Annotated in this window: 55 protein-coding genes and 1 tRNA gene (1 of these 56 running past the window's edge); 26 read left to right on the top strand and 30 right to left on the bottom strand. The window is 52.9% G+C overall.

Annotated elements, in window-relative coordinates; translation table 11 throughout:
* The 4 genes in view from OB87_RS17370 to OB87_RS17355 are tightly spaced (at most 28 nt apart) and all read right to left on the bottom strand, a layout consistent with a single transcriptional unit that may run on beyond the window.
* Window positions 1-211, bottom strand: the 5' end (the start) of a protein-coding gene (locus OB87_RS17370) for an NADP-dependent oxidoreductase (protein WP_033570666.1). 791 nt of this gene lie to the left of the window's left edge; only the first 211 of its 1,002 coding nucleotides appear in the window; its start codon is at window positions 209-211; its stop codon lies beyond the left edge, outside the window.
* Window positions 212-239: 28 nt separating this feature from the next.
* Window positions 240-668, bottom strand: coding sequence for a hypothetical protein (locus OB87_RS17365; protein ID WP_200884318.1), 429 nt, complete (start codon window positions 666-668; stop codon window positions 240-242).
* Window positions 661-1,473, bottom strand: a complete 813-nt coding sequence (locus OB87_RS17360; RefSeq protein ID WP_033570664.1) for an oxidoreductase — start codon at window positions 1,471-1,473, stop codon at window positions 661-663. The genes OB87_RS17365 and OB87_RS17360 overlap by 8 nt, the downstream gene beginning before the upstream one ends.
* Window positions 1,474-1,485: 12 nt before the next feature.
* Entirely contained in the window at window positions 1,486-2,349 is an 864-nt protein-coding gene (locus OB87_RS17355; protein WP_033570663.1) for an SDR family NAD(P)-dependent oxidoreductase, read from the bottom strand.
* Window positions 2,350-2,705: 356 nt separating this feature from the next.
* Here OB87_RS17355 and OB87_RS17350 point away from each other — a divergent pair, with 356 nt between their 5' ends.
* Window positions 2,706-3,287 (top strand): TetR/AcrR family transcriptional regulator, encoded by a 582-nt coding sequence (locus tag OB87_RS17350; protein WP_033570662.1) that lies wholly within the window; start codon window positions 2,706-2,708, stop codon window positions 3,285-3,287.
* Window positions 3,288-3,300: 13 nt separating this feature from the next.
* Here OB87_RS17350 and OB87_RS17345 read toward each other — a convergent pair whose 3' ends face one another.
* The 11 genes from OB87_RS17345 to rlmG form a co-directional block, all read right to left on the bottom strand.
* Window positions 3,301-4,272, bottom strand: coding sequence for an FAD:protein FMN transferase (locus OB87_RS17345; protein ID WP_033570661.1), 972 nt, complete (start codon window positions 4,270-4,272; stop codon window positions 3,301-3,303).
* A gap of 72 nt (window positions 4,273-4,344) precedes the next feature.
* A complete protein-coding gene (locus tag OB87_RS17340) occupies window positions 4,345-7,122 on the bottom strand; it encodes a flavocytochrome c (protein ID WP_033570660.1) in 2,778 nt (925 codons plus the stop codon).
* Window positions 7,123-7,961: 839 nt separating this feature from the next.
* Complete coding sequence (gene apbE, locus OB87_RS17335; RefSeq protein WP_033570659.1) at window positions 7,962-9,008, bottom strand: FAD:protein FMN transferase ApbE; 1,047 nt, start codon at window positions 9,006-9,008, stop codon at window positions 7,962-7,964.
* 229 nt (window positions 9,009-9,237) lie between these two features.
* Window positions 9,238-9,705: an ATP-independent periplasmic protein-refolding chaperone Spy gene (gene spy, locus OB87_RS17330; protein ID WP_033570658.1), complete on the bottom strand. Its 468-nt coding sequence runs from the start codon at window positions 9,703-9,705 to the stop codon at window positions 9,238-9,240.
* Window positions 9,706-9,955: 250 nt separating this feature from the next.
* On the bottom strand, window positions 9,956-11,347 hold the full coding sequence (gene uhpT / locus OB87_RS17320) for a hexose-6-phosphate:phosphate antiporter (protein ID WP_033570656.1): 1,392 nt from the start codon (window positions 11,345-11,347) through the stop codon (window positions 9,956-9,958).
* 169 nt (window positions 11,348-11,516) lie between these two features.
* Window positions 11,517-12,863: an MFS transporter gene (uhpC, locus tag OB87_RS17315; protein WP_033570655.1), complete on the bottom strand. Its 1,347-nt coding sequence runs from the start codon at window positions 12,861-12,863 to the stop codon at window positions 11,517-11,519.
* Window positions 12,863-14,374 carry a signal transduction histidine-protein kinase/phosphatase UhpB gene (uhpB, locus tag OB87_RS17310; protein ID WP_033570654.1) on the bottom strand — a complete coding sequence of 504 codons (1,512 nt, stop codon included), beginning with the start codon at window positions 14,372-14,374 and terminating at the stop codon, window positions 12,863-12,865. The genes uhpC and uhpB overlap by 1 nt, the downstream gene beginning before the upstream one ends.
* Window positions 14,374-14,964, bottom strand: a complete 591-nt coding sequence (uhpA, locus tag OB87_RS17305; protein ID WP_033570653.1) for a transcriptional regulator UhpA — start codon at window positions 14,962-14,964, stop codon at window positions 14,374-14,376. Before uhpA ends, uhpB begins: the two co-directional genes overlap by 1 nt.
* 144 nt (window positions 14,965-15,108) lie before the next feature.
* Window positions 15,109-16,056 carry a pectate lyase family protein gene (locus OB87_RS17300; RefSeq protein ID WP_033570652.1) on the bottom strand — a complete coding sequence of 316 codons (948 nt, stop codon included), beginning with the start codon at window positions 16,054-16,056 and terminating at the stop codon, window positions 15,109-15,111.
* Window positions 16,057-16,475: 419 nt separating this feature from the next.
* On the bottom strand, window positions 16,476-16,772 hold the full coding sequence (locus tag OB87_RS17295) for an MbeD/MobD family mobilization/exclusion protein (RefSeq protein ID WP_033570651.1): 297 nt from the start codon (window positions 16,770-16,772) through the stop codon (window positions 16,476-16,478).
* A gap of 80 nt (window positions 16,773-16,852) precedes the next feature.
* Entirely contained in the window at window positions 16,853-18,004 is a 1,152-nt protein-coding gene (rlmG, locus tag OB87_RS17290; RefSeq protein WP_033570650.1) for a 23S rRNA (guanine(1835)-N(2))-methyltransferase RlmG, read from the bottom strand.
* Between the two features lie 456 nt (window positions 18,005-18,460).
* Between rlmG and OB87_RS17285 the strand changes: the two genes are divergently transcribed.
* Window positions 18,461-19,417 carry a TerC family protein gene (locus OB87_RS17285; protein WP_033570649.1) on the top strand — a complete coding sequence of 319 codons (957 nt, stop codon included), beginning with the start codon at window positions 18,461-18,463 and terminating at the stop codon, window positions 19,415-19,417.
* 44 nt (window positions 19,418-19,461) lie between these two features.
* On the opposite strand, the gene OB87_RS17280 is transcribed toward OB87_RS17285, so the two are convergent.
* The 4 genes from OB87_RS17280 to uxaC form a co-directional block, all read right to left on the bottom strand.
* A complete protein-coding gene (locus tag OB87_RS17280; protein ID WP_033570648.1) occupies window positions 19,462-20,007 on the bottom strand; it encodes a YgjV family protein in 546 nt (181 codons plus the stop codon).
* Between the two features lie 129 nt (window positions 20,008-20,136).
* Window positions 20,137-21,627, bottom strand: a complete 1,491-nt coding sequence (locus OB87_RS17275) for a UxaA family hydrolase (protein ID WP_033570647.1) — start codon at window positions 21,625-21,627, stop codon at window positions 20,137-20,139.
* A gap of 18 nt (window positions 21,628-21,645) precedes the next feature.
* Window positions 21,646-23,097 carry a tagaturonate reductase gene (locus tag OB87_RS17270; protein WP_033570646.1) on the bottom strand — a complete coding sequence of 484 codons (1,452 nt, stop codon included), beginning with the start codon at window positions 23,095-23,097 and terminating at the stop codon, window positions 21,646-21,648.
* Between the two features lie 375 nt (window positions 23,098-23,472).
* Window positions 23,473-24,882 carry a glucuronate isomerase gene (uxaC, locus tag OB87_RS17265; protein WP_033570645.1) on the bottom strand — a complete coding sequence of 470 codons (1,410 nt, stop codon included), beginning with the start codon at window positions 24,880-24,882 and terminating at the stop codon, window positions 23,473-23,475.
* 516 nt (window positions 24,883-25,398) lie between these two features.
* Between uxaC and OB87_RS17260 the strand changes: the two genes are divergently transcribed.
* The 9 genes from OB87_RS17260 to OB87_RS17220 all read left to right on the top strand — a co-directional run bounded on the left by OB87_RS17260 (window position 25,399) and on the right by OB87_RS17220 (window position 32,208).
* Complete coding sequence (locus tag OB87_RS17260; RefSeq protein WP_033570644.1) at window positions 25,399-26,700, top strand: MFS transporter; 1,302 nt, start codon at window positions 25,399-25,401, stop codon at window positions 26,698-26,700.
* Window positions 26,701-26,923: 223 nt separating this feature from the next.
* Window positions 26,924-27,703, top strand: a complete 780-nt coding sequence (gene exuR / locus OB87_RS17255; protein WP_033570643.1) for a transcriptional regulator ExuR — start codon at window positions 26,924-26,926, stop codon at window positions 27,701-27,703.
* 510 nt (window positions 27,704-28,213) lie between these two features.
* Window positions 28,214-28,888, top strand: a complete 675-nt coding sequence (locus OB87_RS17250) for a DedA family protein (protein WP_033570642.1) — start codon at window positions 28,214-28,216, stop codon at window positions 28,886-28,888.
* 3 nt (window positions 28,889-28,891) lie between these two features.
* Window positions 28,892-29,242 carry an EnvZ/OmpR regulon moderator MzrA gene (gene mzrA, locus OB87_RS17245; RefSeq protein WP_033570641.1) on the top strand — a complete coding sequence of 117 codons (351 nt, stop codon included), beginning with the start codon at window positions 28,892-28,894 and terminating at the stop codon, window positions 29,240-29,242.
* A gap of 186 nt (window positions 29,243-29,428) precedes the next feature.
* Entirely contained in the window at window positions 29,429-29,734 is a 306-nt protein-coding gene (locus OB87_RS17240) for a DUF883 family protein (RefSeq protein WP_033570640.1), read from the top strand.
* A 3-nt stretch (window positions 29,735-29,737) separates the two neighbouring features.
* Window positions 29,738-30,136: a phage holin family protein gene (locus OB87_RS17235; protein ID WP_033570639.1), complete on the top strand. Its 399-nt coding sequence runs from the start codon at window positions 29,738-29,740 to the stop codon at window positions 30,134-30,136.
* Window positions 30,133-30,438, top strand: coding sequence for a YqjK-like family protein (locus tag OB87_RS17230; protein WP_033570638.1), 306 nt, complete (start codon window positions 30,133-30,135; stop codon window positions 30,436-30,438). Before OB87_RS17235 ends, OB87_RS17230 begins: the two co-directional genes overlap by 4 nt.
* A gap of 282 nt (window positions 30,439-30,720) precedes the next feature.
* Window positions 30,721-31,116 carry a DoxX family protein gene (locus OB87_RS17225; protein WP_033570637.1) on the top strand — a complete coding sequence of 132 codons (396 nt, stop codon included), beginning with the start codon at window positions 30,721-30,723 and terminating at the stop codon, window positions 31,114-31,116.
* Between the two features lie 105 nt (window positions 31,117-31,221).
* On the top strand, window positions 31,222-32,208 hold the full coding sequence (locus OB87_RS17220; RefSeq protein ID WP_033570636.1) for a glutathione S-transferase family protein: 987 nt from the start codon (window positions 31,222-31,224) through the stop codon (window positions 32,206-32,208).
* Window positions 32,209-32,317: 109 nt separating this feature from the next.
* Here the strand turns inward: OB87_RS17220 and OB87_RS17215 are convergent, their stop codons facing one another.
* Window positions 32,318-33,214 carry a LysR family transcriptional regulator gene (locus OB87_RS17215; protein ID WP_033570635.1) on the bottom strand — a complete coding sequence of 299 codons (897 nt, stop codon included), beginning with the start codon at window positions 33,212-33,214 and terminating at the stop codon, window positions 32,318-32,320.
* 109 nt (window positions 33,215-33,323) lie between these two features.
* On the opposite strand from OB87_RS17215, the gene OB87_RS17210 reads away from it, so the two are divergent.
* Together OB87_RS17210 and zur are read left to right on the top strand one after the other, a co-directional pair.
* A complete protein-coding gene (locus tag OB87_RS17210) occupies window positions 33,324-34,028 on the top strand; it encodes a pirin family protein (RefSeq protein WP_033570634.1) in 705 nt (234 codons plus the stop codon).
* A 264-nt stretch (window positions 34,029-34,292) separates the two neighbouring features.
* Complete coding sequence (gene zur / locus OB87_RS17205) at window positions 34,293-34,802, top strand: zinc uptake transcriptional repressor Zur (RefSeq protein WP_033570633.1); 510 nt, start codon at window positions 34,293-34,295, stop codon at window positions 34,800-34,802.
* Window positions 34,803-35,030: 228 nt separating this feature from the next.
* Here zur and lexA read toward each other — a convergent pair whose 3' ends face one another.
* Window positions 35,031-35,642 (bottom strand): transcriptional repressor LexA, encoded by a 612-nt coding sequence (gene lexA / locus OB87_RS17200; protein WP_022632067.1) that lies wholly within the window; start codon window positions 35,640-35,642, stop codon window positions 35,031-35,033.
* A 109-nt stretch (window positions 35,643-35,751) separates the two neighbouring features.
* The gene (locus OB87_RS17195) at window positions 35,752-36,117 is read right to left on the bottom strand and encodes a diacylglycerol kinase (RefSeq protein ID WP_033570632.1); all 366 of its coding nucleotides are present in this window, start codon (window positions 36,115-36,117) and stop codon (window positions 35,752-35,754) included.
* A gap of 128 nt (window positions 36,118-36,245) precedes the next feature.
* On the opposite strand from OB87_RS17195, the gene plsB reads away from it, so the two are divergent.
* Window positions 36,246-38,723, top strand: a complete 2,478-nt coding sequence (plsB, locus tag OB87_RS17190) for a glycerol-3-phosphate 1-O-acyltransferase PlsB (protein ID WP_033570631.1) — start codon at window positions 36,246-36,248, stop codon at window positions 38,721-38,723.
* A gap of 66 nt (window positions 38,724-38,789) precedes the next feature.
* Here the strand turns inward: plsB and ubiA are convergent, their stop codons facing one another.
* The 5 genes from ubiA to OB87_RS17165 form a co-directional block, all read right to left on the bottom strand.
* Entirely contained in the window at window positions 38,790-39,653 is an 864-nt protein-coding gene (ubiA, locus tag OB87_RS17185) for a 4-hydroxybenzoate octaprenyltransferase (RefSeq protein ID WP_033570630.1), read from the bottom strand.
* A gap of 21 nt (window positions 39,654-39,674) precedes the next feature.
* Window positions 39,675-40,190 carry a chorismate lyase gene (ubiC, locus tag OB87_RS17180; RefSeq protein WP_033570629.1) on the bottom strand — a complete coding sequence of 172 codons (516 nt, stop codon included), beginning with the start codon at window positions 40,188-40,190 and terminating at the stop codon, window positions 39,675-39,677.
* Between the two features lie 445 nt (window positions 40,191-40,635).
* Window positions 40,636-42,282 carry a chaperonin GroEL gene (groL, locus tag OB87_RS17175; RefSeq protein ID WP_033570628.1) on the bottom strand — a complete coding sequence of 549 codons (1,647 nt, stop codon included), beginning with the start codon at window positions 42,280-42,282 and terminating at the stop codon, window positions 40,636-40,638.
* Window positions 42,283-42,333: 51 nt separating this feature from the next.
* Entirely contained in the window at window positions 42,334-42,627 is a 294-nt protein-coding gene (locus tag OB87_RS17170) for a co-chaperone GroES (protein ID WP_015855065.1), read from the bottom strand.
* A gap of 193 nt (window positions 42,628-42,820) precedes the next feature.
* Window positions 42,821-43,315: an FxsA family protein gene (locus OB87_RS17165; RefSeq protein ID WP_033570627.1), complete on the bottom strand. Its 495-nt coding sequence runs from the start codon at window positions 43,313-43,315 to the stop codon at window positions 42,821-42,823.
* 444 nt (window positions 43,316-43,759) lie between these two features.
* Between OB87_RS17165 and aspA the strand changes: the two genes are divergently transcribed.
* The 7 genes from aspA (at window position 43,760) to OB87_RS17130 (ending at window position 51,185) form a co-directional block, all read left to right on the top strand.
* Entirely contained in the window at window positions 43,760-45,199 is a 1,440-nt protein-coding gene (gene aspA / locus OB87_RS17160) for an aspartate ammonia-lyase (protein WP_033570626.1), read from the top strand.
* 189 nt (window positions 45,200-45,388) lie between these two features.
* Window positions 45,389-46,690, top strand: a complete 1,302-nt coding sequence (locus OB87_RS17155) for an anaerobic C4-dicarboxylate transporter (RefSeq protein ID WP_033570625.1) — start codon at window positions 45,389-45,391, stop codon at window positions 46,688-46,690.
* Between the two features lie 114 nt (window positions 46,691-46,804).
* Entirely contained in the window at window positions 46,805-47,149 is a 345-nt protein-coding gene (cutA, locus tag OB87_RS17150; RefSeq protein ID WP_033570624.1) for a divalent cation tolerance protein CutA, read from the top strand.
* The gene (locus tag OB87_RS17145) at window positions 47,125-48,852 is read left to right on the top strand and encodes a protein-disulfide reductase DsbD (protein WP_033570623.1); all 1,728 of its coding nucleotides are present in this window, start codon (window positions 47,125-47,127) and stop codon (window positions 48,850-48,852) included. The genes cutA and OB87_RS17145 overlap by 25 nt, the downstream gene beginning before the upstream one ends.
* A gap of 94 nt (window positions 48,853-48,946) precedes the next feature.
* Window positions 48,947-49,522, top strand: coding sequence for a transcriptional regulator (locus tag OB87_RS17140; RefSeq protein ID WP_033570622.1), 576 nt, complete (start codon window positions 48,947-48,949; stop codon window positions 49,520-49,522).
* A gap of 164 nt (window positions 49,523-49,686) precedes the next feature.
* A tRNA-Phe gene (locus tag OB87_RS17135) sits at window positions 49,687-49,762 on the top strand.
* A gap of 163 nt (window positions 49,763-49,925) precedes the next feature.
* On the top strand, window positions 49,926-51,185 hold the full coding sequence (locus OB87_RS17130) for a tyrosine-type recombinase/integrase (RefSeq protein WP_033570621.1): 1,260 nt from the start codon (window positions 49,926-49,928) through the stop codon (window positions 51,183-51,185).
* A 548-nt stretch (window positions 51,186-51,733) separates the two neighbouring features.
* Here the strand turns inward: OB87_RS17130 and OB87_RS20860 are convergent.
* Entirely contained in the window at window positions 51,734-51,952 is a 219-nt protein-coding gene (locus tag OB87_RS20860) for a hypothetical protein (protein ID WP_161783622.1), read from the bottom strand.
* Window positions 51,953-52,089: 137 nt separating this feature from the next.
* Window positions 52,090-52,311, bottom strand: a complete 222-nt coding sequence (locus OB87_RS17125; protein ID WP_033570620.1) for a helix-turn-helix domain-containing protein — start codon at window positions 52,309-52,311, stop codon at window positions 52,090-52,092.
* A 120-nt stretch (window positions 52,312-52,431) separates the two neighbouring features.
* Between OB87_RS17125 and OB87_RS20070 the strand changes: the two genes are divergently transcribed.
* From OB87_RS20070 to OB87_RS17100, 5 genes are all read left to right on the top strand, one after another.
* A complete protein-coding gene (locus tag OB87_RS20070; RefSeq protein ID WP_072025498.1) occupies window positions 52,432-52,692 on the top strand; it encodes a helix-turn-helix domain-containing protein in 261 nt (86 codons plus the stop codon).
* A gap of 103 nt (window positions 52,693-52,795) precedes the next feature.
* Complete coding sequence (locus OB87_RS17115) at window positions 52,796-53,056, top strand: helix-turn-helix domain-containing protein (RefSeq protein ID WP_033570618.1); 261 nt, start codon at window positions 52,796-52,798, stop codon at window positions 53,054-53,056.
* A gap of 55 nt (window positions 53,057-53,111) precedes the next feature.
* Complete coding sequence (locus OB87_RS17110; protein WP_033570617.1) at window positions 53,112-53,699, top strand: hypothetical protein; 588 nt, start codon at window positions 53,112-53,114, stop codon at window positions 53,697-53,699.
* A 101-nt stretch (window positions 53,700-53,800) separates the two neighbouring features.
* Window positions 53,801-55,099 carry a DUF3644 domain-containing protein gene (locus OB87_RS17105; protein WP_033570616.1) on the top strand — a complete coding sequence of 433 codons (1,299 nt, stop codon included), beginning with the start codon at window positions 53,801-53,803 and terminating at the stop codon, window positions 55,097-55,099.
* Between the two features lie 281 nt (window positions 55,100-55,380).
* Complete coding sequence (locus OB87_RS17100) at window positions 55,381-56,055, top strand: hypothetical protein (protein ID WP_033570615.1); 675 nt, start codon at window positions 55,381-55,383, stop codon at window positions 56,053-56,055.
* A gap of 254 nt (window positions 56,056-56,309) precedes the next feature.
* Here OB87_RS17100 and OB87_RS17095 read toward each other — a convergent pair whose 3' ends face one another.
* Window positions 56,310-57,452, bottom strand: coding sequence for a Fic family protein (locus OB87_RS17095; protein WP_033570614.1), 1,143 nt, complete (start codon window positions 57,450-57,452; stop codon window positions 56,310-56,312).
* Window positions 57,453-57,671 lie beyond the last annotated feature (219 nt).

Here is a 57,671-nt window from a genome sequence, read left to right as displayed (position 1 = left end):
CAACGCCTGCGACATCATTTCCCAGCACCAGCGGTAAACGATACGGCAGGATCAGCTTGAATTCGCCATTCCTGATTTTGGCATCAAGCAGATTGACACCGGCGGCGTGAACCTGGACCAGAACATCATCGTCCTGTAACGTCGGCTCAGGCATTTCGCCTATTCGTCCACTGCTTCTGCGGCTATAGCGATCGATAATGAACGCCTTCATCACGTATTTTCTCCAGAGTGATTACCTATTAACGACCAGCTTGGCCGCGGCTATCGGTGCGAATGACGGAAAGAAAAGCCAGTGCGAGGACCACTTCTAACACGGCAGCCAGCAGGATCCCGCTATTGGCGTGTCCTGCAACAAACTCCCCTATTCCAAGCGTTGCAAGTATCATGCAAGTGACCACGACTCCCTTCATCAGGGATGAGCGGGCTGGCGATGGCGCGACATTTCTGGTCAGGAATAACATTACGCCCACTCCGGCATACAGCGCCGCTGAACGACGACTGACCAGCTCCGCCGAACGACTGGAGTCAACGCCCCAACTGGCTAGCATCAGGTCTGGCACCGATATCCAGGCGACGGCGATCACGAAGAACAACAGCGCCGATAAGATAGCCAGAGGCCGGAATCTGAGTGATAAGGCGGTCATACGCTGAGTTCCTAAGCTACGCATCAAGCTGCAAACTTTTGCGGATACCCGAGTCCAGTAAACCCGGTGCGAATCGGCGCAGCAGTCGCAGGCGAGCCGCGGCCGCGCCTGCCGTATAGCGAAGTTTCGGATGTTTTGCGCGGGCAGCTTTCAGTACAACCTCGGCGACCACTGCCGGATCATCCGCGTTCGCCATAGCCAGCTTCACCACCTTTTCCAGTGCCCGGCGTACCGAGGCGTATTCATCCAGCACCGCATCCGGCGGCACGTTGTTGGACTCGAACTGCGTTTTGGTATACGCAGGCTCAATGACCGAAACCCGGATGCCACGCGTGCGTAACTCGTGATCCAACGCCTCTGAATACCCTTCGACTGCATGTTTGCTGGCCGCGTAGAGCGCAACATAAGGCATCGGCACAACGCCGAGAATGGAACCGATATTGATGATGCGGCCGCTGCCTTGTTGGCGCATGTGCGGCACCACCGCGCGAGTCATGCGAACAACACCGAGAAAGTTCGTGTCAAAAAGCGCCTGCGCCTGCTCGATTGAGCTTTCTTCTGCCCCCGCAGGGCTAAGCCCAAAACCCGCATTGTTCACCAGCAGATCGATACGTCCTTCCCGCCGTAGCAGTTCGCTTACAGCAGTATTGACCGACTCATCAGAAGTCACATCCAGCGCCAACAGCTCAAACCGCCGCTGACTGGCCTGCGCACCTCGTCTGCTGGTGCCGTATACCTGATAACCAGCTTGTACCAGCCGTTCCGCTGTCGCCTCACCGATCCCCGATGAGGCACCGGTAACCAGCGCGATAGGTTTATTTGATGTCATAAGATACCTTGCCTATTGATTTGCCATCAGGCTGTCTGTTGTTTGAGTAAATAAAGCGGGTGCGCTGCTGACACAATTCTGTATCGGCGAGTGCAGCAATTGATAACGTGCGGCAGCATGAGCCTGTGAAAACCCTGGTAGCATGGCTTGCCGGGTGTGTTGATAAGTTTCCCATTGCCCAGCGTCGTGGAGCGGTGGGATGGTTACCGGTTCGCGGCGATCAAAACCGACCAGCGCAGCATCCACCAGTTCTTCAACTTCCATCACAGAAGGCAGCGTATTGATATCCGTGCCGGAACGTTCCCAAATTTCTGTGCGTGTCGCCGCAGGAAGCACCGCCTGAACGTAGATGCCTTTGGGTGCCAGCTCAAGGCACAGTCCCTGAGACAGAAACAGCACAAATGCCTTGGTCGCACCGTAAACGGTCAACCCGAACTCTGGTGCCAAACCAACCACTGAACCAATATTGATGATGGCACCTGCACCTGCTGCTGCCAGACGTGGCGCAACCGCGCTGGCAAGCCGCACCAGCGCTGTCGTGTTAAGCGCGACGAGCCGCTCGATATCGTCCGTCGCCTGTTCGAGAAAGCGCCCACCGATATTCATGCCCGCGTTATTCACCAGGATCCCGATATGGTTGTCTTCACGCAGTCGCGTCTCCACCGTAGCCAGTTCATCCGGTTGGGTAAGATCGGCTGGCAGGACATCAACCGTCACGCCGTAGTCCTGACGCAGGCGAACAGCCAGCGTATCCATCCGCGAGCGATCGCGGGCAACCAGCACCAGATCATGACCGCGACGTGCAAAGCGTTCGGCATAAACCGCGCCAATACCCGATGACGCCCCCGTAATAAGCACAGCAGGAGTGGTATTCATTCGTTTGTCCTTTTGTCAGCGTGAAGAAGGTGGATGTCGCCCTTGCCAAATAGATGATGAATGACATATATAATAGATGTCAACCAACATTTAAAAGAGGTGGGAGAGAATGCAATACACCACGTTTGGTTTGGCCGAAACACAGGATTACGCGTCTCTGAACTGGCACTCGGCACGCCACACGATCAGATCGTCAGCAGTCTGCCTCACGCTCAGGGCGGCGATAGCGCTCGCATCACCAATCTGCGACCACCGCGCGCCTGAATGGATTGATCGTTATTGATGAAGGGCATCATCTATTGAGTCTGGTATTTCCATGCCCTAAGATGATGCCCATCCGATAGGAGGAGAACGCGATGGCCCGTGTATCAAAACAACAGATGGAGCGTAACCGCGAGGAAATTATTCAGGTTTCGTCACAGCTCTTTCGTGAACGTGGCCTGAATGGCGTCAGCGTGAATGACTTGATGGCGGCAGCCGGGTTAACCCACGGTGGTTTCTACGGGCACTTTGCCTCCAAGGATGAACTGGCCGCGATCGCCAGCCGTAAGGCTCTTGACGACGCCAGCACCCACTGGCAGGCAATTTGCCAACAGCCGGAGCCAGGCGACCTGCGCACACTGGTAGAAAGCTACCTGTCTCCCGCCCACCGCGATGGTGTGAAAGACGGATGCACTATCTCAGCCTTAGCCAGCGATGTCGCGCGGGAAAGCGAGGATAAGCCGGTTCGAGAGGTGTATCTCAATGGCGTGAAAGCCATGCTGGGTAGGCTGGCCTCCCTTTCCGATAAGGAAGATGACGAGCAACGCAGACAACAGGCGCTGTCGCAGGCGGCGTTGTTGGTCGGAGCACTGATGTTGTCTCGCGCAACCACCGGCGATCCGCTGTCGGACGAATTTCTTGCCGCCGCCAAACAAACACTGTTAGGTGAAGAGTAGCGTTCCCGCGTAATCACACCACAACCTGTTCATACTCCGCATCCAACAGCGTGAAATCATACTGCTGCGGTGAAGAGAGAATGACTCGCCGGTCTTTGGTTACGAAAATGGCGTCAATATGTGGCAGCCGGGACAGGTAAGCCATGCCTTTTTCCACGCCCAGGCCGTAAATTAGGGTGGTGTAGATGTCCCCGTCGATGGAGGCATCGGAAATGATGGTCACGCTGAGCAATTCGTTATCCAGCGGATAACCGGTTTTCGGGTCGAGAATATGGTGATAAAGGCGACCATCGCACTCGAAATAACGCTCGTAAATGCCGGAGGTCACCACCGACTTGTTGGCTACATGGATAACGCCGATCAGCTCGCCGTTGTCGCCAAACGGCTTTTGCAAGCCTACCGCCCACCCAGCCTGACCGCCGTTCTGCGGTCTGCCAAGCGCCAGCACGTTGCCGCCCAGGTTGATCAACGCATGATAGACATGATGCTGATACAGGAATTGCCTGACGACATCGGCGATATACCCTTTGGCGATCGCCCCTAAATCGATCTCCATCCCCGCCTTTTCCAGCCATACCGAGCAGTCCTGCGCATTGAGCACGACGTGGTGAGGGTCAGTCAGCGCCAGTAACGCCCGCAATTCATCGGCGGGCGGCACGCTGTGGCCCTGAAAGCCTATTTTCCAGCATTTCACCACCGGCCCGATGGCAAAATTGAAACAACTGCCCTCCAGCAGGCTGACCTCTCTGGCACGTTTTATCAGATTAAATACAGGCTGACTCACCACCACCGGATGTTTACCCGCTGCCTGATTGATAGCCATTACCTCGGAATGCGCTCGATTGACGGTCAGAAGATCTTCCTGTTGTTTAATACAACGGAACACCTCGGAAACCAGCGGCTCATCATGCACAAACAGTTTCAGGAGTATGGGTGAACCCATTAATACGGTGGAATAGGTATAAACCTGAGCATCTGGCGACATAACAAATCATCCCACAAGCGAGGTGAAGCCAACGCCAGCAGCACGTGCTGGCGTTGGCGGGTCAGCAATGGATTACAGCTGCGCGTAGGATGCCGCGTTACGGCCCGCCTGAATACCAAAAACGATGATATCGGCGACGGCATTGCCGCCGATGCGATTGCCACCGTGAATACCGCCTACGACTTCACCAGCGGCGAAAGCGCCCCGGATCACCCGTTTCTTGTGGTCCAGTACCGCGGTATCGGTGTTGATCACCACGCCGCCCATGGTGTGATGTACGCCGGGCGCGATGCGGATAGCGTAGAACGGCCCCTGATTGATGGGGTGGCGCAACGCGGTTTTACGGCCGAAGTCGTCATCATGCTGTTGTTCAACAAACCGGTTGTAGCGTTCCAGCGTCGCTAACAACGTGTGGAAGTCGATAGACAGCTTGTCCGCCAGCTCACGGGGGGAAGCAGCGCTCACCACAAAGCCACGGGACAGATATTCGTCCGCCGCTTTGTTCTTCATGCGCACCTGCTCATCAAACAGAATGTAGGCATACTTCTCCGGCAAGCCAATGATTGCCGCCGACACCTTATCGCGGGTTTCCATCTCGTTAAAGAAGCGGTGCCCCTGCTGGTTCACCAGAATCGCACCGCCGCCGCGGATGGATTCAGAGATCAGGTAAGAGGTGGTCTGCTCGACCGTCGGGTGGATCTGAATTTCCCCCAAATCGACGGTATCGGCCCCTACCTGCTCCAGAATGGCGATACCGCTGCCGGTAGCGCCTTTATGGTTGGTGGTGACAAAACCATCCAGATCCGGGCGATACTTCACTACCATGTCACGGTTGGCGCTAAATCCGCCAGTAGCCATGACCACCCCTTTGGCAGCGATAGTCAGCTCTTCGCCGTCCTCATTCCGTACCCGAACGCCGGTAATCGCTCCCTTGTCATGCACCACGTCCAGCACCGAGGTATCCAGCATCACATCGATATTGCGCTTGTTGATGTTTTTCACCAGACCGCTGATCAGGAAGCCGCCTACCGCCGAACCATCCGCCGGGCGATGGGTGCGATCCACGCTCATCCCGCCGGTAATGGTGATGTCGTTCAGCTCAATGCCGTGATCCGCCAGCCACTCAATCGCCCTCGGCGCACCGTCAACGAATCGTTTCAGCAAATCGGGATTATTTTTATGCTGACCGCCTTTCAGCGTTTCCTCATAGAAACGAGACGGGTCATCATCAATGCCTTTTATTTTCTGAAAGCGAGTACCCGCCGCGTTCATCCCCACGGACGCTTTGATGGTGTTGCCGCCAATACTGGACATTTTCTCGACAATCAGGACATTAGCGCCGTCATCACAAGCCTGAATCGCCGCAGCCAGACCCGCACCGCCGCTACCGACCACCACCACGTCATAGCTCGGCATCGCCGCTGGATTGCCGCCCTCTTCCAGAATGGCTGCCTTGCAGGATTTGGCCAACGCCTTGGATACCGCCTTTTTCACCGCCTCGCTCTGGGTGGTGGCACCGGTGACTGCATCCACGTGCGGGCTGTTGGCATCCAGAATACGGGAGCGGATAACCTCAAAGCTGCTGACGAAATCGCTATTCAACAGTGAATTAGGTTCCAGCGTGACGTCAGCAATGCGATCCGTCTCCAGGCTGACGTTGATAACCAGCTCACCAGCGTCGTCCTGCACTGTCTCCTGAAACACACCCGCCTTGAATTTTTTCGCCGACAGGCTCATGTCGCGGATCATCGCTTCCACCAGCGAGAAGCGCCACAGCGGTTCCGGAATGGTCAGGGCTTCACGTTGAGTGCTGTCGATAAACAGTTCGAGCGTCTGTTGATTGATGAGGCGATCGGTCCAGTCCGGATAGGCAATGCAGGCTTTCCCCACCGCCACCAGATCGTAACCCTGTTCCAGCGCCGCGTCGGCATCCGCTTTATTCACTACGCCGCCGACACCGATTACCGGCACCTTAGCCAGCGTGTCGGAACGCATGGCGACATATTTGCCAATCAGCGGGGTGGGATCGGTGGTATCGACGATGGATGAGCGCAGGGTATGTCCCATAGAAAAATGCAGGTAATCCAACCCACGTGCCGCCAGTTTTTCCAGCAGGTACAGGGTGTCGTCAAACCGGATGCCCGGCTCTTCGATTTCCTCCGGCGAGAAGCGATAGCCGATGATGAAGGACGCATCCGCATACTGGCGCGCCATCTTATGGGTGATGTCCAGCACGGCGAGCGGGAATCGGGCGCGATTGTCGCGGCTGCCACCCCATTCGTCAGTGCGCTGGTTGGAGTTCGGGGAGTAAAACTGCTGAATCAGGTAGGTATTAGCACCGTGGATTTCCACGCCATCAAAACCGGCTTCAATGGCACGACGCACCCCTTCGCCAAATTTGGCGATCATGGCATCCACTTCCTCGCCCGTCAGCGCGTCAGGAACGGCCGCCCCTTCCCGTGGTGCGGCAACGGCGCTTGGCCCGACCGGTGACTGGCCGCCAATCAGTTTCGGCTCCACCATGCGCCCGCCGTGGTAGATCTGCAAAATGGCTTTCGAGCCCTTTTCCTTGATGGCCGAAGCAACTTTTGCCAGCCCGGCAATCTTATCGTCGTTATCGATACCAATCGCACCGGGAAACGCCAGCCCTTTATCATCGATAAAACAGCATTCCACAATCACCGCGCCGATGCTGCCGGCACGCACCTGATAGTACTCCACCAGCTCTTTGGTGACGGTTCCGTCATAAAAACCGGTGCAGGTAGTCATGGGTGCCATCAGGAGACGATTTTTAAGCTCGACACCATTTGGCAAAATAAACGGACGCAATACCTGGTCGTTAATGTTCATCGTTAATAACTCCATAATTAAAAATATTTCATAGTCTTTAAATTTGTTATCGGTTTATTGTTTTTGGTTTTGCTTAGCAGGCCGATGTCATAACGTTAATATGATTGGCTTTTTAGTTTATAAATAATCAAATTAGTTAATTAACTAATATTCCATTATTATGTCATAGCGTTGTTTAAAGACTGATTCATTAAAAAATAAACCATTCACATTTATTTAAAATGAAGTAACGCTTTATTTACCTGGATAGGCTGATCTTTGAATATAAGCACTCTTTTTCAGGTTACTACGTCGTGAACCCAGGCCAGAGCTGACCCAGATGGCTCTGCGCTACAAGGCTCATGCTCCATTGAGTGGTATCAGCCACCGCAGCTGGGGCAGTCGCTAACATGACCCGTCACACTGAATAAATAAAACAGCGGTTCATTATTATTCCCTCCCAAATACACTTACCCATTACCCCTTCTTTTTATAAGTTTATTCTATCTGGCGACCCGGCCATTTATTCCCATGAGTACATGGTCGATATAAAAAACCGCCAGACGATAACGAGTCATATCAATGGCAGGAAATGACATCGGCTGAAAAAAATGCGGAGAGATATACCCAAAATAATTCAGGTTGCAGGACAACACGCGTGCGTATTGAACAACGCAAAGCGTTGGTCCGTTAGGGCGAAGCCCATGAAATGGGCCGAGTAACGCGGCCTACACACCTGCAACGTGAAGTATGACGGGTATAAATTGATAACTCAGTAACCAGGGCGGGCTGTACCTGCACCGCGCCGGATTATCCAGCAATAACCGAGCCTGATGAGCGGCATCAGGCCCGGCGTCTGATTACGGCGTCGGTAACAGGAACGCCTTGAACTGCGGCGTCATGACGGCCTCAAACCCTTTATCGGTTTTGGTGATCAAATAAACCGCCAGTCCTTGCTGTTCCGCCAGTTTCAGCGCTTTTTCGGTGCCCAGCACCATTAACCCGGTATCCCAGCCATCCGCCTCCAGCGCGGTTCTGGCAATCACGGTGGCGGAAACCAGCTGATGCGTAATCGGCCGACCGGTGGCCGGGTCGATGACATGCGAATAGCGTTTGCCGTCCTGCTCAAAATAGTTGCGATAGCTGCCGGAAGTGCTGATGCCGTAGCCTTGCAGGTCTACCGCCGCCTGAATGGCATTCTCCTTGTCGGTGGGTTTCTGAATGGCGACCCGCCAGGGCTGCCCCTGACCGTTGACGCCGCGGCTGGAAATCGCGCCGCCCACCGACACCAGATAGTTGGTGATGCCTTTGCGGGTCATCAGTTGCGCCAGCAGATCCGCCCCGTACCCTTCCCCCATCGTAGAGAGATCTACATAAAGATCCGGCAGATCTTTTTGAATCCACTCGCCCTGATGGTCGCTGATCAGACGGAGGTGGTTCAGCCCCACTTTGCGCCGTGCATCATCAATTTGCTGCTGACTGGGAATGGTGACCGGCCGTTTCTGCGGTCCAAATCCCCACAGGTTAACCAGCGGCCCCACCGTGATATCCATTGCGCCGCCTGTCGCCCGGCCAATACGCTGTGCGGCCAAAATGATATCCGCCATACCGGCACTCACCGGCTGCGGTTCTGTACCCGAATAACGATTAAAACGGGACAGCACCGAGTCGTTACGGTAGGTGGAAATCTCGTTGTTGGCCTGCTCCAGTAACACGTCGATTTCCTGCTGCAACTGCTGGCTGCTTTCTGGTAGCTCTCCGCTAATTTTCACACTGTAGAAGGTGCCCATCGTCTTGCCTTCAAACGTGGTAAACGGGCGGGAAACCTCGGCAGGCTCCGGCTTACAGGCACTCAATACGCTGACAATGCCAAGAAAAAGGACAGATTTAAGGGCGAAAGACGCCATGAGCCGTACTCCATGAATCACAATGACGCGCTATTGATAGAGCAAGAACGGGCGATTGAAAAGTGCGGAGTGGAGAAAAACTGTCTGAGCGCAAGAGATCAGCCCAAAGCACCGTCTTGGTCAGTCAGCCTGGCGGGTGGAGACAACTCCAACACAACGATAACGCCATCAATAGCGATAAAGACAGAACGCGCCAACAGGCGCGTTCCGGTTATGTCAGGCTCGGCGGTTACTGCGGCGCTTTGGCCGGTGCCGGTTCTTTCAGGTGTTTGGCAAAGTTATCGTTGAACTGCTTTTTCTGTTCCGGCGTCAGTACGTTGTACATCTTGTTCTGAATTTCCAGACGTTTCAGCATATGGGCTTTGCTGGTTTCAGCCATTTTGTTGGTTACCGCTTCGGCTTTGGTTTGATCAAAGCTGTCGGCAGCAATCAGGTTATGCCATTCAGTACGCTCTTCAGCTGACGGCCGTTCGCGGTCCTGCTTAGCATTCTCCATGATGTCGCGCATTTTCTGGCGCTGTTCATCGGTCAGATTCAACCCTTTGAACATCATGTTATGTTCCATGCCGCGCTCACCGTCATGATGTTTCATCATGCGTGCGCCCTGATCCGGCGGGGTATTGTCCTGAGCGTAGGCAAACCCGGCACTACCCAGCGCCAGCGCAGAGGCAATCACAATAGCAGTTAATTTAGACATAAGACCTTCCTTCACGTTACGGTTTTTAATTATTAACGCACCGGTGTGCGTCAACCTTTGCGATGGAGTATAGGCCTGTGAACTTCAGTTAACCGTGGGTCAGGGTAAAGCTTTGCAAGGGAGATATTCACAATTGCGCCAATTGTGGAGAAAGCGGAAATATTCCGTAAGAAGCCGACAAAATCGGAAGTGTTTGACCAGCCAACGTTGCCCGCAATCGCCTCCGGCACACCGCCGGAGGCGAAGATCATCAGGCGGTTTGTGCCTGACGCAGACGTTTTTCACGGCGAATTTTGCGCTCTTCCATCACCGCCACCATCGCCATCAGGCAGATACAACCGATCGCGGCGGCATCCAGCGCAGCAAAGGTGCCTGCCCAGCCAGTCAGCCCAAAGATCGGGGTGCCGTCGGCGATCATCCCCAGCCCCAGCTTGGCGAAGCTGTCGCCAATCAGATAGGCGAAGGTGCCTTTGATACCGTCAGCGGCGCTGATGGCTTTCTTCGGCACAAAACCGACAGCGGCCACGCCAATCAGCAACTGCGGGCCGAACACCAAAAAGCCCAGTGCAAACAGCGACGACAGATAAACATACTGGTTACTGGCGTGTTGATAAACGCCAAGCGTCACGATGATCAACGCCAGCGCGACGCAGGCCACCAATCCACGGCGTCCGTTAGCAAGATCCGACAGCCAGCCCCACAATAGCGTGCCCACCAGCGCACCAGCCTCAAACAGGGTAAAGCCCTGAATCGCCACCGTCTTCGGCAGTTTCAGCTCCTGATAGGCGTAAACCGTGGACCACTGGTCGATGCCGATACGTACCACGTACAGAAAGATGTTGGAGAAGCACAGCAGCCAAATCACTTTGTTTTTCAGCACATACTCAACAAAGATCTGCCATTTGGTCATGCTGCCGTCTTCCGTCTCCTTGTCTTCTTCGGAGATAGCCTCGTCAAACAGCTCTTCGGCTTTCCCCAACCCGTAGGCTTCCGGGGAGTCGCTGCCAAAACGCAGGCCGATAAACCCGACAATCAGCGCGATGATCGACGGGAAGATAAACATCCCGACCACGTGACCGTCGAACAGGTAGTTAGCACCGAACAGCGCGACACCCGCCGCACCCGCACCGCCGAGGTTATGGGAAATGTTCCACAACCCCAGGTAGGTGCCGCGTTTGCGGCGTGGCGTCCACTTAGTGATGGTGGAGTAGCTGCACGACCCGCCAGTGCTCTGGAAAAAGCCACTCAATGCATAAAACGCGATCATCAAAAACAGGCTGACAGACCCCGTTCCCATGCTGGCGCTGAAGCCCAACATACAGATAGCAGAAAGGATCAGCATAAACGGCAGGAACTGCTTGGTGTTTTTGCCGTCCGCATAGTAGGACACCAGCGTTTTCCCGACACCGTAGGTTATCGAAAAACCAAGGCCAATCATGCCAAGCTGCGTCATGCTCAACCCGTAGGTACTGATCATGTCGTTCTGCGCGATATTGAAGTTCTTACGGATCAGGTACATGGTCAGGTAGCCGATGAACACCACCAGATAAGACTGCATGAACGGCTTGAACCACATTTTGCGCCGCACATCGAGCGACAGTTCCAGCGTTGGTTTACGCACCTGGTTTAAAAAGTTGAGCATGAGGTTTCCTCTTACAGGACAAAACGGCCTGTGGCCTTAGAATGCCCGCCTGGGCCTTGTTGTACCTGTATTGTAAAAAGCCCGGTCATTACGGGCCTGAGGGAACGTCCTGCTTAAACTAGGAAATTTTCCTGGTTTTCACGACAGCAGCACAAAAGGGTGAAGCGAATCACGTCGTTTCGTTTTCAGTGCGCGGCGACGAAGCGCGCAGGAAAGGTAACAGCAACAACGCCGACGTACCGGCCGCCACGGCGATCACCGCGAAAAATCCGGTCCAATGCCACACATCCATGATGCGTGCCAGCGGCCAGCCGGACAGCGACGCGCCAAGATAGGCAAACAGCCCCACAAATCCGGTGGCAGCACCGGCAGCGTCTTTGTGGGAGCATTCGGCCGCAGCCATGCCTATCAACATTTGCGGGCCGAAAACGAAGAAACCGGTGGTGAAGAAGCAGGCTGCCTGCATCACGTAGCTGGCGAACGGCATCAACCACAATGAACCGACGGACAGCAAGATACCGGCGGCGAAGATCAGGTTCATCGGGCCTCGATTGCCGTTAAACAGCTTGTCCGACCCCCACCCCGCCACCAGCGCGCCGATAAATCCGCCCAGTTCGAACATGGTCACCGCCGAGTTAGCCGTTACCAGATCGACCCCCAGCGTTTCCGACATGTAGAGATTGCCCCAGTCGTTAATCGCGGCACGCACCACGTACACCAGCACATAGCTGCAAGCCAGCAGCCAGATATAGGGGTTAGTGAACACGTATTTATGCAGGATTTCCCGACGCGACAACCCGGCCCCTTCCTGCTGCTGGGCGATCTCCAGCGCATCCTGACGCCACTCGCCCACGCTCGGCAAGCCGAGCGTGGGCGGCTTGTCGCGCAATCGCCAGCATAAAAACAGCCCGGCGACGATCGCCAGCACACCGGCTATCATCATCCCGGCACGCCAGCCGTAATGCAGCGCCGCCGCCCCCACCACCATCGGGATCAGCGCGCCACCCACGTTATGCGCGGTATTCCACAATGCCCACCAGCCACCGCGTTCGGTACGCGAATACCAACTGGTGAGTAGCCTGGCGCACACCGGTGCGCCCCAGCCCTGGAAAAAGGCGTTTGCCATCCACAACGAGGCGAAAGCCCACAGCGACGAGGAAAAGCCAAACAGAATATTCACCACGCCGGTCGCCAGCAGGCCAATCCCCATAAAGTAGCGGGCGTTGGAACGGTCGCTCACAATGCCGGAGAGGAATTTCGACGCGCCGTAAGTCACATAAAACAACGTCGCCAGCAGCCCGATATCGGTACGCGCCATCAACCCACTGGCGAGGATTTCCGGCACAGCGGCGTTAAAACTCTTACGGGTGAAGTAGAACAGCGCATAGCCCACATACAACGTCAGCAGAATATGCCGACGCCAGTAACGGTAGGTTTCATCAATCGCCTGACGATCGACCAACGGCGGCACGCTGGCAGGAATTTTAAGGAAACTCATGTTCAGAAAGCCGGACATCAAGACTCCTCACGGACTGGCAGCGGCAAGCTAACGGTTAAACGGGTGCCGTGAGTACAGGAAAGCTGCAAGGTGCCGCCCAGCGCGGTGACGCGCTCGCGCATCCCGAGTAAGCCAAAACCTTCCGCACCGGAACCCGGCGGCAGCCCGCCACCGTCGTCCTCGATCACCAATGTCAGCCGTTCATCCTGCTGCCAGACCTGCAACGTCACCGCGCTGGCGTTGGCGTGTTTCACAACATTGTTCAGTCCTTCCTGGCACACACGAAATAGCGTTACCCTCAGCCCTTCGCCGAGTGAAGCTTCATCAATCTGCCAGGTGAGATGGCTAACGATGCCGTGCGCATCCAGCTCCATTTCACGCATCAAAGAACGCACCGCCTGTTCCAGAGTGAGATCGTCCAATTGACGCGGACGCAAGCGGCCCATCAAGCGTCGCACCGAGTCATACACCCCGAGCGATAACTGCTCGATGAGCGCGCCACTCTGCCGCACATTGCGGTTTTCCGGTGCCAGCCGTTGCAGAATGCCCGCCTGCGTGCGAATGGCGGTGATGGTCTGGCCGATGTCGTCATGCAACTCGCGAGCGACATCACGCCGCACGTATTCCTCCGTCGCCAGCAATCGCTCCGCCAGACGACGGTTGCGCACCAGTTGGTTTTGCAGCGACAGGTTAAGCTCGCGCAAGCGTTGGATACCCGCACCGAGCAGCAGCCCGGTCAGGCTCTGAGCCAGCAACGACAGCAACAAATCCACCGGATGTTCGTGCCAGGTTTGACTGGCGATCAGCGCGATGGCGTTCATCAGTGTGGCGATCAGCGCGCCTTGCCAGCCATAGTGCCAGGCGAGCGCAATGATCGGCAGCGCCAGACAGAACGGGGTAAAACGCGCCAGCTCCGTTGGCAACCCAAGCTGCAACCACAGGCTCACCACAAACAGCAGCAGATACCAGAGCAGATGACGCCCGCGCCAGTTCACCGGCTGGGACACCAGCGACGGCCCGAGCGGCAGCCAGGTTGAGCTGGATAGGTAGTGCCAGATCAGCAAACAGGTGGGTGAAAGTGTCAGCCCGCCAGTGAGGGTCAGCAGCAGTACTGTGAGCGCGTCCTCGCTGCGGCCAAGCCACGGCAAAGATTGCAGCAACGCCGCTGCAATCAGCGCACCGCCCTGCCACAGCAATGTGTGCCAGTCATCCTGACGCGCCCGCCGTGATGACAGTATCACCGGCAGCAGCGCCAGCACGCTACCCGTCAACAGCAGCGGCAAATGCGCCAGCGCCACTTCCTTCGCCAGCCAGACCAGAAGCAGCCACTCGCTGCCCAGCAGCACCGGCCAGAAACGGCGCGGAGATTGCAACATCAGCCCCAGCCGCAGGCCGAAAGGAAACAGCAGCGCGGCCAGATCCGGGCGCGTCACCAGATGCAGGCTGATGCTCCACAGGCAAAACCACGCGGCACAGAAGATAAAACAGCTGGCGAAGGCGGCGATAAGCCAGGTAGCAATCGGGCGCATCACCAGCCATCAAACATGCGGCGAGCCAACTCTACGTCGTTGCTGACGCCCAGTTTTTCCATCAGGTTGGCCCGGTGAACGTGTACCGTTTTCGGCGACAACCCCAGTTCGGCGGCAATGGCTTTCACCGCCAATCCCTGCGCCAGCTTTTCCGCCACCTGACGCTCACGACGCGTCAACGGATCTCGCCGCCCCGACGCCAGTTTCAGGGCAATATCTGGCGTCAGGTAGCAGCCGCCGCCCGCGACAGTGCGCACCGCCGCAATCAGCTCATCAGGGCTACAGCGTTTAGAGAGAAAACCGCGTGCCCCGGCGTTCAGCGCCTGTTCAATCAACGCCGGGCTGTCGTGCACCGACAGCATAATCACCGCCATGCCTTTGGGTAGTTGACTGAGCAGTTCAAGCCCGGAAAGCTCCGGCATCGAAATATCGCAGATACACACCTGCACGCCCCGCCCCGGCAACCCGGCGAGCGCCTCGCGCCCGGAGCCGAATTCCCCCACCACCTGCATATCAGGCTCAAGCCCCAGCAGTTGGGCAAAACCGGAACGGACAATAAGGTGATCGTCGATGAGCGCGAGGGTAATCATGGTTGAACCTGGGTAACTGAGAGGCGCTTACCTTAGCGTTAAGACCTGGCGTGTTCAAGAGGTGAGCAATCAGGTGTTGAGCTACCCGGCATTGCGCTATCAGGTAATGCGTAAAACGGGCTGTCGCCAGCCCGTTTTGATTGCTTATCCGCCGAAAGTCAGGCTACTGCTTTGTACCCCGGCGTATTTCTGGGTAAAGGTTTTGGCCTCAGAAACCGTCTTCAGCGTATAGCTGTAATTGGAAGACGGCGTCCACTTGCTGGCCGACGAGGTTTGGTTGGTAATAGACGGTGTGCTACCGGTATCGGTAAACGTCCCATTCCCTTTGTCGTCCAGCATCCCTTTGTTGCTGCTGGTGGTGGTGCCAAAATAGTTATATTCGGACACAATCTTGGCATTCTGCGCCAGTGTGAACCCCAGTTGGTATTTGTCGATGAAGTTGTTATAGGCGTGGTAATAGCCATAACGCATCAACCCCGGCGCGCGCACGTAGATATTGCTGAAATAGCAGTGGCAAATAGTCAGGTGCGGGTAACCGTCGTAGGTGGCACCATTGCTGCTGCCGTCCTGCGGATAACCGAAGATCAATCCGTATTCATGGTTTTTAAACAGGCAATTACTGATGGTGATGTAATCGGCTTTTTCTCCGATATAAATCAGCTTATCCAGCCCACCGTCGGTCAGCGTATAATCGTGTCCGGGGAAGGTGAGATGATCCAGCCAGTATTTATTGCCGTGCGTGAGGTAAATCTGAATATCGTCATTACCGTTGATAGTGCTGGTGTGTTTAAACGTCAGGTTTTGAAAAATAATATTCTTCGAACTCGACGTGCTGCGAAAATGAATATTGGTCAGCGTATTACTGCTATAAGAACCAATAATCGATTTATTCGCTCCCAGCGATACCTTGGTTAATGAACTGGCGCTGATATTGGCATTAATCACCAGAATTTTCGCATCCGTTCCCGCCACATGGGTTTGCAGGTCGCTCAGACTGGTAATCGAAACCACGGTGCCGCCGGTGCCGCCGGTAGTACTGCCCGATTTTGCAAAACCGACCATACCGGATGTACCTGTAGTTGGATAGGCCATAATAATACTCCTGTCGAAATATCCCGCCATACTTCAAGTTACAGGTGTGTTGGCTTACCCCAGAGACTTACCAGAATAAGCTCACGAGAATGTACTCGGTTGCTGACTTTCTGTAACTCGAATTATTTAGGGTGTAGATGAATGAATAAAAAGAGAGGAATTCTCTTTTTCCTTGCCTGATGTTTCAGACATATTCACCCTACAACAGGAATTTATAATGCTCATTGTTTTGGTATTGGCCCATCTGCCACACAACGGCCAATATAATTTCTTTAAATAAAACAAACACAAAAAAGACGAATGGCAAAGAAGATAATTAAATTATAAATGAGATATCAATTTCGACAGGAAAATAAAAACAAATATAATTAACAAAAATAATAATACCGAAAATAAAACAGTTCGGCCCTGACCACTCGTCAGGGCAGAGAACGATAAAACGCGGCGGCTTCGTTGGCTAGCGCATCAAGGTGAGCGCGGATCAGGTTGATTTTCTGCAGCAACGGATTACGTTCAGGAGATTCATCCATCATGTTGACCCGTGTCACCAGCTCATTGATTCTGGCGCACAAATCCGCTTCGCGCTGGCGCGCCTGCACCAGTTGCAAGTGAAAATGCTGATAGTCGCGCTGCCAGATCTGTTGCTGTCGGCTGACGCTGGCTTCCAATGCCTGCAACGCGCTGTCCAACCGCGCTTCCAACTCTTCGATACACATAGGGGTTCCTTCGCTGACGTAACCTGCGGATTATAATGACAGTCCCGCACGACAACAAATGTCATGCGAGACGCCACCGCTTAGCGACTGCGGGTTTTCACCGCTCGCAGCACGACGAACTTCGCATTGCTGGCAACGTTTTCGCAATTGCCGAACAGCCGCTTCAGTTTGTGGAAGTAGTCCAGATGGCGGTTGCCGACGATCCGTAACTCTCCGCCGACGGTCAGACAGCGGCGTGCATCGTGGAACATCTGCCAGGCGATATCATCAGTAATCGCCTGTTGCTGATGGAACGGCGGATTGCACAGCACCGCTTGTAGGCTGTCCTGCCCGACACCCGCCAGCGCATGGTTCACCACAAAGCTGCTGCGCGCCATATCCTGCGGCCGGTTGAACTCCACATTGTGTCGGCTGGAAGCCACCGCCATATAAGACTCGTCGAAAAAGCTGACATAAGCTTGTGGGTTCTGTACCAGCGCGGCCAGGCCGATGACACCATTGCCGCAGCCCAGATCGACAATCTTGCCGTCCAGTTGCTGCGGTAAATGCTGCATGAAAAAACGAGCGCCGATATCCAGTCCGCCGCGGGCAAACACATTGGCGTAGTTGTGAATCTGATAGTTGTGGGTAGGATCACCCATGTTGTCCAGCGGCCAGACCGTCATCACCGACGGTTCGTCAACAGAACGCGGCTCCGGCTGGCAATGGATCAGCCGGGCCTTTTTCCAGGCCAGCGAGGTGCGGGTCGGCCCCAGAATCTGCTCGAACAGTTGCAGCGTCGACGTATGGATATCCCGTGCTTTAGCGCCAGCGATAACCACCGTTTGCGGCGTCACCACCTCACGCAGTTGCCGTAACTGATGCTCCAGTAACGCCAGCGTTTTCGGTACTTTCAATACCACCAGCGCCGGTGCGTCTGGCAGCGCAGACAGGCTGTCCAGCAGGGTGACCGATTCTGACTCATACCCGTTAAGCGATAGGTTATGCCGGGTCGCCAGTTGGCTCAGGTACGAATCACTAACGCAACAAGGCGACTGCGCCTGCAAACCGCAAGCCAGCGCCCCAAACGCATCATTGAAAATCAGCCGCGGACCAGGCCCGATCGGCATCGAAGCCAACTCCCGCAGCAGGTATTCATCCGCCGCTTCCCACGCCTGTAACGATGACTCGTGATCGGACTGCGGGTAACGGACCAGCGTCAGGCTATGTGTTTCCAGATCAAGTTGGCTCATGGCCTCTCCTGCAATACAAAATCTGGCGCTGTTTATCCCTTAAAACGGCGTCACAGTAAATGGTTTTCCTGTTTAACCGCCAATAGTTCGTCATGACAACGGCCGATGTCATCCGCGCGTGCAGACACCATTGCCGATGATGACATCGCGGGATAAGCCGCCAGCAACCGGACCAGCAGAATTGTTTGACCCTATACAGGAACTATCCTATCTTTGGGAATGCAAAGGGGAGTAACTTTTCGCTGGTCAATCGTCATTACAGTGCAATAGCACTCGGTTACCAGGCAACCTTAATGACTATTCCGCATTAAGTTGTAAGTGAGACCTTGCCAGAAGGCGAGGTCTATTTGCAGCTTAATAGCAAACGGCCGGTGCCTTCTGACACAGGCCGTTTTGTTTTCTGACGACAGAGCCGATGCCATCACCCGAATGGGATAGGCTCTAAGGGATACTGTTATGGTAACTATAGGCACTCCCCTGCTGTGGGGCAGCTTCGCAATCATTGTGGTGGTCATGCTAGCCATTGACCTGTTTTATCAGGGCAAGAACGGCTCTGCGGTCATGACCTTCAAACAGGCCGCCGCCTGGTCACTGGTGTGGGTCACACTCTCGATACTGTTCAACGCCGGTTTCTGGTGGTATCTCACCGACACGATGGGTCGAGAAGTGGCAGATGCTCAGGCGCTGGCGTTCTTCACCGGTTATCTGATCGAAAAAGCGCTGGCCGTCGACAACGTGTTCGTCTGGCTGATGCTGTTCAGCTATTTTGCCATCCCCGCCCAGTATCAGCGCCGGGTACTGGTGTACGGCGTGCTGGGGGCGATCGTACTGCGTACCATCATGGTGTTCGCCGGTAGCTGGCTGGTTTCCCAGTTCCAGTGGCTGCTGTACCTGTTTGGCGCGTTCCTGCTGCTCACCGGCCTCAAAATGGCACTGGCGAAAGCGGACGACTCCGCCATTGGCGATAAACCGGTGGTCCGCTGGTTACGCAGCCACCTGCGGATGACCGACGACCTGCAAGGCGAGCATTTCTTTATCCGCCAGAACGGCCTGTGGTACGCCACACCGCTGTTTCTGGTACTGGTGATGGTGGAAATCAGCGACGTGATCTTCGCGGTAGACAGCATCCCGGCCATTTTCGCCGTCACCACCGACCCGTTCATCGTGCTGACGTCAAACCTGTTCGCTATTCTGGGGTTACGCGCCATGTACTTCCTGCTGGCCGGGGTGGCGCAGAAGTTCTCGATGCTGAAATATGGGCTGGCGGTGATCCTTATCTTTATCGGCATCAAGATGATGCTGATCGATCTATTCCACATTCCAGTCGCCATTTCGCTCAGCGTGGTGGCCGCGATCCTGCTGACAACCATCCTGATCAACATCTGGGTGAATCGCCGCGCCGGGCGCGGATAGCATCCGTCTGTTAACGCAAGCCCCGCCGTCGCGGGGCTTTTTTCTCAGGCACTCTTGGTCGACGAGTGCTCATCCAGCTTGAACGGATCAATGCCGTTGCGCTGCATACGCCAGAAACGAACGATGTTGTATCCGTTCATTACCAGAAAACTGGCTTCAATCAGCGACCCGCCGATCGACCCCAGCCAAATGTTGTGTATCACCCACAGTGAGGTTGAACACCAGATAATGCCGCGCATCGCCAATCCATGAGCCCGAAATAACGCCCAGGTGCTGCACACGGTGCCGATAATCGGCAACAATTCCATCGGGTGTTTCACGCCCGGCAAGCCCAGCGCCAGCGTCAGGGTAATAAAGACAAACATCACCGCGATATTGTTGGTTTTCAGGGTAATCAGGGTACGGCCCGAGTTCAGCATGGCACTCATACCCGCGGCGTTCGCCCCCATCAGGAAGAAGTGACACGCAATAACTGCGCTGTAAGCGGAAAGCTGGATTTTAAATTTCTTTTCATTGCGGTTGAAAAACATCGTGATACCGACCAGAAAGGCCAGTACGCCAACTGCCTGAGCAAACACGTAAGATGTCATGATCCCTGCCTTAAAAGCGCCATTACGAAAAAACGGCGTTCAAATAATGAAACGCCGTTTTATTTTATTTGGAATCGTTTGATTTTACAACAACCGAATCGCTGACGATCGAGGTTGCTATGATCCGCTTTACAAGGTCACACCACTTTTAAAGATCGCCAGTTCACGGAAATCGTTGATCTCGTTTTTCGCCAGCTTACCGTTGGCGATCTCAACGATCAGATCGACAAATTGCGACAGCAGCGCATCCATCGACATACCGTGAATCAGACGCCCGGCATCAAAGTCGATCCAGTGCGGTTTCTTCTGTGCCAGTTCGGTGTTGGTCGCCAGTTTCACCGTCGGCACAAAGCCGCCGTAAGGCGTACCGCGACCAGTACTGAACAGCACCATATGACAGCCAGCGCCTGCCAGCGCACTGGTGGCTACCGCATCGTTACCCGGCGCACTCAGCAGGTTCAGCCCTGGCGTATGCAGGCGTTCACCGTACTTGAGCACGTCCACCACCTGGCTTTGCCCTGCTTTCTGGGTACAACCGAGGGATTTTTCCTCTAGCGTGGTAATGCCGCCCGCTTTGTTACCCGGCGATGGGTTTTCGTAGATAGGCTGGTTATGTTCAATGAAATACTGTTTGAAATCATTGACCATATGCACAGTTTTCTCGAATGTCGCTTCGTCACGGCAACGGCTCATCAGGATACGCTCGGCACCGAACATCTCCGGTACTTCGGTCAGCACGGTAGTGCCACCGTTGGCGATAAGGTAATCCGAGAAGCGCCCCAGCAGCGGGTTGGCAGTAATACCGGACAGGCCATCCGAACCACCGCACTCCAGACCAAACTTCAGCTCGCTGAGTTTGCCCGGCACACGCTTATCATTGCGCATCACCTGATACAACTGGTGCAGACGTTCCAGACCAGCTTCCACTTCATCTTCCTGCTGTTGGCAGATCATGAAGTTGACGCGATCAGCGTCGAACTCGCCCAGCGTATCGCGGAACGCCGATACCTGATTGTTTTCACATCCCAGACCGATAACCAGCACCGCCCCTGCGTTCGGGTGACGCACCATGTTCTGCAACATGGTACGGGTGTTTTCGTGGTCCTGCCCCAGTTGGGAACAACCGAACGGATGAGTGAACAGGTAAACGCCGTCGATACCTTCCGCCTCATTGGTTTCCTTGAGGAAACGCTGCTGGATCTGGCGGGCGATGCCGTTGACGCAGCCGACGGTCGGCAGGATCCACAGTTCGTTGCGGATCCCAACATTGCCGTTCTGGCGACGATAAATTTGAACGTCACGATCCGCCACTTGCGCCGGTAGATCGATGAACTCTGGCTGGTACTGGTACTCGTCCAAATCGCTTAGATTGGTTTTGGCATTCTGTGAGTGGATATGTTCACCGGACGCGATGGCGACCAATGCATGACCAATCGGCAGACCGTATTTCACGATCATCTCGCCAGACGCAATCGGTTTAAGGGCGAACTTATGCCCACGCGCCACCGGTTGCGGCAGCGTCAGGGAGATATCGCCAACCGACACCGTTTCATCCTGCGCCAGATCACGCAAGGCGACGGCAACATTGTCCAACGAATGAATTTTGATGATGCTTTGCATGGATAAAACCTTATGCGATTAGCAATAACCCGCTACCGCGTCACGCATACCGCGCTCAACGATAGCCTGCAGTTGTTCAGTAACCAACGCCGCCAGACCAGGCACCCGCGTCAAATCCTGCTCCCAGTGCTCCGCATCGCCCAGCACCACATTTACGACTTCCGCCAGCGATGTAGTGCCAGCACGCACGCCGCCCCACAGCACCTCATAACGCTCCAGCCAGTGAGCATCATCCTGCAACGGGTAGCTGTCGCCGTTGCGCTCGCCACGATAAAAAGCGATTAATGCCGCCAGGGCAAAGGTCAGGCGCTTCGGCAAAGCACCATGGCGTTCACGGTAGGTCAGCAACTGTGGCAGGATGCGGGTACGGAATTTGGTCATGCCGTTCAGGGCGATAGATAACAACTGATGCTGGATGAACGGGTTTCTGAAACGGCTCAGCACCGCCTGCGCGAATGACACCAACTCGTCGTGCGGCAGATCCAGCACCGGCACGATTTCCTCGGCGATGGTGGTTTCGACAAACTTGCCGATCTGCGCATCATTCAACGATTCGCCCACGGTATCCAGGCCAGCCAGGAACGCTACCGGCACTAATGCGGTATGCGCGCCGTTAAGGATCGCTACTTTGCGTTCTTTGTACGGCTTAATGTCATCAACAATGCGCACATTCAGCTTCAGTTTGTTCAGGCGCAGTTCTTCTGCCAGCCACTGTGGCCCCTGAATTACAAACAGGTAGAAGTATTCGGCGGTATCCAGGAAGGTATCCTGATAGCCCAGTTCCTGCTGCAATGCCTCTACTTCAGCACGCGGATAACCGGTTACGATGCGGTCCACCAGCGTCGAGCAGAAGGTGTTGTGCTCATTTAGCCAGGTGGTGAACGCCGCAGGCAGTTCCCATTGCGCCGCATAGCGCAGTACCAGTTCTTTCAGTTTTTCGCCGTTGTAGTCGATCAGCTCGCACGGCAACAGTACCCAACCTTTGTCGGCAGCACCGTTAAAGTGATTGAAACGTTCGAACAGCAGGCGGGTCAGTTTGGCCGGGAAGCTGGCGGGTGGCGTATCGGTCAGACGATCATCAGCATGGTAGCTGATGCCTGCTTCCGTGGTGTTCGAAAACATAAAGCGGATGTTAGCGTCATGCGCCAGCGCCAGATACTCGTCAAACTGACGGTAAACGTTGATTTCACGGTTCACAGAGCGGATCAAACGCGGCTCACGCACCGCTTCACCCTGCTCGTTCAGGCCGCGGATGATGGTGGTGTACAGACCATCCTGAGTATCCAGCGCGGGTGGAAAATCGGTATCAATCGGACGAACCACTACAATACCCGCATCCAGATCGGTATGTTCATTCAACAGATCCAGTTGCCAGTCAATAAAGGCGCGAAGGAAATTGCCTTCGCCAAATTGGATAACACGATCAGGGTGACGACGGCCAGGAAAATCACGACGATTCAGCGTTTGCATTAACAAGCTACCTCAGAACACGACACTTCGGGACAAACGCCAGTCGGTACAACCGTCAGATCATTACGGCAGCGTCAGGTCAGCACGACAGCGTCAGGGCGGCGGATTGAGCACCCTGCGCCAGCCCGAAATCACAACATTGACAGACGGGCCCGCGATAGCGCCCGCCCTCCTTTTTCTTATATACCCGTCATACTTCAGGTTGCAGGTATGTTGGCTGCCCTTACTCACCCTGGTCACTTACTGATGTAAGCTCCCAGGGATGAAATGAGAGACATCCTGTCTCTCACCGGAGGCCAGCCGTTGGCTGGTCAAATTCGTTCCCGACGAATTTGTCTCTCGGTTGCCGCCTTCCTGCAACTCGAATTATTTTGGTTATAACTCGATGCCGAAATAGTTTTTGGCGTTATCGAAACAGATATTTTTCACCATCTCACCCAGCAGCGGCAGGTCGCCCGGTGCTTCGCCGTCTTCCACCCAACGGCCGATCATCTGGCACAGGATGCGGCGGAAGTATTCATGACGGGTGTAGGACAAGAAGCTGCGGCTGTCGGTCAACATGCCGACAAAACGGCTCAGCAGACCCAGTTGCGCCAACTGCGTCATCTGACGCTGCATACCGTCTTTCTGGTCGTTGAACCACCAGCCGGAACCGAACTGCATCTTGCCCGGCATACCTTCGCCCTGGAAGTTACCGATCATGGTGCCCAGCACTTCGTTATCACGCGGGTTCAGGCAGTACAGGATGGTTTTCGGCAGCAGGTTTTCTTCATTCTGCTTGCTGAGCAGACGGGACAGCTCCTGCGCCAGCGGGCGGTCGTTGATGGAGTCGAAGCCCACATCCGGCCCCAGCAGATTGAACTGACGCAGGTTGTTGTTGCGTAGCGCACCAATGTGATACTGCTGCACCCAGCCGCGACGAGCGTATTCAGCCCCCAGCCACACCAGTACCGCAGTTTTGAACTGCGCCACTTCGTGTTCGCTCAGGGTTGCGCCAGACAGGCGACGGGCCAGGATGCCATCCAGCGTGGCTTCATCCGCATCGGCGTACAGCACCACGTCCAGCGCATGGTCGGACACTTTACAACCGTGGGCGGCGAAGTGGTCCAGACGTTTGGTCAACGCGGCCTGCAGGTCGCTGAAACGGCGGATATCGGTATCGGACACTTCACCGAGCTTCGCCATATAATCGTTAAAGGTCGCCAGTTCGATATTGAATGCCTTGTCAGGACGCCAGCTTGGTAGCACCTTGATAGAGAAGGTTTTATCCTGAGCGACGGCTTTGTGATGCGCCAGATCGTCGATCGGATCGTCGGTGGTGCCGACCATTTTCACGTTCATCTGCTGCATGATGCCGCGTGCGCTGAACTCATCACGTTCCAGCAACGCATTGGTGCGGTTCCAGATGTCTTTAGCGGTAGACGGCGACAGCAGGGTGCCGGTGATGCCGAACGGACGGCGCAATTCCAGATGCGTCCAGTGATACAGCGGGTTGCCGATGGTATGCGGCACAGTGGCGGCCCAGGCTTCGAATTTCTCCCAATCGCTGGCATCGCCAGTACAGAAACGCTCTGGCACGCCGTTAGTGCGCATGGCGCGCCATTTGTAATGGTCGCCCTTCAGCCAGATGTCATACAGGTTTTTAAAGCGGTAATTCTCGGCAATCTGCGCAGGCGGCAAATGGCAGTGGTAATCAAAAATGGGTTGATCCGCTGCGAATTCATGGTACAGCCGACGGGCAAACTCAGTATCCAACAAAAAATCTTCACTTAAAAACTGGGGCATGTTTGCTTCCTCACACTACATTTGCCAACCAAATGCGGTCGCGCTTACAAAGATATCACACCAATTATCTGCGATAACTGACACCATTAGTGAGGTCATGATCGCAAAAATGGCATAAATCACTTCCCATCACACCACTTTTACGCTTCAGCCACGCCAGACAGCGGTTGTTGCGGACCGAATTATTTTATTCCCTATCAAAATAATGGTTTTGTGATATCACTCAACTTTTAAATTGGTATGACAAATTATTGTAGCGCTGCCTGATGAGGGGATTCAATCTCAATATCGTCAACAAGGTTGATATCCCCACCGGAAAACAATAACGCGCACGGCGGGATCGCCGTCGCAGCCCGCCAGCCGTGCCCGGCAGCAGGGCAACCGGTCAGGCGGCAACTCCCGCAGGTTTTGACCGGGGTGCAACAGCATCCCGTCACTTTCGGCGTGGTCTACACCTATCGCGGCAGAGCAATGACAGGTTCCGCTGTGGTAATTAAACTCGGAGAGATATTTAACATGTTCAAGATCAAAGGCTTGCGCTGGTACATGATCGGACTGGTCACCATAGGGACCGTTCTGGGCTACCTGACGCGTAACGCAATTGCCGCAGCGGCGCCAACACTGCAGGAACAGCTCCATATCAGCACCCAGCAATACTCCTATATTATTGCGGCCTATTCAGCCTGTTATACCGTTATGCAACCTGTTGCCGGTTATGTGCTGGACCTGCTGGGCACCAAAGTCGGTTATGCCGTATTTGCCGTCCTGTGGGCGCTGTTCTGCGCTGGCACCGCGCTGGCAAACAGTTGGGGCGGCCTGGCCATCGCACGTGGTGCGGTCGGTGCAGCGGAAGCCGCGATGATTCCTGCCGGTCTGAAAGCCAGCAGCGAATGGTTCCCAGCGAAGGAACGTTCTGTCGCCGTCGGCTACTTCAACGTCGGTTCTTCAATTGGTGGTATGCTGGCTCCGCCGCTGGTGGTCTGGGCTATCATGATGCACAGTTGGCAGATGGCATTCCTGATCACCGGTGCGCTGAGCATGGTATGGGCTATTGGTTGGCTCTATTTCTACAAGCATCCGAAAGACCAGAAAAAACTCAGCGTGGAAGAGCGCGACTACATCCTGAATGGCCAGGAATCTCAGCATCAGGTCGGCAATGCCAAAAAACTGTCCGCCTGGCAGATTCTGCGTAACCGTCAATTCTGGGGTATTGCACTGCCGCGTTTTCTGGCTGAACCGGCCTGGGGTACTTTCAACGCCTGGATCCCGCTGTTCATGTTCAAAGTCTATGGCTTTAACCTGAAAGAAATCGCCATGTTCGCCTGGATGCCGATGCTGTTCGCCGACTTGGGCTGTATCGTAGGCGGGTATCTGCCGATGCTGTTCCAGAAATATTTCAAAGTAAACCTGATCGTTTCCCGCAAACTGGTGGTAACGATGGGTGCACTGCTGATGATCGGCCCCGGCACTATCGGCCTGTTCACCAGCCCGTATATCGCTATCGCGCTGCTGTGCGTCGGTGGTTTTGCCCATCAGTCCCTGTCCGGTGCGCTGATCACCCTGTCTTCTGATGTGTTTGGTCGTAACGAAGTGGCCACCGCCAACGGTCTGACCGGGATGGCTGCATGGACCGCCAGCACCCTGTTCGCCCTGGTCGTGGGCGCTCTGGCCGATACCATCGGCTTCAGCCCGCTGTTCGCTGTACTGGCAATATTTGACCTGCTGGGTGCGATCGTTATCTGGACGGTACTGAAGAACCGCCCGGCTTCCGAAGAAGGAAACAACGGCGCAGACCTGAAAACCGCACAACAACACTGACAGACAATTTCTGCTTCACGCCATTCATCCGGTATCATGGGATACCGGATGGATCCTTGCCTCCGGATTTATCACAACAGCTAACTGTGACGTGGGTGTTGGTCGCCGTCTGCTGTAGGTGGTATAACAAATCTATATTGAATATCAGTCTACATTAATAACGAGATAGTCGCAGTGACGCACATTACCTCAGGGAGCGTCCTCTATCTTAAGAGCAGGCATCATGGCACTGACAGAATCCAGACGGCTCTACCAGCAGTTGGCCGCAGAATTAAAACAACGCATTGAGAACGGCGTTTATCCGGTGGGAGACAAATTACCGGCTGAGCGCAATATTTCCGAAGAGATGAACGTCAGCCGTACCGTGGTACGCGAAGCCATCATCATGCTGGAAGTAGAAGGTTACGTAGAAGTCCGCAAAGGTTCCGGCATTCACGTCATGTCCAGCCAACAGCGCCATCTGCTAGCCTCCAACGGTAGCGACGCCGATTTTCTCACCGCCGGGCCGTTCGAACTGCTACAGGCGCGTCAATTGATAGAGAGCAATATTGCAGAGTTCGCCGCCACTCAGGTCACCCGGCAAGACATCATCCAACTGATGGAAATTCAGGAAAATGCGCGTCAGGAAGATCGTTTCCGCGATTCGGAGTGGGACCTGAAATTCCACGTGCAGGTCGCACTGGCTACCCAGAACTCGGCCATGGCGACCATCGTGGAAAAAATGTGGAGCCAGCGCATCCATAACCCCTACTGGCGCAAGCTGCATGAACATATCGACGACAAGTCGATCGAAAGCTGGTGCGAAGAGCATGATCAGATTCTTAAAGCGCTGATCCGCAAAGATCCATACGCCGCCAAACTGGCAATGTGGCAGCACCTGGAAAACACCAAGCAGATGTTGTTCCGTGCCACCACCGATGACTTTGAATTCAATGTTGACCGCTACATGTTCGCCGAAAATCCGGTCGTCCATCTCGATCACATCACCAGCGGCAAATCCTGAGTTTCCCCCTACTTTTCCTGCCCGTTGCCCCCACCATTCGGGGGCAAAAAAGTCATCCAGCGTCGAGTTCTGTCAGCAAGTGTAAAATATGACGGCAATCACAACCTTTTCCCTATAAACAGGTCGTTATACGTTTTCAGAACGTGATATTTTCCTATCTCGCCCGCACCGCTTTTGTTACAGTTAGGATACTTTTTTTACGCTTAATTACTGGCAGAACAACCTGAAAGGCAAAAGAGCCGGAAAGTAACATGGCAAGTGGGGGAAATGTGCTGAAAAGCGCCTGTGTTCCCCGACAAACCGGTCCACTGCCTGTATCACCATGTTTATCAGCGTGAGCAGGACGTGAAGGAGAACGCCACCCGATGTACAGCAATGACCACTCTGCGTACCGCCTCATTAGTGCGCCAGTTCATGGTTCCAGGTATCGGACTATGCCAACAACCGCATTGCTGAAAGGTCACAGGTTCTCAGCATGGTTTCTCCAACGCCGCAGTACAGGAACACCAGATGGATATAGTTAAAGAACTTTTAAATGCTCTCTGGCACCAGAATTTCGAAGTCCTGGCCAATCCCAAACTGGTCTGGACGATTTACCTGCTGTTGTTTTTGATTTTGTTCCTGGAAAACGGCCTGCTGCCTGCTGCGTTCCTGCCGGGTGATAGCCTGCTCATTCTGGTGGGGGTGTTGGTCGCAAAAGGCACCATGAATTATCCATTTACCATCGCGCTGTTAACCACTGCAGCCAGCCTTGGCTGTTGGGTCAGCTATTTGCAGGGGAAATGGCTTGGAAATACACGCGTTGTTCAAGGATGGTTGTCACATCTTCCATCACACTATCACCAGCGGGCACATCAGTTGTTCCACCGCCATGGGTTATCCGCGCTGTTGATTGGCCGTTTTCTGGCCTTTGTGCGGACGTTGCTGCCGACCATTGCCGGACTGTCCGGGCTGAACAGTACCCGCTTTCAGTTCTTTAATTGGATGAGTGGTTTTTTGTGGGTGATCATTCTGGTTTCACTCGGCTTTGCACTGGGTAAAACCCCGGTATTTCGCAAATATGAAGACCAGATGATGTTATGCCTGATGATGCTGCCGCTGGTTCTGTTGTTCATCGGCCTGGCCGGGTCATTACTGGTGCTATGGCGTAAAAAACGCATGATGGCACGTGAAAAAAGGAATTGATTGATGAGCAACCGCGGGTTTCTAAAGCCCTCCTCCTGGCGTCTGTTGCTGCTGATGTTGCCGCTGGTCGTGCTGCTGTCTATGTCGTCACGGCGTTTGCCGGACGAGGTGATGCTGCACATTACGCCAATGCATCAGGGTGCCCCCTTGCCGGATGGCTTCTATATTTACCAGCGGCTTAACGAACGGGGTATCGCTATCAAGAGCATTACCCCGGAAAACGACAGCATCATCGTGCGGCTCTCGTCACCAGAGCAAAGCGGTGCGGCCAGAGAAATACTGAGCACCGCGCTACCGCACGCCCTTGTCATTGCCCAACGCATCAGCGGCACTTCAGCGGTTATCAGAAGCTGATCTCTGCCGTGTTGCGTTTTGTCCCACCAGTCATGCCATTCCCTTGTTGTCGAAATAATTCCGCCAGTTTTACAGCGAGTTATCAGACTTATCCGTAGTTATTCCTTCAGCAAAGATGAAAATCTGCACTATAGTTAACACTGAAAGTGGTTAACACTATGATTCATCAAGTAAAGGAGTGTTCACATGGCACAAGAATCCGATACCGAACAGTTGCGAGCAGAGTTGCGTTCTCTGGGAGACACGCTGGAAGAGGTGTTACGCTCCTCCAGCGACAAATCCAAGGCTGAACTGGAAAAACTGCGCGATAAAGCTGAAACCGTACTCAAAGAGTCACGCGAGCGCCTGAATGACACTGGCGAACGAATCTCAGCGCAAGCCCGCGAAGCAACGCAGTGCGCCGATGATTTCGTACATAAAAACCCCTGGACCGGGGTTGGCATCGGCGCGGCTGTCGGCGTGGTGCTGGGCTTGTTGCTGGCTCGCCGTTAACGCATGGAAACCGAACCGCAACGCCAGGGCCCCGGCGGCACCGCCGTTTCCACCATACAGCGCATTCTTGCCATTCTGATCGGTATGGCGGAAACACGTCTCAGGCTGGCAGTGGTGGAGCTGGAGCAGGAAAAAAACCTGCTAATTCAGTTGTTACTGATGGTAGGGGTAACCCTGCTGTTCACCGCATTTGGCCTGATGAGCCTGATTGTGCTGATAATCTGGAGCATAGATCCAGCCTTGCGCCTGACGGCTTTGTGCTGGATCACGGCCACCTTGTTCGGACTGGCATTGTTCGGCGCACTCTGGACGCTAAAACGTCTGCGCCGTTCTACACTATTACGGGATACCCGTAAAGAACTGGCGACGGATCGCTCGCTGCTGGAGGACGAGTCAAAATGAATCGTCAGCAGCGTCTGGCTGCCGAGAAACAGCAACTGCTGCGCCAGATCCAGCAACAACGGCTGGATCTGGCTGCGAACAAAAACCGCTGGCTGGAAATCACCGCCCCTTACGACAGCTATTGGCAGAAACTGGCGTGGATACGCCGCTATCTGGTCGTGATCCCACCGGTTATCGCTATATTAGGGATACGCCACCCACGGCGTCTGGTGAAACTGGCACGTCGGGCGACCGGCATCTGGAGCGCATTGAAACTGATACGCACCGTCGTTCAATCTCCGACACGCTCCCCCCGGCGCTGAATCTCGACTTTGCATCTTTTCGCTATATCGTCACGCACCGGCATCGTCTTCAGGCGTTATCATCACTGCTGTCGGCATCCATAACGTTTTCCGTTTTTTCGCTCATTGGTTGTCGGCATGGTCAATTTTTCTGACATAAAACAACAATTTTACTCGCTAGCACCGGCCAGCGTTCGCCTCTAGTATTCTTCCCATCTGTTACACAAACGTTCTAAACAAGCCACGCCGGATGCGCCCTTGTCGATTTTGCTCCGGCAGCAAACACACTACTGGAGAGTATCGATGAAAAGTTTTGAGAATGCCTTGCTGATGGTTGCCCGTATTCTGCTGCCAATCCTGTTTATCGTGGCCGGTTACGGCAAACTGGGCGCATCTTACGCCGCAACCCAACAGTATATGCAGGCGATGGGCGTTCCAGGTGCGTTGCTGCCATTGACCATTCTGCTGGAACTGGGTGGCGGTCTGGCGGTTCTGTTTGGCTTCCTGACTCGTACTACCGCGATCATTACTGCCCTTTTCACGCTGTTGACTGCCTTCATTTTCCATACTGATTTCGCTCAGGGCGCAAACCAGTTGATGTTCATGAAAAACCTGTCTATTGCTGGCGGTTATGTACTGCTGTTCGTCACCGGTCCAGGCGCATTCAGCATCGACCGTCTGCTGAACAAAAAATGGTAATGGCAGTCTGAATAATCAGTTGAGCAACACAGCCTGACTATCATTTGACGGCGGTCTACAGCATCCTGTGACCGCCATTGTCATTATTACTGGGAGAATCTGGCTATGGGATTATTGGTTGACGGCGTATGGCACGACACCTGGTATGAAACCCAGTCCTCCGGCGGACACTTCAAACGACCGCAGACCTTTTTCCGTAACTGGGTCACCGCCAATGGCGAAGCTGGCCCGACAGGCACTGGCGGCTTCAAAGCAGAAGCCGGTCGCTACCATCTGTACGTCTCGCTGGCCTGCCCCTGGGCTCACCGCACATTATTACTGCGAAAACTCAAAGGGCTGGAACAACACATTGATGTCTCGGTCGTGCATCCGCTGATGCTAGACCAAGGTTGGACCTTTGACACCGATTTTCCACAAGCCACCGGCGACACGCTTTATCAGCACGAATTTCTCTATCAGCTTTATCTGCACGCCAAAACCGACTACAGCGGACGCGTTACCGTTCCCGTGCTGTGGGACACTCAGCAGCACACCATCGTCAGTAATGAATCTGCCGATATCATCCGTATGTTCAATAGCGCATTCGACGGTTGCGGAGCGGCCCCCGGAGATTACTACCCGCAGGCGTTGCAAGGGCAAATCGACGAGTTGAATGAGTGGATTTACCACCAGGTCAACAACGGCGTGTACAAAGCGGGTTTTGCCACAACGCAAACCGCTTACGATGAATCTGTCGGGCAACTCTTTACCGCGCTGGGCCGACTGGAAGCTCTCCTCACCCGGCAACGTTACCTGACCGGTGAGCACCTCACGGAAGCAGACATTCGTCTGTGGACGACGTTGATCCGCTTTGATCCGGTCTACCACACCCATTTCAAATGCGACAAACGCCGGATAAGTGATTACCCAAACCTGTATGGCTATCTGCGTGAGCTTTACCAGTTGCCTGGCGTATCCGATACCGTCGACATGGCGCATATCCGCCACCACTACTATCGTAGTCACGGCACCATCAATCCCCACGCCATCATCTCCATTGGACCTGAGATGGACCTGAATGCGCCGCACGGCCGGGATAAACACTATCCATAAACGCGGGTAAACAACAACGCCCAGAATTTACCAACACGCGCCAGACACAACAACGCCGCCGGTTGATTTCAGCCAACCGGCGGCGTTGTGATTTGCCGTTATATCGCTATCAAAATGTGTTGAATAGACGCGGAATTTCCCGTAAAAACCACGCCTTGGCTTCGCCCATGCTGTCGCGTCGCCATGCCATGATGATTTGGCCTTCAATGGTGTTTTCCGGACTGACTACCCGCAGACGGCCTTCGGCGATGTCCTGTGCCACCCGCTCATACGGCATGGTCGCCACCCCCAGCCCAGCCAACAACGCCCGGCGTTTGTCATCCATCGAGCTGACGGTCAGGCGTGGTTGCTTATCCAGCAATTGTACTGTCAACACCGGGCGCTCACGGGCGGTATCGGCAATCGCGATACCGCGATATTTGATCCGCGTAACCTCCGACAACGGCTCTGGTTCGTCATGAATCGGATGGTCTGGGCTTGCCACGTACACGTTCTTTATCGAATAAAGCTTGCGGGTGTTGATTTCCGAAGACGAACGAAAATGCATGTCCGGCGCGACAACAATATCCGCCCGCCCCTGTTCCAACCGTTCCCATGCCCCGGCCAGCACTTCGGTCAATAATGACACCTGGGTATTGGCCTTTAGCGATAACTTGTCCAACAGCGGAAAAAAACGCTCGGTCGGCACCAGCGCTTCCACCACGATATTCAGGTGCGTTTCCCACCCTCGCGCCAGCGCTTCGGCGTCGGTGGTCAGTTTGTCAGCGGCTTCCAGCAGAATGCGTCCCCGCTCCAGCAACATCCGTCCGACATTGGTGAATTTAGTGCGATGACCTGAACGATCAAACAATACCACATCCAGCTCATCTTCCAGTTTCTGCATGGTGTAACTCAGAGCGGACGGGACTCGCCCCAGTTCATCGGCAGCGGCAGCAAAACTTCCCCGGCGATCGATGGCGTCCATGACCCTTAAAGCTTCCAGTGTTAATGCCCGTTCTTTTGCCATATATTCACTCATTCAGGATTTTTGAACGTACCGACCAGATTAACTGGCTAACAATCCATCGTCCAGACAATTACTATCGCTCCATCAATAATTCTCAGGGTCGAATACCATGATCATTAGCAGAGCAGCAGAACAATGCGGCCAGGCTGACTATGGCTGGTTGCAGGCACGTTACACCTTTTCTTTCGGTCATTACTTTGATCCTGATCTACTGGGTTTCGCCTCACTGCGTGTGCTCAATCAGGAAGTACTGGCTCCAGGTGCCTCCTTTCAGCCGCGAACCTATCCCCGCGTCGACATTCTAAATATCCTGTTGCAGGGTGAGGCGGAATATCGTGACAGCAACGGCAACCATACCCGCGCCAAAGCAGGTGAAGCCTTGCTGCTGGCCGCCCAGCCCAACATCAGCTATAGCGAGCATAATATCGGCAACGACACGCCGCTGACCCGGCTACAACTGTGGCTGGACGCCTGTCCAACACGGGAAAACCAGTGCTTGCAGCGGTTAGCGCTGAAGGACCAACCTTACCAGTTGCTGGCATCGCCGGATGAATCGGCCAACGCCTTTCATTTGCGCCAGCAGGTGTGGGTCCACCACCTGAATCTGGCGGCTGGCGAGCAACACACCCTGACGCTAAACGGTAACCGCGCCTATCTGCAATCGATTCACGGTACGATCAGCATCAACGGCAATAGCGCAGCGATTCCTAACCTATTGCGCTGCGGTGACGGTGCATTTGTCCAGCAGGAAAGCAGCCTTATCATCCGGGCAGAAACCGCCACACGAGTATTGTTGGTAGACCTGGTGGTTTAGCCTGCGCAAGGCCGAAGGTATAACATCCCGCCATGTATGTTATCTCATGCCCTGATAGCTACCAATCAGGGCAACATCGACACGACGAATCCGGTCAGGACATGGCCAAAATCCCGCAATAAAAATAGATCACCCGTTATGTATCGTCGGTTATGCCATGTGACGAAGATAGCCTGATGCAACCTTGAGGCAGCCATCTCGGCGTTTTTGTTCAGTCATGGTAAGATGCCGCCATGATTTCACACTCGCTTCAGGGTTACTGCAATGGATTCAACCAATCCGGACAAACTTGTTGCCCAGGCTGAACAGCTTTGCCAGCAACGCAATGTACGTCTGACGCCACAACGTCAGGAAGTGTTGCGCTTAATGGCCCAGCAACCCGGTGCGATCAGCGCGTATGATCTGCTGGATTTGCTTCGCGTTTCCGAGCCTCAGGCCAAGCCCCCCACCGTTTATCGCGCGCTGGATTTTCTGCTGGAACAAGGTTTTATCCACAAGGTGGAGTCCACCAACAGCTATGTGCTGTGCCATCACTTTGAAGAACATAGCCATACTTCAGCATTGTTTATCTGCGACCGCTGCGGCCAGGTGACGGAACGTCAGACGGAAGGCGTTGAGGAAACGCTGCACCAGTTGGCGAAACAGGCGGGCTTCGCTCTGCGCCACAGTGTGGTGGAAGCCCACGGTTTGTGTGGCGAATGCCAGAAGGTGGAGTCCTGTGAACATCGGGACAGCTGTAATCATGATCACAGCATTATGGTGAAGAAGCGCTGAGTGTGAAGCTTTGCTTCACACGGCTCTTCCAGGCACATGACGCCTTTTGAATACGATTGTTCGTGCTGAATAAAGTGATTCTTTCCTGAATACACTGCACATCCCTGAATCCATACATCGCGTTCAACCCGGTCAACGTGCCAGGTAGCACAGGTGTTCATCCAGACAAGCTGAACACCTGCATGGGCGGAGGATTCTATCCCTCAAAAGCGGACTAGAGCCGGGGCATTAGCTCCAGTCGCTGTTGCGGATCACCCCAACCGCGAGTCCTTCAATCGAGAAATTCTGCTCACGCAGATCGACAACGATTGGCGCGAATTCTTTGTTTTCCGCCAGCAGCTGCACAACGTTACCCTGCTTTTTCAGTCGTTTAACCGTTACTTCATCTTCAATACGTGCGACCACTACCTGGCCATTGCGAACGTCCTGCGTTTTATGCACCGCCAACAGGTCGCCGTCCAGAATACCGATATCTTTCATCGACATCCCGCTGACCCGCAGCAGAAAATCAGCGCTGGGCTTGAACATTGCAGGGTCGACCTGATAGTGACATTCGATGTGCTGTTGGGCCAGCAACGGTTCACCAGCGGCGACGCGACCGATCAGCGGTAACCCCTGATCTTCTTCTTCCATCAGCAAACGAATACCGCGGGAAGCGCCGGTGACGATCTCAATAACGCCTTTGCGCGCCAATGCCTTGAGGTGTTCTTCCGCCGCATTCGGCGAACGGAAACCAAGCTGACTGGCGATTTCGGCCCGGGTGGGCGGCATACCGGTTTGTGAAATATGATCGCGAATCAGATCATAAACCTGCTGTTGTCTGGTAGTTAGCGCTTTCATTCCGCCCCCTGGTTGTTTATACAGTTTCGCTGTGAGTATATACAGGGAAAGTGCTGATGGGAACCGCGATATCGCTATTGCACGGATTTTTCTGTGATTATGCAAAGCCTCACGCAAGACGACTCCACAATATGGCTCCCCAAACTCCGGTCGCGAGCAAACAGGCGACAAATACCGCCGCTGAGCCAATATCCTTCGCTCGGCCGGACAGTTCGTGGTAATCCATTCCGACCCGATCTACCACCGCTTCAATCGCGCTATTAACCAGTTCAAACAGCACGATCAGCACCACGGAACCGATCAACAATAACCGCTCCACCATTGAAACTGGCAGCCAGCAGGCAATAATAATCGCAGCAAGGGTGAGTAATGACTCCTGACGAAATGCGGCTTCATGCCGCCATGCCTGTTTCAACCCTTGTAGCGAATAACCCGCCGCCTTGATAATGCGGGTTATTCCCGTTGTTTTGTTCATGCTTATTCCACCTTTAATTTGTCATTGGCCACAATTTTAACGCGTTGCCATCGTCTCATCACCACAGATATCCTGCCGGGTTTCTGGTATCCTTGGCCCGCATTGCTAACAAGAGGCTTCTGGTTGTTATGTCAGGTTGGCGTAGAATCTACTATAAACTACTGAATTTCCCACTAAAACTCTTGGTAAAGAGTAAGGTTATCCCACAGGATCCCGTTAACGAACAACGTCTGGATCCAACTCGGCCGATCTTCTATGTGCTGCCCTACAATTCCAAGGCGGACCTGCTGACTCTGCGCACCAAATGCCTGGAGCTCAATCTGCCTGACCCGTTGCAGCCGTTAACGATCGACGGAAAAACCCTGCCGAGCCACGTATTTGTCAACGACGGCCCGCGCCTGTTCCGTTACTACGTGCCCAAACAGCAGTCGATAAAACTGTTTCACGACTATCTGGATTTACACCGCAACAATCCGGAACTCGACATACAGATGGTGCCGGTGTCGGTCATGTTTGGCCGCTCACCCGGCCGCGAAGGGCAGAATCAGGACACGCCACATCTGCGGTTGCTGAACGGCATAGAGAAATTCTTCGCCGTTCTGTGGCTGGGTCGCGACAGCTTTGTGCGGTTCTCCGTTCCTGTCTCGCTGCGTTACATGGCGACCGAGCACGGCACCGACAAGACCATCGCCCACAAACTGGCACGCGTGGCGCGTATGCATTTCTCCCGTCTGCGACTGGCCGCTGTCGGCCCGCGTTTGCCGGTTCGCCAGGAGCTGTTCAACAAGCTGTTGTCTTCCCGTGCCATCGCCAAAGCGATTGATGATGAAGCGCGGGTCAAGAAAATTTCCCACGACAAGGCACAGCAGAACGCTATCACGCTGCTGGAAGAGATTGCCGCCGACTTCTCCTATGAGGCCGTTAGGCTATCCGACCGGGTATTGGGTTGGACCTGGAACCGTCTGTACCAGGGCATCAACGTGCACAATGCTGAGCGGGTACGCCAGTTGGCGCAGGATGGGCATGAAATCGTCTATGTTCCCTGCCACCGCAGCCACATGGACTACCTGTTGCTCTCTTATGTGCTCTACCATCAGGGGCTGGTGCCGCCGCATATCGCCGCCGGTATTAACCTTAACTTTTGGCCAGCCGGTCCGATCTTCCGCCGTCTCGGTGCCTTTTTCATCCGTCGAACCTTTAAAGGTAACAAGCTCTATTCCACGTTGTTTCGCGAGTATCTGGGCGAGTTGTTTACCCGCGGCTATTCGGTGGAGTACTTCGTCGAAGGCGGCCGTTCCCGCACCGGTCGTTTGCTGGAGCCGAAAACCGGCACGCTGGCTATGACCATTCAGGCGATGCTGCGCGGCGGCACCCGCCCGATCACGCTGGTGCCGATTTACATCGGCTACGAACACGTGATGGAAGTGGGTACTTACGCCAAAGAACTGCGCGGTGCCACCAAGGAAAAAGAAGGTTTCCTGCAAATGGTGCGCGGGCTGCGTAAGCTGCGTAATCTCGGCCAGGGGTACGTTAACATCGGCGAGCCGCTGTCGCTGACCACTTACCTCAACAACCGTGTGCCACAGTGGCGCGACGCTATCGATCCTATCGATCCGCAGCGTCCGGCCTGGCTGACACCGACGGTGCAGGATATCGCTGACGACATCATGGTGCGCATCAACAACGCAGCAGCGGCCAATGCCATGAACCTGTGCTGTACCGCGCTGTTGGCTTCCCGCCAGCGGGCACTGACGCGTGAGCAAATGGAAGAGCAGTTGGAGTGTTATTTGCAATTACTGCGTAACGTTCCTTACAGCAGCGATATCACCGTGCCGAACAAAACTGCCACCGAATTGCTGGAACACGCGCTCGGTATGGACAAGTTCGAGGTGGAAAAGGACAACGTCGGCGACATTATCATCCTGCCACGCGAGCAGGCGGTGTTGATGACGTACTATCGCAACAACATCCACCATATGCTGGTGCTGCCGTCGCTGGTTGCCAGCATCGTGATGCATTATCGCCGCATCACCACCGAAGAGCTGCTGCGCCAGATAACGCTGATTTATCCGCTGTTGCAGGCCGAATTGTTCCTGCATTACCAGAAATCCGAGCTGTCTGATGTGCTGGACGCCCTGGTGGCCGAGCTGGCGCGCCAACAGTTGATTCTGAACAAGGATAGCGGGCTGGAACTGAACCCTGTGCGTATCCGCGCCTTGCAACTGCTGGCCGCCGGTGTCCGCGAAACATTGCAACGTTACGCCATTACCCTGGCGTTGCTGAGTGCCAACCCAACCATCAGCCGCGGGGCGCTGGAAAAAGAAAGTCGCAGCATGGCGCAACGTCTCTCAGTGTTGCACGGTATCAACGCACCGGAGTTTTTCGACAAGGCGGTGTTCTCAACGCTGGTCAACACGTTGCGTAACGAAGGCTATGTCAGTGACAGCGGTGAAGCGGTGCTGGAGCACGTCCAGGCGATTTACGCCATTCTGGGCGAGTTACTGAGTCCGGAAGTGAAGCTGACGATTGAAAGCGCCAGTCTGGCACAGGAAAGCGACGATAGCGAACCAGCCGCCAGTATCGTTGAAAAAGAAGAAACCGAATGATAATCAGCCCTGCGGATCCACTCCGCAGGGCTACATTTATTGCCAGAAGAATATCCGGAAGAACGGTTACAGACCGAACAGGATGCCCAAAAACAGCACCATCCCCACGTAGTTATTGTTTCTGAACGCCCGAAAACAGTCATCACGCTCACGCCCGGCAATCAGCTTTTGCTGATAAGCAAACAAGGCGGCAGCAGCCAGCACCGACCAGTAAAAAATCTGGCTCAACCCCATCATCCGTCCCAGCGCCAGCATCGCCACTAATGTCATCAGTTGCAGTACACCGATAATCAAGGTGTCGTGACTGCCAAACAGAATGGCGGTGGACTTTATCCCGATCTTGAGGTCATCGTCGCGATCCACCATGGCGTATTCGGTGTCATAAGCGACAGTCCAGCAGATATAGGCAAAAAACATTAGCCAGCAGGTGGCAGGTAATGATTCGCTGACGGCGGCGTAAGCCATCGGAATCGACCAGCCAAACGCCGCGCCCAGCACCAGCTGCGGCAGGTGGCTGACGCGCTTCATAAATGGGTATACCCAGGCCAGCGCCAGCGCAGCAACCGATAACCAGATGGTCAACGGATTCATGGTCAGCACCAGGCCGAACGCCAGCAGTACCAGCACCACAAACAACACCTTGGCGGATTGCTCACTCACCAAACCAGCCGGTAACGGACGCGCGGCAGTACGTTTAACATGACCGTCAAAGTGGCGGTCAGCATAGTCATTGATCACGCACCCTGCTGCACGCATCAAGAACACGCCCGCCACGAACACCAGCAGCGTCCAGAGTGTTGGTGTCCCTCGCCCCGCCAGCCACAGCGCCCACAATGTGGGCCATAACAGCAACAACGTGCCAATCGGTTTGTCTATACGCATCAAACGACAATACGCACCCCAGCGTTCTGACGTTAACAGTCTTTCCAACGTCTGATTCTCCTTCTGCGCTCAGCCCTGGTGGGCATCGGGGAAATAAATGGGGGCATCCGGCAAAAACATCTCGGTGATCAGCAACGGATTACCCGACAACAGCAAACGTGAACGCCGCACCCACAGCGCCCCGCTGCGGCCAACTTGCATCACGTCACGCGGCGGTGGCCCCTGCAGAAACAAGTAACGCCCCAGCGGTGTGTTACCGACCTGCGTCAGGTCAATATCGGCTTCTTCCAGCGTCTGCTCCGGTATCACCGTGCGGCCGAATAACCAGGGTTTGCCATCGCCCAACAGCGTCACCTCTCGCAGCCAATAGCGCTCGCTCAGCGGCAACAGCGCCGACTCACCAGCGATATCCAGTGACGGCACAAACTGCTCCTCACTCACCTCTACGGTCAGTCGCAGGCAATGCCGCTCCAGACGACGCGTCATCGAATCGCGGTAAACCAACCAATCCACCACTGACGCGGGTAAATCCTCAGGCGTGCACCACTCGACCAAGTGCAGGCTAGCCAACGCCTTCTCAGACATGTATCCCATTCCACCCGGTGTTAATAAATCAAACTTACCCAAAATAATTCGAGTTGCAGGAAGGCGGCAAGAAAGTGAGTCCCGATGAGCTTACTCGGGTAAGTGATTCGGGTGAACGAACGCAGCCAACACACCTGCAACTTGAAGTATGACGGGTATAAACGCGCTTATTGTAGCGCAGATGCTCAGTGTAGCGAAGAATCGTACGCTGATAACAGGTGGCGAACCAACCGTTAACGAATTGGGTGATTTTCACACAATTCATCAGTCCGGATCACCGCCTGTTGCAAACCAGTAAGGCGTTAAGCCTCATCGCTCATGAGGTGCGTTCGCACTCACCCAGGCATTCCGGCAGCCCTTAAAAAAAACTACCCGGCCGAAGCCGGGTAGTTTTTACAGTGCAATAGGCACCACAGCGAGGATGTCGCCGTGGCGGCACGGCAGATTACATCATGCCGCCCATACCGCCCATGCCACCCATGCCGCCAGCAGCACCTAAGTCAGGCGCATCACCTTTCGGCAGCTCGGTCACCATACATTCGGTGGTGATCATCAGGCCAGCAACAGAAGCCGCGTACTGCAGTGCAGAACGGGTTACTTTGGTCGGATCCAGGATACCCATGTCGATCATGTTGCCGTACTGCTCAGTTGCGGCGTTGTAACCGTAGTTACCTTCGCCTGCTTTCACATTGTTGGCAACAACAGACGGTTCTTCACCGGCGTTGGACACGATCTGACGCAGCGGCGCTTCCATAGAGCGCAGCGCAACTTTGATACCCACGTTCTGGTCTTCGTTGTCGCCAGTCAGTGCACTGATGGATGCTGCTACGCGCACCAGCGCCACGCCACCACCAGCAACCACGCCTTCTTCAACGGCAGCACGGGTTGCGTGCAGCGCATCTTCAACGCGGGCTTTCTTCTCTTTCATTTCCACTTCGGTCGCTGCGCCAACCTTGATAACGGCAACGCCGCCTGCCAGTTTAGCTACGCGTTCCTGCAGTTTTTCACGGTCGTAGTCAGAAGTGGCTTCTTCGATCTGCTGACGAATCTGGGTCACGCGGCCCTGAATCGCGGCTTCATCGCCCACACCATCGATGATGGTGGTGGTATCTTTGTTGATAACCACACGTTTAGCCTGGCCCAGATCTTCCAGGGTCGCTTTTTCCAGCTCCAGGCCGATTTCTTCAGAAATCACCGTACCGGAGGTCAGGGTAGCGATGTCCTGCAGCATAGCTTTACGACGGTCACCGAAGCCCGGCGCTTTCACCGCAGCGACTTTCACGATGCCGCGCATGGTGTTGACCACCAGCGTTGCCAGTGCTTCGCCTTCTACATCTTCAGCGATGATCAGCAGCGGCTTGCCAGCTTTGGCAACAGCTTCCAGCACCGGCAGCATTTCGCGGATGTTGGAGATTTTTTTGTCAGCCAGCAGAATGAACGGGCTTTCCAGCTCAACAGAACCGGTTTCCGGCTTGTTGATGAAGTACGGAGACAGGTAACCGCGGTCGAACTGCATACCTTCCACCACGTCCAGCTCGTCCTGCAGACCGGAACCTTCTTCAACGGTGATCACGCCTTCTTTACCCACTTTTTCCATGGCTTCGGCGATCAGTTTGCCCACGGTTTCGTCGGAGTTGGCGGAGATGGTGCCGACCTGAGCGATGGCTTTGGTATCAGCGCAAGGTACGGACAGTTTCTTCAGTTCTTCTACTGCAGCGATAACCGCTTTGTCGATCCCGCGTTTCAGATCCATCGGGTTCATGCCCGCAGCAACGGCTTTCAGACCTTCGTTAACGATAGCCTGAGCCAGTACGGTCGCGGTGGTGGTGCCGTCGCCTGCTGCATCATTCGCTTTGGAGGCAACTTCTTTCACCATCTGGGCACCCATGTTTTCGAACTTGTCTTCCAGTTCGATCTCACGTGCAACGGATACGCCGTCTTTGGTGATGGTCGGTGAGCCGAAAGATTTGTCCAGTACCACGTTACGGCCTTTCGGGCCCAGTGTTACTTTCACTGCATCAGCCAGCACATTAACGCCACGCAACATTTTTACCCGAGCGTCATTACCGAATTTTACGTCTTTAGCTGCCATTGGTAGATTCCCTTAGAATTCGTTTCGTTCAGTTCAGATGATTACGTAAGATTAGGCTTCAACAATCGCCAGAATGTCGCTTTCAGACATGATCAACACTTCGTCATTGTCGATCTTCTCAGTCTTCACGCCATAGCCATCATTGAAAATGACGATATCGCCAACCTTCACGTCCAGCGGTTTTACTTCACCGTTTTCGAGGATACGGCCATGGCCAACAGCCAGGACTTCACCACGGGTGGATTTACCCGCTGCAGAACCGGTCAGAACGATGCCGCCAGCAGATTTTGACTCGACTTCTTTGCGCTTGACGATCACGCGGTCATGCAATGGACGAATTTTCATTGATAGCTCTCCTTTGAGAAAGTCCATATCAGTTTAGGTTAAACGCCGGATGCACTCGGGTATCCGGCCTTGTGGTGAACTAAGTGGGGACGTTTCACGACGCTTCAAGGGAAAAAAGAAATTTTTTTTGCGTTAAGTGAAATTTTTCCGTCAGCCTGCGCCCGGCGTCGTTCTTCGCCCCTTCCGGCCAGGGTCAACGCGGTGAGGAATCGTTAGGCGGGGTGCCATCGTGGCGGTCGTCATCGGACTTATCCAACCGCTCGTGTTCGTCTTTGCGCTGAAACTCGCCTTCAAACACATTGCCCTGCCCGCCCGTTCCAGGACGGCCGCGCCAGATTTGCAGATGCGGCATCAGCTTGAGCGTCAGGTGCTTCTGTACCGGTGGCAACAGCAGCAACAGGCCGAGAAAGTCGGTGAAGAACCCCGGCACCACCAGCAGGAAACCGGCCAGGATCAGGGATACGCTTTTAACCAGTTCAGCCGCCGGACTTTCCCCGGCTTGCAAGCGCTGCTGCATCAGCATGATGTTCTTCACACCCTGGTTGCGCACCATGGAGATCCCGATACAGGACGTCAGCACCACCAGCAGTAAGGTAAGCGCTACGCCCAGCACTTCGGCCACGCGAATAAAAATAGAGACTTCGATGTAAACGAACAAAAAAATCAGCAAAAGCGGTAACCAGCGCACCCGATACTCCCGTGGTTGATATTTAACCTATTGATAAAAATATTTACTTAACAGCACACGGTCATCATCTTGATCTCGTGCTGTCATCACGAACAGGTATGAAGATACGACCAGTTGGCGTGGTACAGTACCTTATACTCGAACACGTCATTTACCCATACTGGCGGACGCTAGTTCTGGAGATGGTAGTGCAAGCGCCGTTTTTCAACCATGATGAGGATGTATCCGTTTATTCCTGTACCACGGTCTTGACCCTCATCACACTTCACACAGTAGGGGAGAGTTGACCGCCCATATGTGATCGGGGCAACGGAAATCCTGCATAACAACAGAATATCATAACAACAACAGCCAGCATGGTGGTTAAACATTCTGCTGCTGTCCTCCACGGTAAGACGATACATTCTATAAATTCTAATCGACAGAAGTTAAGAGAAGGCTCTCATGTCAGATAACATTCGCATTGAAGAAGATCTGTTAGGTATCAGAGAAGTTCCGGCTGATGCGTATTACGGCGTCCATACACTGCGCGCGATAGAAAACTTCTATATCAGCAACCAGAAAATCAGCGACGTGCCGGAATTCGTACGCGGCATGGTGATGGTTAAAAAAGCCGCCGCCATGGCTAACCGTGAACTTCAGACCATTCCGCGCAAGATTGCCGACACCATCATCAAGGCCTGTGATGAAGTGCTGGTCAATGGCAAATGCCTGGACCAGTTTCCGGTTGACGTGTTCCAGGGCGGCGCAGGTACGTCCGTCAACATGAACACCAACGAAGTCCTGGCCAACATCGGTCTGGAACTGATGGGCCATAAAAAAGGGGAATATCAGTATCTGAACCCCAATGACCACGTCAACAAATGCCAGTCCACCAACGACGCCTACCCCACCGGTTTCCGCATCGCGGTGTACAACTGCATTCTGAAACTGGTCGAAGCCGTAACCGTACTGGGCGATGGCTTTGAGCAGAAGGCGAAAGAATTTGAAAACATCCTGAAAATGGGTCGTACCCAGTTGCAGGATGCCGTACCAATGACGCTGGGCCAGGAGTTCCACGCTTTCAACGTGCTGCTGAAAGAAGAGAACAAAAACCTGCTGCGCACCGCCGAACTGCTGCTGGAAGTGAACCTGGGTGCCACCGCTATCGGTACTCGTCTGAATACCCCGGAAGGCTACCAGCCACTGGCGGTGCAGAAACTGGCAGAAGTGAGCAAACTGCCATGTGTTCCGGCGGAAGACCTGATCGAAGCCACCTCCGACTGCGGTGCCTACGTGATGGTACACAGCACGCTGAAACGTCTGGCGGTCAAGCTGTCCAAGATCTGTAATGACCTGCGTCTGCTCTCGTCTGGCCCGCGCGCTGGCCTCAACGAAATCAACCTGCCGGAACTGCAGGCTGGCTCCTCCATCATGCCTGCCAAGGTCAACCCTGTGGTGCCGGAAGTGGTTAACCAGGTGTGCTTCAAAGTTATCGGTAACGATACCTGCGTTACCATGGCGGCCGAAGCGGGTCAGTTGCAGTTGAACGTGATGGAACCGGTCATCGGCCAGGCCATGTTTGAATCCACCCAGATTCTGACCAGTGCCTGCTACAACCTGCTGGAGAAATGCGTTGAGGGCATCACCGCCAATAAAGACGTCTGCGAATATTACGTCTTTAATTCCATCGGCATCGTGACTTACCTGAACCCGTTCATCGGTCACCACAACGGCGATATCGTCGGCAAAATTTGTGCTGAAACCGGTAAGAGCGTGCGTGAAGTGGTGCTGGAGCGCGGTCTGCTGACCGAAGCCGAGCTGGATGACATCTTCTCGGTGCAAAACCTGATGCACCCGGCGTACAAAGCCAAACGCTACACCGAAGACCAAGACGCGTCGTAATTCCGCGCGGTCTTTTCTGTAAGGCACGTCAGCCCCGCCTGGGACTGCGTGCCTTTATTCTATTCACTACAACTCATCGCTACTTTTTTCCGCGCCGCAAAAGGCCAGGCTTTCGCCATAATCATAAGAAAAAGATATGGAAAGACGCTTTGCAATGTCACGGACAACAAAATCAGAAGGAACATCAACATGGTTATTCTGGAACTGTTTATCGTACTCCTCGCTATTTATCTGGGTGCCAGACTCGGCGGCATCGGCATCGGTTTCGCCGGTGGGCTGGGTGTACTGGTTCTAACACTGGGGTTTCACATCAAACCGGGCGCGATCCCATTCGACGTGATTGAAATCATCATGGCAGTTATCGCCGCCATCGCCGCTATGCAGGTAGCAGGCGGCATGGATTATCTGGTTAGTCTGGCGGAAAAATTGCTGCGCCGTCAGCCGCGTTACGTCACCTTTCTCGCGCCGCTGGTGACCTATTTCATGACGCTGCTGGCAGGCACCGGTCATACCGCGTTCTCCACCCTGCCGGTTATCGCCGAAGTAGCAAAGGAACAGGGCATCCGCCCGTCTCGTCCGCTGTCGATCGCCGTAGTTGCTTCGCAGATCGCCATTACCGCCTCGCCGATTTCCGCTGCGGTGGTGTTCGTCGCCGGTCTGCTGGAGCCGAAAGGCGTGAGCTATCTGGCACTGCTCGGTATCTGCATTCCCAGCACGCTGATCGCTATCATGCTGACCGCCGTGTTCACCAACTTTCTCGGCAAAGAGCTGAAGGATGACGAAGTCTATCAGGAGCGCCTGCGTAAAGGCGAAGTTACCCTGCGCGGCCACGGTCAGCAGGTGTTGAAACCGGGTGCTAAACGGTCGGTTGGGCTGTTTCTTGTCGGTATTATCGCCGTGGTGTTATACGCGACCGCTATCAGCGATACGGTTGGGCTGATTCAAAACCCGGTGCTGCCGCGTAACGAAGCGATTGTGGTGTTCATGCTGACCATCGCTACGTTGATTTGCCTGACTTGCCGCGTCGATACCGCTCAAGTCCTCAGTGCCAGCACCTTCAAGTCTGGCATGAGCGCCTGCGTGTGCGTGATGGGCGTGGCCTGGCTGGGCGATACCTTCGTTAAAGCCCATCTTGCCGATATTCAGAGCACGGCAGGTACACTGCTGCAAAGCCACCCATGGATGCTGGCGGTGGTGCTGTTCTTCGCCGCCACGCTGCTCTATTCGCAGGCGGCTACCGCCAAAGCGCTAATGCCTGCCGCGTTGATGCTGGGCGTCAGCCCGGTGACGGCGATTGCCTCGTTTGCCGCAGTATCGGCGTTGTTCGTGCTGCCGACCTACCCCACGCTGCTGGCAGCGGTAGAAATGGATGACACCGGTTCAACCCGTATCGGCAAATACGTATTCAACCACGCGTTTCTGATCCCCGGCGTGGTGGCGATTTCACTGTCGGTCGCCTTCGGCTTCGTTATCGGTCACCTGGTACTGTAACGCGCCGCTGAATCGTAAAGTTTTTCCGGATCGACGCTCCAGCGCCGATCCGGCCTTACGATTGCCGACCCCGCACGGTATAGTGTGTCAACCGTTACCGTTATCGAGGTCACGATGTCAGAACCCAACGACAATGCGCAATTCAGTAACGCGGTGGTGATACTCTGCACCGCGCCCGATGAAGACTGTGCCCGACGGTTGGCCAACTCTGCGCTGGAAGCGCGTCTGGCCGCCTGCGTTACCATACTGCCGGGCGCAACTTCCCTGTACTACTGGGAAGGCAAACTGGAACAGCAGACGGAACTGCAACTGCTGCTTAAAAGCGACAGGGAACACCAGTCCGCTCTACTGACTCACCTGAAACAACAGCATCCTTACCAGACACCAGAATTACTGGTGCTGCCGGTCGAGGGTGGCGACAGCGATTATCTCTCATGGCTCAACGCATCTTTACGCTGACGGTTCTGTGCCTCAGCCTGTTTTTCAGTACCCTGGCACCGGCGCAAAGCCCTTTCGGGCGCAGCGCGACGTCGCAGTTCCTGCCGGTGGATCAAGCTTTTACCTTTGATTTTCACCAGCAAGGCAACCAACTGACGTTGAACTGGCAGATTCACCCCGGTTACTACCTGTACCGCCAGCAAATCAAGCTGGATAGCGCGCTGATAGCACCTCCGGGCCTGACGTTGCCGCCCGGCGAACCACACCGGGACGAATTTTTCGGTGAAGTCGCTATCTACCGCCAGTCGCTGACGCTCAATGTCCCTTTACGCGACGTGCCGCCCGGTGCGTCGCTCAGCATCACCTATCAAGGCTGCGCCGATGCCGGTTTCTGCTATCCGCCGGAAACCCGTTCGGTGCCGCTCAGCGCTATTGCCAGCACCACCACTGACACCCCACCGGCGACACCAACCGCTGTCACACCGCAGCCGGACCGCGCTTATACCCCACAATTGCCGTTCTCGCCGCTGTGGGCATTGCTCATCGGTATTGGCGTCGCCTTTACTCCTTGCGTGCTGCCGATGTACCCACTGATTTCCGGGCTGATTCTCGGCCGCCAGCAACGGCTGTCCGCCGGTCGCACGCTGCTGCTGACGCTGGTGTATGTACAGGGAATGGCGCTGACCTATACCCTGCTCGGCCTGGTGGTCGCCGCCGCCGGATTACGTTTTCAGGCCGCGTTGCAACACCCCTACGTTCTGATCGGTCTGTCGGTAATGTTTGTCGCGCTGGCGCTGTCGATGTTCGGCGTCTATAGCCTGCAATTGCCGTCATCGCTGCAAACGCGCCTGACCCTGTGGAGCAATCGCCAGCAAAGCGGCTCCGCTGCCGGGGTTTTCGCTATGGGCGCACTGGCCGGGTTGATTTGCTCGCCCTGCACCACCGCACCGCTCAGCGCGCTGCTGCTGTACATCGCTCAAAGTGGCAACCTGCTGGCCGGGGGTGGCTCGCTGTACTTGTACGCGCTGGGTATGGGGCTGCCGCTGATGGCGATTACCCTGTTCGGCAATCGGCTGCTACCCAAACGCGGCCCCTGGATGAACCACGTCAAGGAAGGTTTCGGGTTTGTGATTCTGGCGCTGCCGGTATTCCTGCTGGGACGAGTGCTGGGTGATGTCTGGGAATGGCGCTTGTGGGGGCTGCTCGGTGTAGCGTTTTTCGGTTGGGCGTTTGCTCTCAGCTTGCGCAGTCATGTCGGCGGAATGCGCGTAGTACAGATTCTGCTATTACTGGGCGCATTGCTGGCGGTCCGGCCGCTGCAAGACTGGGCGTTCGCGCCGGTACAGGCTGAGCCGATCGGCAGCCAGTTGCACTTCACACCAGCCAACACGCTGGATGACCTGACCACGGCACTGAGTCGCAGCGACAACCGCATCACCATGCTCGACCTGTACGCCGACTGGTGCGTGGCCTGCAAAGCGTTCGAAAAGTACACCTTCCGCGATGCGGCGGTGCAACAGTCGCTGTCCACCATGCAACGATTACAGGCGAATGTCACCGCCAACAGCGAAACGCAGCGGGCGCTATTGCAGCACCTGCAAGTGCTGGGGCTACCGACCATTCTGTTTTTTGATGCCAGCGGCCAGGAAATTCCGGGGTCGCGAGTGACTGGCTTTATGGACGCTGCCGCGTTTAACGCACACGTGCAGGGGCTGTCGCGCTAACATCGAGCCCTATCGCGACAGGCTGACATTAACTTGAAAGATGTCGCAGATAAACCACACTGGTTAGTGATGATTGATAAGCAGGAGGAGCATGATGCAACGGGAAGACGTTCTGGAGCAGGCGCTGGCCTTGCTGGAACAACGTGGATTCGCCGACACGACATTGGATATGCTGGCCGACCAACTGGGCGTTTCTCCAACTGAGCTACAGTCCTTCTGGCCCGACCGTGAAGCCCTGCTGTACGACAGCCTGCGTTATCACAGCCAGCAGGTGAATATCTGGCGCAAACAGGTGCAACTGGATGAACAGACCGGGCCAGAGCAGAAGCTGCTGGTACGCTACCAACGGTTACAGGACGCCGTCAGCCAGCATCGTTTTCCGGGCTGCCTGTTCATCGCCGCTTGCAGCGCGTATCCCGACCCACTCCACCCCATTCACCAGATTGCGGAACAGCAGAAACAGGCATCGTACCACTACACCAAAGCGTTGCTGGAAGAGCTGGAAACCGACGACCCAGACATGGTGGCATTACAACTGGAACTGATTCTGGAAGGTTGCCTGAGTAAGTTACTGGTAAAACGCCAGCTGTCTGACGTGACAGTAGCAAAACGGCTGGCAGAAGACGTACTACGCGTGGCAATGTGCCGCAAACACGGTGCGCTGGCGTAACGCATTCACGCGCGCGGCGCACCGTACCCAACCGCTCCACCAGCAATGCACTGTTGCTTATTTATGCAAAAAACGCATAAACGCCGAAAAAGCAGTCAAACCGTCAAAAAGTGGGTGAATTCACGTTGACGCAGACGCCCGAATCCGGTTTAATGCGCCCCGTTGCCCGGATAGCTCAGTCGGTAGAGCAGGGGATTGAAAATCCCCGTGTCCTTGGTTCGATTCCGAGTCCGGGCACCATATTTTTGTTTTGGGACGTTCCTATACGTCCGGGAACATAGAAAAATCAGTGAGTTGATGAAAATCTGGAGTACCTCAAGGTACTACCAGATTTTTTGACATACGTAGTTTTTGGGGGCTTAATTGGGGGCCTGTCGGTTCGATAAACTACGGAGCCCCCACCATGCCTCTGACTGATACCGCCATCCGCAACGCCAAGCCGCTCGATAAACCTTACAAACTCAGCGACGCGCAGGGTCTGTACCTGCTGATTAAACCTAACGGTTCCAAGCTCTGGCATCTTAAGTACCGCTTCGGCGGCAAGGAGAAGAAGCTGGCGTTTGGCGCTTACCCGACGGTATCGCTTGCCAGTGCCCGTAAACTGCGTGAAGAAGCCCGGACTATTCTCAGCGCAGGGGACGATCCCGGCGTAAAAAAACAGCACGACAAACAGGCGAAGAAAAACGGCAATACCTTTGAAGCCATCGCCCGTCAGTGGGTGGGCACCAACATTCGCTGGAGTGAGGCACACGCTGCCAAAGTCCTGCGTTCACTGGAACTGCACGTTTTCCCGCTCATCGGCAATGTCCTTGTCACCGACCTGAAAACCGCCAACCTGCTGATCCCGCTGCGGGTAGCGGAGAAAAAGGGTTGTCTGGAAACGGCTGCACGGATACAGCAACGCACGACAGTCATCATGCGTTACGCCGTACAGGAAGGACTGATTGCCAGCAATCCGGCCAATGACCTCTGCGGTGCTATCACCCCGCCGCCGAAAAACCATTACCCTGCCCTACCGCTGGAAAAGTTGCCGGAACTGCTGGAAAGAATAGAAGGCTATTCAGGCAGACTGCTAACAAGGTTGGCGGTACAGCTTAATTTGCTGATCTTTATCCGCTCCAGTGAATTGCGTTTTGCCCGTTGGGTAGAGATCGATCTGGATAACGCCATGTGGACACTTCCCGCACAGCGGGAGCCTATCGCTGGCGTGCGTCACTCAGAGCGCGGCGCAAAAATGAAAACGCCTCATCTGGTGCCGCTGTCAAAACAGGCGGTAACGGTACTGAAACAGCTAAAACTGTTGTCCGGCAACGGGGAATTACTCTTTCCCGGCGATCATGATGCCCGTAAGCCAATGAGTGAGAACACCATCAACAAGGCACTGCGCACAATGGGTTATGACACACAGGTGGACATCTGCGGACATGGCTTCCGCACGATAGCGTGTAGCGCATTGATTGAATCAGGTCGCTGGTCAAAAGATGCGGTGGAGCGGCAGATGAGCCATCAGGAGCGCAATCACGTTCGTGCCGCCTATATTCACAAAGCGGAACACCTCGACGAACGGACTCAGATGATGCAATGGTGGTCAGATTATCTCGATACCTGCCAGCACCAATTCATCCCGGCTTATCGCTTTGAGAAGTCGATTAAGGTTGCCTGAGCCAGACTGATACACCGATGGAATAAGCCGCTTCTAATCGAACAGAGGCGGCTTATCTTGTGTCTCTACGCCGCTGTTGTATCAGGGCTGAGGCGGAGCGCAGCAAAGCGAGCACCGAACATCCCTGATAAAAACAGCGGATTTTTCACCATCGCAATGACCCGTGTTTACAGGGACAAACGATATGACAGGCCGCGCTTGTATGGCTTTTTAATGGATGCGAACAGCAGAAATTAAAAAGTGGCGTAAGGCGAGTAAATTCCATTTCGTAGAAATGGCTAATTTGCGTCGCCCGACCCCACCCGCGAGCGTTTCCCCCAAGGGAAACCGAGCAGGCCGGGGGGAGCCGAATAAATTTTGCCGCCCCAGCGAGCAAAAAGACGCGCCCACGCGTCGGTTTATTTGGGGGGCTTGCCCCGCACACCGTCGCCGCTAAGTCTCCGGTCACAAGCCGGTAGCGAGGCGCGACCAACCCATTTAAAGCAGCGTTTCCCGTTATTTCGCACCGAGCTTGCGAGAAAGAGAAATAACAGGCTAAAACGCGCGTCTTAAAGGGGTTGGTCGCGCGTAGCGCGCGACGGTGTGCCGCCGTTGACGTTGGGGGTTTTGGCGTGGCGTCCAGCCGCGACATTACCCTCATGTACCAGGCAATAAGGGCGTCCAGCCCGCATGAACTGGCGCACGCCGTTTTGTGCCGGGAAATGTATTTTCCGGCACAGGGCTGCATTGCTGCCACCGCATTCGCCCCACGCGCTCGCCGCATACATTCGCCCCATACCATGGGGAGAAGTCATGGGGTGAGGGTATGGGGCGAACAACAAAAGTAAACTGTCGCGCTTCGCTTGCCTTCTCCCGAACCGTTACCGACCTAGTTCGATAACGGTTCGGGAGATCCTATTTTACTTTAACGATCCTCTGATTTGCGGTAACGGGAAGGCCAGATTTCCGCAGGCGAAACCCCCAGCGCTTCCGCAATCAGCTTTTCCCCTTTCGGCCAGTGTTTTGTTAACGCGTTTGCCAGCGTGGAAGACGCTAACCCCGCTTCTCGGGAAACGGCTGCCAATGTTGTTCCCTTCTTTCTTAACCCGGCGATGATATCTGCCGGGTGCCAATCCTGATCAATCATCTCCATGATCCTTATTTTGTGGCCTCACATTAAACATCATTTGTTCAGATAGTCTAAACAACTACGATGTTAAGTAATGCTAAACACTAAGTCAATGTATAATCATTGATGGTGTAATGGATGCTGCCTACTCGTCTCAAAGCCGCCCGACTACGGGCTAATCTAACTCAGGAAAAATTGGGAGTTCTTGCTGGCATTGAAGAAGAAACTGCGCGTTCCCGCGTGTCTCAGTATGAAGGTGGGATACATCGTCCAACATTTGAAATGATGTGCGCATTTGCAAAGGTACTTAATGTGCCGGAATGCTACTTTTACACCGTTAACGATGATTTTTCTGAGATGGTTCTGGAGCTTTACCTTAAACATCAGAGTCATTCTTAACAAATGCAAGTAAATCCCCTCCTCGATTGTTCAGGAAGTCTAAGCAACCTACATGTAAAGTAGTGCTAAACATGCTATCAATATCCTTATTGATGGTGCCATCATGCTGCCCATTCGCCTTAAAACGGCTCGTTTACAAGCCAATCTCACTCAAGAAAAGCTAGGCGTACTGGCTGGCATTGAAGAAGCCACTGCACGATCACGCATATCCCAATATGAAAGCGGTATACACCGCCCAACATTTGAGATGATGTGCGCGTTTGCTAAAGTGCTTAATGTGCCGGAGTGTTATTTTTATACGGTTGATGATGATTTTGCTGAGGTTGTGCTGAAAGCACATAATCAATGGTCAAATAACCTTTAATATATTTAAATATAGAAATCATAGTATGCACAGATGATATATTTGGAGGGAAAACATGGGGCTTTATGTTCACTCACTTAATAATATCCCTAAAAGTGAAAACAGAGATTATCTAATATATTTGCTCGATTACGGATGGCATGAACCATTAGCAAAAGCTATAAATGAGAATTTTGATAAGATGGCAAGCATAGCTGCAAAAAATAGGGCTATTGTGATAAAAGGAACCGAACTTGCTCATTTTGAAAATGAAGTGTTTTCATGGCATCAGATAAATAATGAAAAAGGAGATAACATTCTCCCAGCTATTTTAATAACCAATGCTCACCCATCCTATTTCAAGGAAAACAATTACGGATATAACAAGAACAAGGGATTATATAAAGAATCCAATTCAGGTGGCCTTAAACTAGTATTAATTCCTATAAAAAAGTTTTGCACAAACACGACTGAAGTTATATCTCTCATTGGAAGAATATTTTCAGATATTGAGTCAGAAAAAGATCTTTCTGACTTTGCAATAGCAAAAGAAATAAAAAAAGGAGTTGGTTCTGCGATCGTAGATTCAATAATACTAGAACCTAATATATCTGGAATTGGGTTTAGTTTTAAAAAATTAATAACATACTTTCGAGAAAGATAATTATTGACAAATAAAAAACAACATAAAAAATTCAATTAATTATAATAAATTTGAAAATATATTTATTCAAAAACAATAAATTAAAGATAAGGCATTATAGTATGAAAATTAACAAGAGCATTTCTGCACTTTATATTTTTTTACAAGATGCAGAAAAAAACCATAAGATATTTGATGAGTTTGATATTCTAAAAGCTACAGGCTGGAAGCCAGCAACATTTAAAACTTATTATGGAAAAGGTCAACTTTCTGAATTTATCAGTGAAAGCGGGAATAGTTCATTTGAGTCTTCAAATACACTAAGTATTTCTCTGATAGAGTTTGCCAAACAATTATCTCAGAGTAAACATATAATAGCTTTAGGACATAACTGCAAATCAAAGTTAGCAAAGGCATTATTGAAAAAGTCAAGAGACAATATGATATTAGCATTGGAGTTATATAATAGACCATCATTAGAAAATAAAATGGATGCGTTTGTTATGTGTTTTTGTACAGCATGGGAGCAATTTCTCAAAGCAAAAATAATTGAGAAGGATGGCGAAAAAACAATCTTTAAACAAACCAACAAAAAAGGAATTAAAGAAACAATTTCTTTAAGAGAATGTTTGGACAGGATTTATCCTGTCGAATCAAAAGTCAGAAAGAACATTGAGCAAATAGCTTATTTCAGGGATCAAGCTGTTCATTTGTTAATGCCGGAAGTTCAAGGTATTATATCGAGAATATTTCAGTCAGGTGTTTTGAATTTCACCTCTCATTTTGAAGAATTTACTGAGATATCATTTTTAAAAAACTCCCATGTGGGGATGATTTCATTAGTTGGAGAATTTAAACCCCCTCCATTTGCAATGATGAAATCAACATATGGAAATATTGCTGATGACATACTTAACTTAACATCATCTTTATATAATGTTATGGAAAATAATGATGATATTGAATTCGCAATTCCCCTAAATGTAAAACTTGTCTTCGTGAAAGACTCAGAGGATGGGAATTCCATCATTCTTGCTAAAGCAGAAGAAGGTATGGAAGGGCTAAAGAAAGCACTTGTTATAAAACAAGCTGTTGATCGCTCTCAAACGCATCCATTTCTGCAAAAAAATGCTATAAAAGAAATCAATGATAGATTGCATTCCAGATATAGTGAAGATAAGTTGTCAAAATGTCTTACTTCGAAAAATAGAGAAGGTAAGTATGTAATAAATAGAAATTGTTTCGATGCGGTTATATGCAAAAATTCATGGAAAAATAGTAATAATAAATATCATCATAAAAATGAAAACCCAGAATATCACTACTACTCCATTGATTTAATTGAAATGTTTATAAAAAAGATCATGGAGCATGACGGATATCTGGTGAAAGCAAAAGAATCATATAATAGAAGAAAATAAAAAACATTAATATAAATATAAAAAGTGTGCTGGATAATATTTTGTATGTGACTCCAATTAGTCGATGTAACGCTATCCTCAAACAAAGATGGCGTTAATCTATGAGGGGGCAGGCCAATAGCTTTTTATCTATACCTTATAATAGATTATTATGCTGTTACGGTATATTACATAAATTATTTCTGTATTTTCACATTAGTTATACATTCCATGAATTTGGTTATTACATATAAAAATATAACTTTAAAGAATGATTTTCATTGTGATAAGGGTATAGTGAAATGAAAGAAAATCAATTTTTAGGATTAATAAAGTTTTTTAGAAACGAGGATTTTTTAGAAAAATTAATAGAAGGATGTTTTTATTGTATACCTCCCGAAGTTTACAGATTAGCTAAACAAGAAGGTGTGTCTGATAAATTTGAGAGTTGCTCCTTCTCCTATAGAAAATCAAGGGGAGACGATGATATTAAATTAAAAATCAATGATATAGAATTGAAAGGCGTACATGGAGTTACCGTGCATAATGCTCAACAAAGAGATGCATGGATGCACTGTTGGTTTACATTAAGGTTACCTAAAGATGAAAACTCACTAAGCCAGCTAATCCAAGATATAGAAAAAATGAAATATCAATTCGGAGGGCATTATGCATTTATTCCTCCGCTAAATTTAAAGGAGTTGCTTGAACGATTAAAAAAACATAGTAAATTACCGTTTTCATCTTCTGAAGTTAAATATACTGGAGAGAGTTCTTTATGGGGAAATACTTGTAAATCCCTTGAGTACTCTTACCAAAGAGAATATCGTTTTATCTTTGGTGAATGCTCTGTTATTGAAACAACCCCTTACATCATTAATATTGAAAGTGGTTTAAATGATCTAATTTTCAAAGATCCCGACATTAAGTTAAAAAGTAATGATAACAGACACGTCTGGCTTGATCTAAGCGCATGAAAAGACGAATCAATTTACCTATTGAACATATTACCATTTATTAAAATACTACAATGCCAATTCCACACTTCGCTCGTTGCAGATTATCAATATTTAGTAAGGTTATAATACGGAGAACACTGCTATTTCAAGTCGGACCTAATACACATTAAAAAATGAGAAATTGTGATATATCACATTGTTACTATGTGGCATATCACAAATCTATATATGTAATATACTTTAGAATAATTATTCTACAATTAATTTTTATTTTACAAATCAGGAATAAACCCTTCTTCACGTAGTACCTTAATCACCCCACGGATCAGATATGAGTTAGAAAACTTCGCCGTATAGGAACGAGCCCCCTCTTCCACTGGTTGGAGCAGTCCCCGGTCAATCAACTTACCGAGCTGATAAGTCACCTGCGCTGGTTTTAGATCAGGTAAAGCGGTACGGAGATCACCCGCTTTTATCGTCCCTAGCTCTACAGCGCGTTTCAGAACTTTGGATTCCAACGGGTTTATTAGCCCTCTTTCTGATGAAAAGTCGATCGCCGGATACAGTATTTTCGTACTCAAAAAAGCATGGTTTGTCAGTTGATCGACTTTCTTCAATTCAGATGAAATTCCCGAAAGTACATATAAACACCATTCTTCTAAGCCCTGCTCAGTTCCTTTATCCGCTAACGAAAGCATGGCGTAATAGCGTTCACGATCATTACAGAATACCGCTGTCGGATTTAGTACCCGACCACCGGCCTGAACATTAAAACCATACTTGATGAGCAATGCATAAGTCAGCAATCTGACCGTTCTGCCATTACCGTTACCGAATGGGTGTATCCAGCCAAAACGGTGATGCACCAGTGCAATTTTCATCAGATCATATTTTGGTTTATCAGCACGGTTAATAAAGGCGGTCAGTTCTGACATATAGTCAGGAATGTGGATATGTTCCGGCGGTAAATGGTCAGACTGAGCGATGCTGACATTATGTTGTCGATAGGCACCGGGAGTTCTGTCGCCTTCCTGTTGCAACCCGACAACCGCCAGACTATGTAACTCGCGGATAAAATATTCCGTTATCTCATCACCATTATTTAGATGTTCGTCGATGAATTCCATCGCGGCTTCAATATTGTTGATTTCTTTGAGCTGATCCGTCGAACTCTGTGTTCCTTCGACTTTGCTTTCCACATAGTCGGCAAGTGTCGTGTGGTTTCCCTCAATCCTCGCAGAGCCCAGACTCTCCAGCATGTGGAAAACGGCTTTCAACTGCGCAAACAGGATAGGGTGAACATCCGTTTCCAGTCTCAGATGCCGGAGTAACTCCAGCTCTGTCAGCGCATCGACTAAAGGGGAGTCAAAACTGGGGTTCAGAAGCGAAAGTTCAAAGTGATTAAATTGAGCCATGATATGTAGTTATCTCAAATAGAGTATGAGAACATCTCAAAATAATAGCAAAAATACCAATATAATCCATATATTATAGATAACATCATTTATGATTATCTCAAAAACCACGAATCCTACATATCAAGTCTACGTTTAAGAGATATTCAACACAGAGAGGTATCGGCTGTTGCCTGCATAGGAGATGGAACCACGTTTTTAGAGGGTGTACGTAATTCT

It is taken from the genome of Dickeya undicola (assembly GCF_000784735.1).
GTDB classification, from domain to species: domain Bacteria; phylum Pseudomonadota; class Gammaproteobacteria; order Enterobacterales; family Enterobacteriaceae; genus Dickeya; species Dickeya undicola.
The sequence above is the reverse complement of the archived record's forward strand: the minus strand, read 5'-3'. Positions and strand labels throughout refer to the sequence as shown.

Coding starts and splice junctions, on each gene's coding strand:
- OB87_RS17130 (WP_033570621.1), top strand. CDS start 49,926: ATGCCTCTGACTGATACCGCCATCCGCAACGCCAAGCCGCTCGATAAA.
- ubiC (WP_033570629.1), bottom strand. CDS start 40,190: ATGTCTGAGAAGGCGTTGGCTAGCCTGCACTTGGTCGAGTGGTGCACG.
- mzrA (WP_033570641.1), top strand. CDS start 28,892: ATGAGCAACCGCGGGTTTCTAAAGCCCTCCTCCTGGCGTCTGTTGCTG.
- OB87_RS17355 (WP_033570663.1), bottom strand. CDS start 2,349: ATGAATACCACTCCTGCTGTGCTTATTACGGGGGCGTCATCGGGTATT.
- OB87_RS17230 (WP_033570638.1), top strand. CDS start 30,133: ATGAATCGTCAGCAGCGTCTGGCTGCCGAGAAACAGCAACTGCTGCGC.
- aspA (WP_033570626.1), top strand. CDS start 43,760: ATGTCAGATAACATTCGCATTGAAGAAGATCTGTTAGGTATCAGAGAA.
- groL (WP_033570628.1), bottom strand. CDS start 42,282: ATGGCAGCTAAAGACGTAAAATTCGGTAATGACGCTCGGGTAAAAATG.
- uxaC (WP_033570645.1), bottom strand. CDS start 24,882: ATGCCCCAGTTTTTAAGTGAAGATTTTTTGTTGGATACTGAGTTTGCC.
- OB87_RS17240 (WP_033570640.1), top strand. CDS start 29,429: ATGGCACAAGAATCCGATACCGAACAGTTGCGAGCAGAGTTGCGTTCT.
- OB87_RS17365 (WP_200884318.1), bottom strand. CDS start 668: ATGCGTAGCTTAGGAACTCAGCGTATGACCGCCTTATCACTCAGATTC.
- OB87_RS20070 (WP_072025498.1), top strand. CDS start 52,432: ATGCTGCCTACTCGTCTCAAAGCCGCCCGACTACGGGCTAATCTAACT.
- OB87_RS17220 (WP_033570636.1), top strand. CDS start 31,222: ATGGGATTATTGGTTGACGGCGTATGGCACGACACCTGGTATGAAACC.
- OB87_RS17250 (WP_033570642.1), top strand. CDS start 28,214: ATGGATATAGTTAAAGAACTTTTAAATGCTCTCTGGCACCAGAATTTC.
- spy (WP_033570658.1), bottom strand. CDS start 9,705: ATGTCTAAATTAACTGCTATTGTGATTGCCTCTGCGCTGGCGCTGGGT.
- OB87_RS17285 (WP_033570649.1), top strand. CDS start 18,461: ATGGTAACTATAGGCACTCCCCTGCTGTGGGGCAGCTTCGCAATCATT.
- OB87_RS17350 (WP_033570662.1), top strand. CDS start 2,706: ATGGCCCGTGTATCAAAACAACAGATGGAGCGTAACCGCGAGGAAATT.
- OB87_RS17215 (WP_033570635.1), bottom strand. CDS start 33,214: ATGGCAAAAGAACGGGCATTAACACTGGAAGCTTTAAGGGTCATGGAC.
- plsB (WP_033570631.1), top strand. CDS start 36,246: ATGTCAGGTTGGCGTAGAATCTACTATAAACTACTGAATTTCCCACTA.
- uhpA (WP_033570653.1), bottom strand. CDS start 14,964: ATGATTACCCTCGCGCTCATCGACGATCACCTTATTGTCCGTTCCGGT.
- OB87_RS17260 (WP_033570644.1), top strand. CDS start 25,399: ATGTTCAAGATCAAAGGCTTGCGCTGGTACATGATCGGACTGGTCACC.
- OB87_RS17300 (WP_033570652.1), bottom strand. CDS start 16,056: ATGGCCTATCCAACTACAGGTACATCCGGTATGGTCGGTTTTGCAAAA.
- OB87_RS17340 (WP_033570660.1), bottom strand. CDS start 7,122: ATGAACATTAACGACCAGGTATTGCGTCCGTTTATTTTGCCAAATGGT.
- uhpC (WP_033570655.1), bottom strand. CDS start 12,863: ATGTCCGGCTTTCTGAACATGAGTTTCCTTAAAATTCCTGCCAGCGTG.
- OB87_RS17125 (WP_033570620.1), bottom strand. CDS start 52,311: ATGATTGATCAGGATTGGCACCCGGCAGATATCATCGCCGGGTTAAGA.
- OB87_RS17105 (WP_033570616.1), top strand. CDS start 53,801: ATGAAAATTAACAAGAGCATTTCTGCACTTTATATTTTTTTACAAGAT.
- OB87_RS17235 (WP_033570639.1), top strand. CDS start 29,738: ATGGAAACCGAACCGCAACGCCAGGGCCCCGGCGGCACCGCCGTTTCC.
- rlmG (WP_033570650.1), bottom strand. CDS start 18,004: ATGAGCCAACTTGATCTGGAAACACATAGCCTGACGCTGGTCCGTTAC.
- OB87_RS17145 (WP_033570623.1), top strand. CDS start 47,125: ATGGCTCAACGCATCTTTACGCTGACGGTTCTGTGCCTCAGCCTGTTT.
- OB87_RS17170 (WP_015855065.1), bottom strand. CDS start 42,627: ATGAAAATTCGTCCATTGCATGACCGCGTGATCGTCAAGCGCAAAGAA.
- OB87_RS17295 (WP_033570651.1), bottom strand. CDS start 16,772: ATGTGTATCGAAGAGTTGGAAGCGCGGTTGGACAGCGCGTTGCAGGCA.
- OB87_RS17095 (WP_033570614.1), bottom strand. CDS start 57,452: ATGGCTCAATTTAATCACTTTGAACTTTCGCTTCTGAACCCCAGTTTT.
- uhpB (WP_033570654.1), bottom strand. CDS start 14,374: ATGCGCCCGATTGCTACCTGGCTTATCGCCGCCTTCGCCAGCTGTTTT.
- zur (WP_033570633.1), top strand. CDS start 34,293: ATGGATTCAACCAATCCGGACAAACTTGTTGCCCAGGCTGAACAGCTT.
- apbE (WP_033570659.1), bottom strand. CDS start 9,008: ATGGCGTCTTTCGCCCTTAAATCTGTCCTTTTTCTTGGCATTGTCAGC.
- OB87_RS17210 (WP_033570634.1), top strand. CDS start 33,324: ATGATCATTAGCAGAGCAGCAGAACAATGCGGCCAGGCTGACTATGGC.
- OB87_RS17275 (WP_033570647.1), bottom strand. CDS start 21,627: ATGCAAAGCATCATCAAAATTCATTCGTTGGACAATGTTGCCGTCGCC.
- exuR (WP_033570643.1), top strand. CDS start 26,924: ATGGCACTGACAGAATCCAGACGGCTCTACCAGCAGTTGGCCGCAGAA.
- cutA (WP_033570624.1), top strand. CDS start 46,805: ATGTCAGAACCCAACGACAATGCGCAATTCAGTAACGCGGTGGTGATA.
- lexA (WP_022632067.1), bottom strand. CDS start 35,642: ATGAAAGCGCTAACTACCAGACAACAGCAGGTTTATGATCTGATTCGC.
- OB87_RS17270 (WP_033570646.1), bottom strand. CDS start 23,097: ATGCAAACGCTGAATCGTCGTGATTTTCCTGGCCGTCGTCACCCTGAT.
- OB87_RS17100 (WP_033570615.1), top strand. CDS start 55,381: ATGAAAGAAAATCAATTTTTAGGATTAATAAAGTTTTTTAGAAACGAG.
- OB87_RS17155 (WP_033570625.1), top strand. CDS start 45,389: ATGGTTATTCTGGAACTGTTTATCGTACTCCTCGCTATTTATCTGGGT.
- OB87_RS20860 (WP_161783622.1), bottom strand. CDS start 51,952: ATGTATGCGGCGAGCGCGTGGGGCGAATGCGGTGGCAGCAATGCAGCC.
- OB87_RS17140 (WP_033570622.1), top strand. CDS start 48,947: ATGCAACGGGAAGACGTTCTGGAGCAGGCGCTGGCCTTGCTGGAACAA.
- OB87_RS17115 (WP_033570618.1), top strand. CDS start 52,796: ATGCTGCCCATTCGCCTTAAAACGGCTCGTTTACAAGCCAATCTCACT.
- OB87_RS17110 (WP_033570617.1), top strand. CDS start 53,112: ATGGGGCTTTATGTTCACTCACTTAATAATATCCCTAAAAGTGAAAAC.
- OB87_RS17345 (WP_033570661.1), bottom strand. CDS start 4,272: ATGTCGCCAGATGCTCAGGTTTATACCTATTCCACCGTATTAATGGGT.
- OB87_RS17195 (WP_033570632.1), bottom strand. CDS start 36,117: ATGAACAAAACAACGGGAATAACCCGCATTATCAAGGCGGCGGGTTAT.
- OB87_RS17225 (WP_033570637.1), top strand. CDS start 30,721: ATGAAAAGTTTTGAGAATGCCTTGCTGATGGTTGCCCGTATTCTGCTG.
- uhpT (WP_033570656.1), bottom strand. CDS start 11,347: ATGCTCAACTTTTTAAACCAGGTGCGTAAACCAACGCTGGAACTGTCG.
- OB87_RS17360 (WP_033570664.1), bottom strand. CDS start 1,473: ATGACATCAAATAAACCTATCGCGCTGGTTACCGGTGCCTCATCGGGG.
- OB87_RS17280 (WP_033570648.1), bottom strand. CDS start 20,007: ATGACATCTTACGTGTTTGCTCAGGCAGTTGGCGTACTGGCCTTTCTG.